This window comes from Neobacillus vireti, assembly GCF_036962465.1.
GTDB classification, from domain to species: Bacteria; Bacillota; Bacilli; order Bacillales; family Cytobacillaceae; genus Neobacillus; species Neobacillus vireti_B.
In genome coordinates this window covers 1-46781 of sequence record NZ_JBALNF010000055.1, presented here as the reverse complement: position 1 = coordinate 46781, position 46781 = coordinate 1, and the positions used below count along the sequence as shown (strand labels likewise).

Genomic DNA, 46781 nt, shown 5'->3' with positions numbered 1-46781 from the left:
TACAGATGGGATTATATCTGGCCAATGTTTTTTTGGGTCCATCTTTTTATGATAATATATTTCAATTTTGTATTAGGATCTTTAAGCAGGGTACAGTTGAATATTTCGGTGTTTTATTCCTTGTTAATACCTATGTCAGCTACACAATATTAGTCTTTTTAAATAAAATCAGACAGCAAGTGACAAACACAAACAGATTAAAGAAAAAACTTTTCCGTCATACCGATTGGGAACATACAAAGGAAGTAAATCAAAGGTATAAGAGGAAAAAAAAGGACATTGTTATCATTAAAAGTAATGAACTTATAGCAATCACTTTTGGGCTGTTAAATCCAACTATCCTTCTATCTACTACATTATTAGAGGTGTTAGATGGAGCGGAACTAGAGGCTGTTATACAGCATGAAACTGCCCACCAAAAATTTTATCATACCTTAAAAATTTTTCTATTAAAGACGATCTCTGAAGTCATGTGGTATATCCCACTTACCAAATGGGCGTTTAAAAATTATAAAATTATGATTGAATTAGTTGCAGATGAGTATGCTATTAAGCTGATGGGTACTGAGATGGGCCTAAGCGGTGCCCTGCTAAAGCTAATCAAGACTCACTTAGGAACGAAAACTCAAATCCTGCTTGTTCCTTTTGCTGATGGAACGATAGATTACAGGATTAAGCATTTGATTGAACCATATTATGCAATACCTTTTAAAGTACAAACAAAATCTGTTATTATTTCAGTTAATGTCATGATTTTTTTGTTCATTTTAATGATTATTGTTTAACATTAGATGAAGGTGAATAAGAAAAGGCGGGAAGTCCAATAAAGGACAACCCGCTAAGTTTTTTTATGGGCTCTTCTATTTAATAAATGGTTAAAAATTAAATCAATTAATAAAATAATCAAACCATAGTTAATGAAATAATCTGCAAAGTTTAGGATACCATGATTTGAATGAAATGATATAAAATCCGTAACCTGATTATATAAAATACGATCTATTGCATTTCCAATTCCTCCACCAATTAATAGGCCAGTGCCTAAATCCACTAAAAGTCTCCTATTTTTAACCTCTCTACGATATTTAAGCATCATTATACCCACTATAAAAGCAACGGGAACAAAGAATCGTCCATACCCTTGAAAGGAACTAAAAGCTGCTCCACTATTTTCAATGTGGCTAAGATTCAAAACACCTTTCCAGATCTCAATAGAACTTCCTACTTTTATATGAGTACGAATCCAATATTTTGATAATTGATCGATCAAAATAACAAAAGTAATAAAAAAATAGTACAAGTTTAGGACTTCCTTCCTGAAAATTGGTGTTTTACTTGACGGATAAAAACATAGTAACTACAATGTGTAGTGTAATTGATTAAGTCATATAAGTCAAAAACTACTTCTTTGATTCTATGTTCTAGTAAATTAAAAATTTCTAGAAATCCCATGTCTAGATTTTTTTATAAATTTTTACACTACATAATGTAGTGGTGCGATTTTGAAAGGAGAATGAATATGAAAAACGGCCAGGAAATTGGTTCATTACTATTGAGGGCAGTATTAGGTATTACCTTCTTTGTACATGGTTTATCAAAATTCCAAGGAGGTATTGATAATATTGGCGTTTGGTTCCATAGTATGGGAATCCCTAGTTTTATTGCTTATGGAGTTGCAACCATTGAATTGGTGGGTGGAATTATGATCCTATTGGGGCTGGGGACAAGAATCGTTTCGGCTTTTTATGTGTTAATCATGGCAGGGGCAATTTTATTTGTAAAACTACCAGCTGGTCTAACTGGTAACGGGAAGATGCCTGGTTATGAATTTGAACTATCATTAATGATTATAGCCCTTTATCTTGTGTTAAACGGGAGCCGCTTTTTATCAATCGATTCGATTTTAGTAAAGGCAAAAGGATTATCTAGAGCAATTCAAAATTAAGAACTTAACCAACCACTTTCATGAAATGGGTGAATAAATGACTACAAAGAAAAAATTAAAATCGAAAAATTCCTCTTCTCAAATGTTTTTTTTCGGGGTTTTAGGACTCGCTATTATTTGCTTTATTGGAATTATGCTCCTTAGTAACATGCAAAAAACAGGTGATTCTAACGCTTCCGCAGCTACATTCGGTTATCAGCATCAACCATACTTAGGCCAAAAAAACGCTCCAGTAAAAATAGTAGAGTTTGGTGATTACAAATGCCCAATCTGCAAAAATTTTAATGATACCGTATTTCCTGCAATTGATAAAGATCTTATTAAAACAGGAAAGGTCCAATACTACTTTATGAACGATCCATTTATTTATACAGATTCAACAAGGGCTGCTCTTTTTGCGGAGACTGTATTTCAAGAATTAGGTAATGATGCTTTTTGGAAATTTCATAACCAATTGTACTCAGAACAACCAGCAGATTCTAAATATGAAAAAATTGATCTTTATTCGGCAAGCTTTTTAGAAAAGACATTAAGCAAAGTGGTTAGCCAAACAGATAGTGAGAAAGTGGCCCAAGTATTTAAAACAAATAAATATCAAAGTGCTTTAGATAAGGATACTTCATATGTTAATCAATTAGGAATCTCGGGGACACCGACTTTTTTTGTGAATGGAAAACAATTTAACGGTAATTCTTATCAGGAACTTATTGATATGGTAAATAAGGCTGCTATTAAGAAATAGTTTTTCATAATTTAAACTTCAACCCTTAATTTTATTGATAAAACAATTGATATATTAAAACTTATAAAATCGCGTTTGGCCCTTTATTCCTCGAAATGGGTAAATGTCTAAGTCTGGGACAATACCAGAAGAATAATATGGAATTGTGATATGAAAAAGGGCTGTAAAATTATTAAAGGAGATGTTCTTTTGAAAAATAAGAGGTATGTGCCTTTGTGAAATGTACTATTGGATAGGTCCATTTCCATCTTTTCCAAGACACGGTTTACCTTTTTTAAATAGAAAATACCGCCCCAAAGTGTAATCCTGCCGTATTAGAAAAACATAAGACTATTATTTTGGAAGTTAGAAATAAATTAAAAACGGTGACTATGTAAGGGATATGAATGCAAATACAACAAAAAGATACCTTGAAAATTAGTAAGAATGGTGTATCCATATTTAGTCCATTTTGGAAAGTGCGGAACCGAGGTTTTTAAAACAATTTGATTTAAGAAGTTTAGAGGAATGGGAAGAATCATACCTCGAATTAAAAGGAAATAAACAGGCTGATTTAAAAGAAGACTTGATCATTATCAAATAGCTAAAGATCTGTATGATTAGTTGGATAGACTTTCTAGAGAATTATATGCCGTTCAAGAATAAAACTCTAAAGATAGCAGGTGGAAATATGAATCCAGATATGAGAGCCTATATGCCTTATCATTATGGAACAGGATATATGCCATATCCTTACGGAACCCATATGGGGTACGGATACACAGTCCCATTGTCATTGTACCATCACTATCATCCTCACCATCAACCTCATTATAACCATGGAGGAGGCCCAATTTTTTCAGTGCCCATGGGGGCACGGGTTCGGTAGCAAAATGCGGAAACTTATTAACGTAAAACCCCACTTGGGCATAAAAAATCGAATGTAACATAATAGATATTAAGTTACATTTTGTTTCCCTAAAATAACGGACTTATCCATCAGTCCCTTGTTAGGTAACATTTAAAAAAATAAGTTACTTTCATTTTGTTGAAAATACTGATCTTAACGAACAACAATTATTAGGATTGGAGTTATATTAAGATGTAGAAAAGGTTGTGAAGGATGGCACTTAAACTATCTGGGTGCGATTGTTCAATAAGAGCATTCGCTTTTCTTGTTCCGCTAACTGGGCAGGTGAGTTTAAGAATATAACTGAAAAAAGGCATCCCTTATACAAGGATGCTTGTTTTTAGAAATCAATTTTTGAAAAAGAGAGAGGGAGATAAATTTGCAAGTTTCTAGTAAAGCCAAAAGAGTTTTTAGTATTGCATTAGCAGTAGAATTTGATAATTGGATCATTGAACATGTTCAATGAAGGGATTTAGTTTCCTTTGACCATTATCTTGAAAAATTGGCTCCGTACGCAGTCTTTTTGAATTGAAGCCCTTGTTTAACTCTAACCGAAAAAGGTTATTGACAAACGAAATTATTAGTATTAATATTATCTCATATTCAAGATAAATTAATTAAAGATAATTAGGAGGTGAAACAAATGGAGAGGAATTGTTTGAATTTACCCTTTCTGATATTGATGCAAACATCTAAAATGATTCATGAGAGAATAAAGGAGAAATGACTAAAAAAAGCTAAGTATAACGGAATTTTTTGTTTTAGAGGTACTTTATCAAGAGGGGTGGAAAAAGCATACTAATCTCCAGTGGATCTATGACTTATGTTATAGATAAGCTTGAGCAAAGACACTTATTAAGCCGTAATGCCTGTCCAGATGACGTAAAATACATTAACTAATTATGGATTTGAATTAATGAATGAGATCATGCCAAAATATCATGGGTTCATTAATCAAAAGTTTGCTACTCTGGATTCTAATGAGGCTGAGACATTGGTACAGCTTTTGATAAAACTAAAAAATAAAGTTTAAACTTACATTTTTTTTGATTTAATATCTCGAATTCGAAATAAAATAACATTTAGGAGGAGTTTAAAGTGATAAATATTGGTTTATTAATCATTCGTTTGGTAATTGGTGTATTGTTTATCGGGCACGGTGCTCAAAAATTGTTTGGTTGGTTCGGTGGCTACGGATTAAAAGGAACTGGTGGATGGTTTGAATCTATCGGAATGAAACCAGGAGCTATGATGGCATTATTTGCTGGATTATCAGAACTTATTGGTGGAATTTTATTTACTTTAGGACTATTAACCCCACTTGCAGCCATTTTAATCGCAGGGACTATGTTAATGGCTATCATAAAGGTTCATGGTGCCAATGGATTATGGGCAACATCAAATGGATATGAATATAATTTAACTTTGTTAGCAGTGGCTATCGGTATAGCATTAATCGGTCCTGGTCAGTACGCTTTAGATGCATTTTTATTCTAAAATATCTCACATTAAAGATTCTCTAACTGAGAATATATTTTATTAGATTTTAATTAGTGGAATGGAAACAAAATAAAGTATAAATTTTTGTAATCAATAATATCAAAAAAGGAGTGTAAATAATGAATAAGAAAACAATGGGTATTCACCATATCACAGCAATCGTCGGCCATCCACAAGAGAATGTAGATTTCTACGCAGGAGTTTTGGGATTACGGTTGGTAAAGCAAACTGTCAATTTTGATGATCCAGGTACTTATCACCTTTATTTCGGTAATGAAGGTGGAAAACCAGGAACCATTATTACATTCTTTCCATGGGCAGGAGCTCGTCAAGGAATCATTGGAGATGGTCAAGTAGGTGTCACTTCTTATGTTGTTCCTAAAGGTGCTTTTGGATTCTGGGAAAAAAGACTAGAAAGGTTCAAAGTTCCTTTTACTAAAATGGAACGCTTTGGAGAGCAATATTTAGAATTTGATGATCCTCATGGGCTTCACCTTGAAATAGTGGAAAGAGAAGAGGGAGAAGTCAATACTTGGACTTTTGGTGAGGTAACCCCTGAAGTTGCTATTAAAGGTTTTGGCGGAGCAACTCTATTATCAACTCAGCCTAAAAAAACGGCTGACTTGTTAGAAAAAGTAATGGGACTTGAGTTAGTTGGTAATGAAGGAGATTTCACTCGTTATCGTTCGACTGCTGATATTGGAAATATCATCGACCTTAAATTAACTCCTATTGGACGTGGACAAATGGGTATTGGAACAGTCCATCACATTGCATGGAGAGCTATTGATGACGAAGACCAATTAGATTGGCAAAAGTATGTCGCAGCGAATGGATATGGTGTTACCCCTGTACAGGATAGAAACTACTTTAATGCCATTTACTTCAGAGAGCATGGAGAAATACTATTTGAAATTGCAACTGATCCTCCAGGTTTTTCTCATGATGAGTCAGAGGGGACAATGGGAGAAAAATTGATGTTGCCATCACAGTATGAGCCTCATAGAGCAAAAATTGAAGCAGTATTATTACCAATTGAAGTTAGAGAACTAGACTGATTTTACGAAAAGGAATGATTTCTATGCTTTCAATCGATCCATCTTCCCTGTCTGAACGAGATAATTATAAATTCCTAATTGGAAGTATCATACCTAGACCGATTGCTTTTGTTACAACTAAATCTAAAGAAGGCGTGCTAAACGGTGCACCCTTTAGTTACTTTAATATCGTATCATCCAATCCCCCGATGATTTCATTATCCATTCAAAGGTCATTGGGGAGACAAAAGGATACAGCAAGAAACATATTCGAGGCAAAAGAATTTGTTGTTCATATCGTGGATGAACAAAACGTTGAAAAAATAAATAAAACAGCTGCAAACCTGCCTCCTGACGAGAGTGAGATTGACTTAGCAAACCTAACTCCAGTGCAAAGTACGAAGATTTCAGTTCCTGGAGTTAGGGAAGCAAAAATCAGAATGGAATGTTCGATGGAGCACTATTTGGAACTAGGAGGCTCGGATACGCCTGGATGTGATCTGATTATAGGAAAAATCGTTCAATTTCATATTGAAAGTGATATTTATAAAAATGGAAAAATCGATCCAAGAGGCTTAGCTGCTGTAAGTCGATTGGCTGGAAATTATTACGCCAAAATTGGTGAGATTTTTGAAATCGAAAGACCTAAATAGTTCCTCATGCCACTTGGTGAATTGGAGGTTAAAAAATGCAAAAAACAGCTGGTATCCATCATATCTCAGCAATGGTAAACGATGCTCAACGAAATATAGACTTTTATGCAGGTGTATTAGGTTTAAGGCTTGTTAAAAAAACCATTAATTTTGATCGTCCAGAAGTCTACCATCTTTATTTCGGAAATGAAACGGGTCAACCAGGAACTGTGATTACGTTTTTCCCCTGGGCTAAACAGCTAAAAGGGCGTATTGGGCAAGGTCAGGTTGGTGTAACTAGTTATGTTATTCCGAAGGGTTCGGTTCCTTTTTGGGAGAATCGATTACGAAAATTCGGAGTGGAGTTTACTTCATTAACTCGTTTTGGTGAAAGATATGTTAAATTCAACGATCCTGACGGACTTCAACTCGAACTGACGGAACGAGAAGAAGGACTAACGAATACTTGGAACTTTGGTGAAATTGAAGCAGTAAATGCGATTAAAGGATTTGGAGGAGCGGTTCTTTTTTCGGCACAGCCACATAAAACTACGGATGTACTAGAAAACGTTTTGGGGTTGGAATGCATTGGTCAAGATAATGAATTTCTAAGATTTAAAACCGAAGGGAATATTGGAAACACCATTGATATTCACTTAAAACCTTCAGTTCGAGGGCTGATGGGGGCAGGTACGGTTCATCATATAGCATGGCGAGCAAAAGATGAAGAAGAACATCAAAGATGGAGAATACTTCTCTTGGAAAAAGGGTATTATCCCACTGAGATCCGTGACCGAAATTACTTTAAAGCTCTCTATTTTCATGAACCGGGAGGTATTCTATTTGAAATAGCAACCGATCCGCCAGGTTTTGCAGTGGATGAACCTGATGATGAACTTGGAAAAAAACTTATGCTGCCATCTTGGTTAGAGTCAAAAAGAGAAGAATTAGAAGAAACTTTACCACAAGTTGAGGTTCGAGTTCTGGAGGGAGATAAATAATGAAACATATTTTCAATAAGTGTCAGGACTCATATAAACCGACACTATTGTTGCTTCTTGCAGGAAGAATTGACGATGAGGCTTCTGTCTTAAGCGTTCGAGGGAATGTATTAGATAATGGGATGCCTTGAATCTTTCGAAGATTAGCAGAAGGAGTATTTGATGAAGAAGACTTAGCTTTCCGAACAAAAGAATTAAATGAGTTTCTAGATGAAGCAGCAGAAAAGTATGGTTTTGATCGAGGGAATATTATTGCCATTGGATATTCCAATGGAGCGAATATAGCTGCTAGTTTGTTGTTCCACTTTCAAAATGTTTTAAAGAGTGCGATTCTTCATCATCCTATGGTGCCGAGAAAAGGAAGAGATCTTCCTGATTTATCCAAAAAGAATGTGTTTATTGCGGCTGGAACAAATGATCCAATCTGCTCGCCAATGAAATCTGCTGAATTGGAGTCTCTGTTAAAAAAGGCTAATGCGAAAGTTGAACTTCATAGGGAGAATAGAGGCCATCAATTAATCATGGAAGAAGTTGAAGCTGCTGCAAAGTGGTATAAAGAACTTTTAAACGGAGAAGCAGAATAATTTTTACAGGTATAGCAGAATAAAAGTAAGAAATTTATGCGAATAGCTTTCTAAATGGAAGTGGACAATAATCCATTGAATATTAAAAATTAAAATATTGGAGGTTGTCTATAATGAAACATCTTATTATCTATGCACACCCACACCCAGAAAGCCTAAATCACGCTATTTTGGAAACAACAGTAAATGCATTGAAGAAAAAAGAGCATGAAGTCGTTGTGCGTGATTTGTATGCACTTAATTTTCAACCCGTACTAAAACCAGAAGATACTTCTGCAATGAAAGCTGGAGAAATTCCTAAAGATATTAAAACGGAACAAGAGTATATCACTCAAGCTGATGTTATTACATTTATTTATCCTATTTGGTGGGCTGGACTACCAGCTATCCTTAAAGGATATGTTGACCGAGTATTCTCATACGGCTTTGCCTATGCATATGGTGAAGAAGGTGTAATAAGGATGTTGTCAGGTAAGAAAGGTCTAATCATAAATACACACGGTAATCCAAAAGATTATTATGATGAGATTGGAATGACAACAGGTTTGAAAATCACATCTGATACTGGAATTTTTGAATTTGTTGGGATTGAACCGGTAGACCATATACTATTTGGAAGTGTCGGTTCGCTTAACGAAGAAGCCTATAAAGGTATGTTAGAGGAAGTTGAAGAAAAGATTAATTCTTTATTCTAATACTGTTTATCCAACAGAATAAGTCTATTGAGCATATGAAAGAAAGTGGAATAAGATTTTATAAACAAACCAATTGACTCGAAATTTTCAATTAAATTATTATTAATCCGAGATTTTCATCTCAAAATATAATAAATGGAGGCAAATTGCTATGACAAAAGATTTTTATTCTTCTATAAAAGAAAGACGTACTTACTATGGAATCAACAAAGACGTACAGGTTTCAGATGAAAAAATTAAGGAAATCGTAGAATTCGCTGTAAAATACACACCTTCTGCCTTTAACTCCCAAACCGCACGTCTTGTAGTATTGACAGGGGAATCCCATGATAAATTATGGGATATAACTACTGAAACTTTAAGAGAAGTTGTTGGTGGTGGTGATTTTTCTGGAACTCAACAAAAAATGGACTCATTTAAGGCAGGATACGGGACTGTACTATTTTTTGAAGACGAAGCAATAATTAAATCTCTTCAAGAACAATTCAGTACATATGCTGACAACTTTCCTATTTGGTCCAATCAGGCATCAGGTATGCACCAATTAGTAGTTTGGGCCGCTTTAGAATCAGAAGGTCTAGGAGCTTCACTACAGCACTATAACCCACTTATTGACGAAGAGGTTAGGAGGAAATGGAATATTCCTTCCAATTGGAAACTGATTGCTCAGATGCCGTTTGGTAATCCAACAGCTCAACCAGGTGAGAAAGAATTTAAACCAGTGGAAGACCGTGTGAAATTTTATAAAAATTTAATATAGAAAATCTCTCAATGCAAAAAGCCTGGTGGAATATCCACCAGGCTTTGATGTGTGCTAGTATTGGCCGAATCCTTAAATTTACTTTTTCCGCTTTAAAATATTATATAGTGTTTTAGGAGGAATTTAATTTTATAATCTTTTTAACATTTCTAAAATTTCTTTTCGTTCTTCTTCTTTGTTCATTTCTATATTTATTCGTTTTTTACAAAATTTAGATTCGCATTCTTTATCACGTTGCTGAAAGTTATTATTTTTCAACTGCATTTCAGTACACTCCTTCAAATCTAATGAATCAAAAACCATGGACAATGTAGAGCATTGTATCTGAATAAAGCTTTCCCATAAATATAGAGACTATACTGAGGCTTTTTAACTTTCTTTTCTTCACTCATTTCAAGAGAATCTTTATTCAGTTTTTGCAGTTACAAAGTTTGGTATCCATTTTACTAAGAAACTATCTATATAATCCTTCAACAAAATAAATTGCTAGCTAAGAAGTAAATGTAATTTTTGAAGCTGCTGAGAGGGCTTCTTTTTTTCTTGGAAAAAAGTGCTTAATTGTTTATTGGGCGATAATTTAATATATTTTTATTTATGTTACCGACATTACAATTGGCAGGATTTTAATTATTTTTACAGAAAATTATAAGATAATACTGAGAATCAAATATCTTTCTTGATCGTCATTAGAACATTGTTTTTCTGTACCACAATGGTGCATATCCGTGCTATTCTGCAAGAGGGTTCCGTGGCTGGCAAATTTGAATTTGAACTGAATTCTTGCTACTAAAATGTTTTGGTGGCATTCTTACCGACACAAAAATCATGGAGGATTAAATATGTCAAAATCAAAACAAAAAATCGTTCCGCATTTATGGTATGAAAATGGGGCCAAAGAAGCTGCTGAGTTTTACGCATCCATATTCCCGGACTCAAAAATTACGAATGTCACAACCATTCAGGACACACCATCAGGCGACTCCGAGATAGTCTCCTTTGAGCTGTGGGGACAGAAGTTTATGTCAATCAGCGCTGGGCCTTATTTCAAAATCAATCCGTCGATCTCTTTCATAGTTAATTTCGACCCATCGCGAGAAAATGATGCGAGCGAAAAAATAGATGAGATATGGAACAAATTATCGGAAGGCGGTACAGCGTTAATGCCGCTTGATAAGTATCCCTTCAGTGAAAGGTTTGGCTGGATTCAGGATAAGTATGGATTGTCCTGGCAATTAATGCTTACCAATCCAGAAGGTGAAGAACGGCCTACTATAGTTCCATCACTTTTGTTTGTCGGCGAAAAATGCGGCATGGCCGAAGAGGCGATTCATTTTTATTTATCCGTATTTAAGAACGCTAAACAGGGACTTATCGCCCGCTACCCTCAAGGCATGGCACCTGATAAAGAAGGAACAATCATGTTCGACGATTTTATGCTGGAAGACCAGTGGTTTTCCGCAATGGATAGCGCACATGAACATAAATTCAATTTTAATGAGGCAATCTCATTCATGGTGTATTGTGACACACAGGAAGAGATTGATTACTACTGGGAAAGGCTAACTGCAGTTCCTGAAGCAGAGCAATGCGGCTGGCTGAAAGATAAGTTCGGTATATCCTGGCAGGTTGTGCCAAGCGAGATGAATGAGATGATGAGCAAAGGTAGACCAGATCAACTTTCACGTGTGACGAATGCCTTTCTAAAAATGAAGAAATTTGATCTGGAGAAATTACGGAAAGCATACAAGGGATAATCAGAATCCAGACTATGGATGATCTAGGGTAAGCTTACATCCGCTTCCCAAGTTTTCGATAAAAGCAAAAATACATCTCTCCCCAAAAATTATCTTTTAGAGGAAATATTGGCTCTAAAGAAAACTCATATGCTTATTGAGATAAAAGGGGTAGTTTAGTTGAAGAAGGGATATGCAAAGAAGCATATCCCCAATTGATTTAATGACTATTTTCAATAAAATATACCGTATAATAATTTACCAGCCCAAAACGCAAGTAAAATCCAAATTAGAATGAATAGTACGGCAACAATCCAGTTTTTTGGTTTACCATTTTTTCTAATTTCTTCAGCCTTTTCTCTGTTTTCTTCAATAATGTAAGGTGGTATTAATTTTAGTGCCAGTGAAATGCCCAGCGGAACAATAATTAGGTCGTCGATATAACCCAATACAGGGATAAAGTCAGGAATCAAATCGATTGGACTAAAAGCATAAGCAACAACACAAATAGCAACCAATTTAGTGTACCAAGGTACTCTATTATCTTTGTATGATAAATAAAGAACAAATAAATTTTGTTTTAGTTTTCTTGTGTAGTTTTTTAATTTTGTTAGAGTATTTTTTTGTTCCATCTAACTCCTCCTTGTTAGTAATGATTATAAAGTAAAATAGGAGAGAGTTGAAACAATTATTGGGTTAGTGCTTGTCAACTATCGATGCAGTTTAGTGGAATGAGCTATGACCATCACTAAATCAGGTCGCAGGTGGGGCTCTTTTTCTTGTTCCCCAACTCGCAGTTTACTTGAAGAAGGGAAAACCTTTAGAAAACGAATACGCAATAAAAATAGTGCTTCACAACAGTGAAAGCAACTATAATACGTACTAATCTTAGAGTTATTTAATAGTTAATAAGAACGAGTAGAAGAGGGTGTCGTTCAATTATTAGAAGATCATATGGGGTAGTCAGACTCCGAGATTGTACGCCTTCATAAGCGCTTTTTTGTCAGTTGTTATTTAGAAGGAATATAGAACAAGAGGGAAGAGAGGGCACCCGAAATGTCTTCTAAAGTGGCTCTTTTCTAAACAAAGGGAAGGAGTTTTCATTCAATACTATCCTCAAGAATGGTTCTTAAAGACAAACCAGACACCAAGCTCATCCAAAAATGTCTTCAAAAACTGCTATCAAGGACCTTAAGCGAGAAGTTGCCATCCCAACAATGGATAAAAATTTATTTCGTCTCACTATCTTAAGTATACTTGGATATTGAGATAATTTAATGATTTGATTACATAATAATATTATGTAAACTGGTAAAATAAAAGAAAAACTGCCAGTAGAGTGACAGTTTTTTGATTGTTAGTCGATTTGTTCTTTCGGCATATCCATTTTATCGACTGCAATTTTTAGATCATCATTCTTAATATGAGTATAGATCATCGTCGTCTGTATCGATGAATGACCTAATTGCCGTCTTAATTTTGGTACGTCATTGATCTCAGCATGGTATCTGGTAGCAAACGAATGGCGCAGCTTATGCACCGATAATGATGGCTTCCCAAATGCCGTTGCATATTTTTCAATGAGTTTTTCAACCGATCGTGCTGTCAGCCGCCGCGATTTTCCTTTAGGACCAACCGGTGCAGAAATAAATAATGCTTTATTTGTTTTGTCTACTTGATATTTAGCCGTTCTTACAGAGAGGTATTCCTGGAGATCCGCCATAGCAACTTGGCTAAAGAAAACGAATTGCTCTTTATTTCCTTTTCTAATTACTCTTACACAGTATTTGCTATAATCAATATCGTCTAATTCGATACCGACTAACTCTGAAAGCCGAAGTCCTGAGCCTAAAATTAAGGATACAATCGCCGTATCGCGTTCTTTATTTAACTGATAAAAGTTATATAGTTTTTTATTTTCTTTAGTTAATTCGCCATAATCATTTGCCACAAATAGACGAAACTTTTCGTACTCATCACCAAGGAGGATTTTACCTTCCATTTTATTTGCTTTTGTTTCCATGCTGTCTTTAACTTCATTAAACTCGATTTTGGCCATTACATTTCGATTGATATAAGGCTTTAAATCCGGCGTTTCAGCGATATTTTGCAGATAATTAAACAGTGACTTTAAAGCCGATAACTTACGATTTACGGTCAATTCCTTGTTATCTAATTGATAATGGAGATAGTTTAAAAAGTTTTCAATCTCTAAGACGGTCATCTTTTCGAGAAGTTCCAGTGGAATTTCCTTAACAGGACCCTGATACAGTTGCTCCATCATGATCCAGTTGAAAAAAATCTTATAATCATGACAGTAATTAAATAAAGATGCTGTGGAAAGTTTGCGCAGCTTGTGATTTATGTATTCTTCCACATACCAAGGGAGTTCGTTAAGCAAGGTTTGTAATTTTTTAAAATTGGTTTGTTTATCCTGATTTACCATATTAACACCTCACTTCTATTTTACTTGGTACACTTAATTACGTCAAATTTATATTTTACGTAATTATCTTTTTGAGTAATAAATCTATAATAGCTGCCCCACTCAGGAAGAAATATTGTCCGGAGAATCACCCTACTTTAAGCTTATCAAGCCATTTCTTCTCTCATGGATAGTTTCACATGCAAAGGAAAAACGATCAATTCGGCAAAAATGCTAAAAATATGATTCAAAGTTTCAAAACTGTTTGGAAATCTGTTTGTTGGTTTTTTCTGGTACATAACACTTCCCATAAAATTGAACCCTTGGTTCACTGCATAACCGCTCTCTTTATAATGGATAAAAAGAGAGTTGGGTTTACCATCTCTCTTTTTGCAATGCTTATTAAAAACAAATACTCGTATTTATACAATCATTTCATATATCCCAATGATTATTAACAAGGATCCAGCGACAAGATTTGAGTATTTGCCAATGTTCTTCCCACAAATTTTATTCCCAAGTTTTAATCCACACCAAATGGATATAATCGAAAATAATCCGATCGAAAATGTTGTTAAAGCTGGAGAAACTCCTGTTATTCCTGCGCCTAAACCCATTGCTAAACAATTTATAGCTAGCGCAAATCCTAAGAAAATGGACTCTTTTAATGAGATAACCTTATCATCATTTACATCCGCTAAATCAGGATGAGCTATCACTTGTGAATAATTTGAATCAATTTTTACTTCACTCGTCGCATTTTTTTCAAAAAAGGAATCCACTATGCATTTAATTCCAATGCAAATGATTATTAATCCACCTGCAATATTGGCAATTTGGATGGAGATAAAAGCTGAAATGAATCTTCCGGCAATTATTGAAAGATAAGCACATAACATAGAAACGATGCCGATAATTAAATTAGAGATAAAAGGAATCCGTGTTGATTTTAACCCATATGAAACACTTATTCCCAAATTATCAAGATTGGAGGCCATACCAATTAATAAAACAGATAAAAAGTGCATATTTTCCTCCCGTGGCTTGCAGTGTTCTAAGTTGTTCTTTATGTGTATTTATATATTCAAATGGTTTTAAATATGTTAAAAGAAATTAACGGTCCCAAGATGTATTGGCAATTAAAAAATGCATAAATTTCAAAAATATAAAAAGAGCCAAAAAATACGCACGTAGTGTATAAAAACATATCATAAATAAAAAAAGAGAAGGAAACATTGTTCCCTCTCCATAGCTTTTTTTAATATCAATAATTTAGTTTATTCTCAAATGATGCAGTTAGTTTTTACAAATAATACTCAATCATTCTTGCAACCATCTCTTTTATTTTTTCTTTTATCGATAATTGATTAACGTTAGAGGATGTTACTCGCTTTGAATTTTGGATGTCTTCATTGATGACTGGCCTTATTTTAGAAATATAGACAGGATCATGGATATAGCAGTTCATTTCTTCATTTAAATGAAACGAGCGTGAGTCAAAATTAACGGTCCCTACCATCAAAATGCTTTCATCAATTAATAATACTTTACCGTGCAGCACTCCTTTTTTATAACCGTATACTTCCATTCCTTGTTTTAATGCTTTTCGGATATATGGATAGGCTGCTTCTTTAACTAACAATGCATCTGAATGAGGTGAAAACACAATTTTAACGCGAACTCCTCTGTTTCTTGCATCCACTAATGAGTTCCAAATCGTTCTGTCATTTAGTATAAGATAAGGTGTTAGTATAATGATGGAATCTTTTGCTTGTTGAAACAGCATTGCATATTCTTGACTAAGTTTTTCTCCACTATAATAAGCAGTGAATCGATGTGAGGTTGCTCCCTTTTCCTTTGTTACTCTGTGTATAGAAATCTGTTGTTCTGTATTTTTCTTCCAGTCTAACACAAATTGATGTTCTAGATCTTGAACTCCTTCTCCTCGTATTTCAAGGTGATAATCCCTCCAGTGACCGAGTTTTACTTTTTCTCCTAAATACTTCTTGCCGATGTTAAATCCGCCAATGTACCCAATCCTTCCATCAATAATTGAAATACGGCGATGATTCCGGTGATCCATAGAAGAAAAGAGATAAGGCAAAGCAGGCTTATTGTAATATGTAAAATGCACTCCTGCTTTACCCAATAATTCTCTTTCCTTTTTCTTTAGTAAAATTCCACCTAGCCTGTCCACTGCATAATAAACTTCTAACCCTTCCTGGCTTTTTTGCCTCAATAAATCTAGAAACTGATGACTTACTTTATCATCAGCAATAGAGAAAAAGTTGATATACACGTAATGTTTTGCTTTCCTTATATCTGAAAATAATTGATTGTTAAACTGTTTCCCGTCCGTATATAAAGTAATATTACTTTGACGAATCGGGTATTGGATGGGCTGATGCTCGAATACCATCCTCTTTTCTGCTGCTGTTTTGTCAATTTTACCCCAAACAAGCAAAACCAAACATGCAGCGATAAACACGAATAGGATTACATGAAGGATTTTCTGTACCTTTTTCAGCATATGTAATCTCCTTTAGATATTATCGTTTTTATTCTGTTAGTTTTTGTCTTCGGGACAAAATTATCCTGTTAGCCCTCCGTAGGGCTTCTGCCTTTGTTGGCTGAAGCTTATATTAATTTATTTAAAAGGGGGATTTTACATGCTTGGTTTACTGCAGATATGGTTATGGTGGTTACGGCTATGGAAGATATGGTTCCGGTGATCGTGATCGTTCAGCATTCGTTCTAATTTGATATTGTACACGTTGTTAGTCTTAAGAAATAAAAAAGGAACTCATTTGAGTCCCTTTGTAATTAATAACTGTTTTCATTTTTATAAGATCCTAAAGTATTATGTTGTCAGTCTTAACACCATTGTTTAGAACCAGCTTTTGTTTTTGCTTTCGTCTATAAACCCTTTTGGATAACAGAATGCTTATTTCATATAATAATATTAGTGGGATAGCTACTGAAATATGAGAAATAAATTCTGGTGGAGAAATCATGGAAGCAATTAATACTAGAATTAAATAAGTATATTTTCTAAGTTTAACTATCTTGTATGGATTAACCATTCCTAAAGTGGTTAAAAACGTCAAAACAAGCGGCATTTCAAACGCTACTCCAAAAGGTAAAGTCATATTAATTAGAAAACCAAAATATTTATCTGCCGTAAAGGAGGTGGTCATTAGATCTTTCCCCAAATTAACGAGAAACGTCATGATATTTGGAAATATAAAATAATAACCAAATGCCAATCCCCCAATAAAGAGAAAAAACATTGAAGGTATATACGCTAATGTTGTCCTTCTTTCCAATGGATTTAAGGCTGGCTTGACAAATAGCCAGATTTGCCATGCCGCCACTGGGATAGTCCCAGCTACTGCAACAATAGTGGCAATGTGAAAATAAATCCACATAATATCACTTGGGCCCAAAATCATTAGCTTATACCCTAGATCCCCCATGAAAAATAGATAAATATTTTTCACAAAAACGAGTCCTAAAACAAGAAATAAAATGAAAGCAACCGTAGAAATAATTAATCTTTTTCGTAATTCTTCAAGATGTTCAACAATATTAAGTTCTTTATCCATCAAGTGCCACGCCTGCCTATCAGAAATTTATCTTTTTTAATCCATTACTTTATAGTTAGCAACTTGGTAACAAGTTGGATTGCCATAGCATCATCAATATAACCGATTGGAAATATGTAATCAGGAACGACATCCACTGATACAATGAAATAAATTAATGCACTTCCTATTATGGCAAGTTCTCGTGATGTTCCCTTGTTTAAACGGAATTTCTCAAACAAGTCTTTAAGCTGACTTATAAATGGACCAATGCTGCCTATTTTCTTCAGCTTTTCACCAAAACTATTTAGGATATTTCCTTTTCCCTCTTCGGTTTGTGCATATTGTTCATAATTAGCTAATTGACGCTCCACACTATCAATACTAAATTGATTATCTATTAAATTTGAGAATTCTAGGATATTTTGAATACTTTCAACGGACTTAAGAATATCAGATTGTTGTAATCCCTCATATTCATTGGAATAGCCTGCAACCACAAATAACTCTGAAATAGGGACATTTAGATGTTCAGCGAATTTTTGTAAATGTGCTGGATTGGCCTTACGTTTGCCGTTTATAATACGTGAGATAGTGGCTGTGTCAATATCCGTGAGTTCACTAAGCTTTCTCATGGACAAAGAATGTTCTTTTAACATCTTTTTTAAATACAACCCCAGTTTTTCATCTGATTTTTCTTCCACCATAGCTAGTTTCCTTTCGATATGCTGATTGATTGCATTTCATATAAAATTTAAATCTCTATTTAACTAATAAAAAACTGTAAATCTAACGTTAATAAAAAACACAAAAGCAATTAGAAATATACACATTCATTGACATTTTGTCAACGTTCGACGTCATTCGTTGATTTTTTGTCAATAAGTTTTAAACACTAGTTAATGGTAAAAAAATAAATCCCTCTTATATAGAGAGGAATTTAAAATTAAGCATGCGCTTCTTGATTTGAAGTTTTTAAAATTTCTAATGACTAGATATGGTAACCATCTAATTCAAGCACCTTAAACGTATAATTACCGTGATAGATTTTTTCACCTTCAGAAATATCCATATTTTCCGTTAATATACATCCGCCGATGGTATCAATATCCGTATCATCTAGTTCAGGTCCGAATAAATCATTCACTTTTTCGATTAGGACTTTCCCATCCGCGATGGTCTTATTTTCATTAATCTTATTGATTTCAAGAACCTCATCGGCATCAAATTCATCACGAATTTCTCCGACGATTTCCTCAAGAATATCTTCAACTGTTACTAATCCTGCCGTTCCGCCGTATTCAAATTATCATTGGTCTAGCAAGAAGCAATGTTTCGATTTTTCAGCCGCTTTTAATACTCGTTCATGGATCATCTAACCTAAATTTAATATCCCTGAATTTCTTTTATGCTTTTTCCCCCAATAAAGGCATGCCCCACTTTTAGTTTTGCTACGGTTTTAAATCCATATTTTTGATAAACTTTTTCTATTTTTTCGTTAATAGGAAATACCCAGAGGTTTTCTAGCCCCTTCTTAGCAACTTCTGTTTGAATATAACGAATCAATTCGCCGATTAATCCCCGTCCCCTGTATTCCTCCAGAGTTGCAACACTTTCCATCCGTGCCTGATTATCATTAATAAAAATACAAGCTGTTGCACAGGCAACTCCCTTATACCTTAGTAAATAATATATATAGCTAGGATGATTAAATTCTACCTCAAAAGCCTTTTCCCTAACTGCTATGCCTCCAAATTCTGTAATACTGCATTCAATATGTAATGCATCGGAATAATTCTCTTTTGTCACCAATTCAATGGATATATCCTTGCGTTTTTCCTTCTCCAAAAGCTTATGATCCCACAATTGAACAGGACTGATTAATTCTTCAAGATCGAATTGATCCATTTTTAGATGTTCAACCAATTCTTGTTGATCATCTAAGTTATAAATATAAAATCTGGGAATAATTTTTCTAGATTGATAAAAATTTTTAACTTCATCAACGATTAGCTTTGGATTATCAATAGCATCACTTATATGAGCATGATTTGCGTTATAATAATTTGGTTGACTTTCATTGTAAAAAATGGAACCCCAGGATGTTTCTAATCGTTTTGTAAAGGTCTCTAAGTATGCAAATTCTAGTAAAATCACGTCTTTTAGATTTATCATATTTTCCTCCTTTATTTCTATATTTATTAAAGTTTAGCATAAGAATCCAATAATTCTTTTAAAAAATAACCCTAATTGAATTGCAAAATTGCATAAACCCTTATATATCAACAAATTTACTAAAAATTGATTATTTCTCATAAGGGAAATTTTTTTTGTAATTTATTTAATAAAGAGCTGCATACTAGGCAACTTGTCCATTCCATAACACATTTTAAGAATAAACTACAATAAAGATATTGGAACTAACCTTTCTTCGCTTGGCTACAATACCTTTTAAAAAAGAGCTAAATATTAAAAGGGGTTTTCGAAAATGAAAAATCGTTCATCAAATACCTTTGATTATATTATTGTTGGAACTGGTCCTGCGGGTGCCGTTTTAGCAAAAACACTCACAGATGATAAAAAAACCTCAGTCCTTGTTCTGGAAGCTGGTGAAAATAATGATAAGGATAAGCCAATTAGTGATTCTAGATTTGCTCCTGAACTTGAGGAACAATTTTTCGCAAAATATTTTTGGCAAGGAGAAGGCGTACCTCAACCAGGAGTAGATAACAGAACCTTTGAATGGACCACAGGTCGGCTTTCTGGTGGTGGATCTTCAATAAACGGAGAACAATATGTTAGACCCACCCCCTCTGTATTAAGAGATTGGGAAATGCTATTAGGTCCAATGTGGTCACCTGAACAAGCAATACAAGCCTTTAAACAGCTAGAAAACTTTCATGGAAAAACCAAAAGCCCAGAAGTTCACGGTTATAATGGGCGTTTAAATATCAGGCAAGCCCCGCTAAATCCTCCTAAAATGACAAAAAAACTTGTTTCAGCCATGGAACAGGCCACTGGTTTTAATAAGATACTTGATTATAATGACCCTCTAACCCCTATTGGTCCTTTTACTAGATGGCAGCTATTTCAAAAAAACAATGGACAACGTGAGAGCTCATCAACGGCATTTTTATCATCAGACATTATGAATCCTGATGGTTTTGGTGTGAATGGGCGTAAATTACAAGTTTTATATAAGACAACGGCCCTTCGTATATTATTTGATGGAAGAACTGCGATTGGTATGGAATTTCTAATGGAAGGAAAAAAAATACGAGCATTCGCCCGAAAAAAAGTGATTATCTCGGCGGGAATAAACAGTGCCCAACTTTTAATGTTATCTGGAATTGGACCTGCAAATGACCTTACGAATGTTGGTATTCCAGTTGTTTTTGATAATCCGAACGTAGGAGAATTTTTAACTAATCACACGTTAAATACTGCTACCTTTACGGTTAACAAAAGGGATATTTCTGAGCTGCAAAACGATCCATTCTCCCTTTATACGGGTGGTGCCTTTTTACCTAATCCACTCAGTGGAAATAATGATCGCCGTGGTGTGCAATTAATAGGAATATTTTCAGAAGAAAACTTAAATATTGCTATTCTATTCTTGCAACCGAGAAGTCGGGGAAGAATTGAGATACAGAATAATGATCCATTAAAAATTGTACTTGCAGATGAAGGTTTTCTTGATAACGAGTATGACTTGGAGGCAATAAAAACAATATATAAAACGTATATTAAAGATATTGCAGAGAGACTTTCCTCGATAGATCCGAATTATAAGCTTATTAATCCAACCCCAGAAATGATAGAAAATGATGATGAACTTGAAGATTTCATTAAAGAGAACTTTGGTCATAACCACCATCAACAAAGTTCACTACGAATGGCTCCCCTCCATCAAGGCGGGGTAGTTGATCGTTTTGGAAATGTTCACGGAGTGAATAAATTAATAGTTGCAGATGCATCTATCATACCATTTACAGTTGATGGCAACACGTCAGCAGCTGCATACCTGATTGGATATACCATAGCCCAGCACCTTATTCAGTGAAAAATTAATATAAGTTAATATGCCCTTCCCCTATCCTATGGACATGCAATAGGAGTATGTTGGAGATCCGCTTTAGTTTGCTATCAATCATTTTTATAATATTACAAAGCCATTTATTCAAATTATAAATGGCTTTATTAATTTCCAGAAAAGAAATTGAAGTAACCTATATGTAGGGATATTTCACTAGAATGTCTCGATATAATTTAGTTCCTTTTTCTTATTGATAATCACGTGAAATTATTTGATAATGATAATCAATATCATTGATAATGATTATCATTTATTTAGGAGGATTATTATGTTTATTCAATTATTAAAGGAAAATCGCTACGTATCTCTGTTACTTACTGTAGTTAGACTTTATCTAGGCTGGTTGTGGTTAAAGGCTGGCTGGGGGAAAATTTCTAGTGAGAAATTTGATGCAAGCGGATTTCTTTATGGCGCAGTAAAAAACATGACGGGTGAACACCCTTCTGTGCAACCTTGGTGGGGTGAATTTTTAAAAGAGGTTGCAATTCCATACGTGGATCTATTTAATGTCATAGTTCCCTGGGGAGAGTTATTCGTGGGTATTGGATTAATTTTAGGACTTTTCACTTCATTTTCTATCTTAATGGGTCTTACTATGAACTTTGCCTATATGTTATCAGGAACAACAAGTACCAATCCCCAAATGGTTTTACTAGGGATGTTTATTCTTGTGGCGGGTAACAATGCTGGCAAAATTGGATTGGATCGCTGGATTGTTCCAGTAATAAATAAAATGATAATTAGTAAAGCAGGCAATGAACAATTATCCCAAAGTGCTACTAGAACATAGAGTACGAATGTACATAATATAAAAACATGGGGATCCCACACCCCCATGTTTCGTTTACTTAAGAAATACATCTTCTTTTAACTATTTTATATGGTTCCTTTTTTATTGTATATCAAGATTATCGAGGGCATGGCGACTAAGTGTAAAAAGAAGCCATTTGTGATTGTATGAAAAAATTATCACAAATGGCATTTTCTTTAGAATAGACCTGCTTCCCTTGCGGCAGCAATACTATTTCTAGCAAACTCTTCCGCAGACATGCCAACATTCTCCCAATGGATATACATTAAGCGTGGATTTTCAAACAGCCAATGGTTATGAAAGGCCGTTACTATAAGGCCTCTTTTCCGTAGTGCAGCAATAAATCGATTAAGTTCTTTTTGGAGAACAACTGATTCACCAAGATTTAGACCATTATTTTCAAATGACAACATAAACGGAAGTGCAAGCGGTGAACGTGTGCGGCGGCCTAAAATAGTAGCATTAATATCTCGAAGGCGCATAACAGTACACACTGGTGCTGCTGCAATAACTTCTCCGCCAATAATATCTGCCAGTCGTTGGCATTTTGAAGCTGTTATATTCCTAACCTCACCACGTTCAGTACTTCTCATTCGTTCGCTTGACTCATGCCCTTTAAAGCTTGAACTTTCGAAATACATCTGATTGTTAACACCTCTGTTAGAATGATGCCCAGTTGTTCTGGAGCTGGATTCAAATTCTACTTCCATCTGATTTCTTCCAAAAGAGCTTGACTCGTTGTCATGATTAACAAATCTGAACCAATTTTCAAAAACGTCTCTTCTTTCCATTAAAATCACCTCCTTCTCTCAAACTTAAAAAACCATCAGTTTAGAAAAGACCTGCTTCTTTCGCAGCTTCAAAACTATTTCTAGCAAACTCAAACGGATTCCCAACGTTTTCCCAATGCATATACATTAACCGTGGTCTATCAAATAGCCAGTGGTTATGGAAAGCAGTTACGATAAGGCCTCTTCTTTGTAATGCAGACATCAAAGCATTAGCTTCTTTTTGAAGAAGTACTGTTTCTCCAAGGTTAAGGGTTCTTCCTCTTACGTTGTCTTCAAAGGAAAGAGCAAATGGAAGGGCTAAAGGGGATTCTGTGCGGCGACCTAAAATAGTAGCATTAATATTTCGCAGACGCTGAACGACACATGCTGGTGTTGATGCAATGACCACACCGCCGATAATATCGGCTAATTGCTGGCATGTTGAAGTGTTGACTCCCCCAACGGAATTACGGCTGTTATTTCTACTTGCTGGACGCCATACACCTTGTGGACTTGATCCCCTTTCATTATGAGATTCATGTGTTCCCAATTCAATCACCTCCTTGTCCACTGTTTCATAACATTTTATTCAGAGAAATTGGACAAGAATAGACAATTGACTCGGGACAAATAACTTTTTTTACTAATTTTTTTCTATTTTTAATTTTGCTTACGTGGCAAGTCGGTTGAAGAAGAAAAAAGCCTAATTTCGGCTGAAATTAGGCTTTTTCTTTACTTTTGCTGTTACCTTAGGTTATCTGGAACCACCAGTAAGATGTGCGTCAAACATATCAATAATTTCAAGGAACCTATCAGCTTCCCGAAAAACATGGTCTGCTAATAGAGGATGAATAATACTCTTTATTTTACATTGCTCAATTAAATCACGGGCTGTTCGCTTGAAGTCCCTAAGAGATGTTACCGACACTCGATTTTGATCAAGGAATTGATCTAAAAGAGGAACTGTTTGAGATTGTGGCCTCATAGATTCTAAGTCCCTTGCTTGATACAGTAATTGATCAAAGTCATTGCTGAAATTCCGTGCTAAATCAACTAATTTCCTTTCTGACGGATCAAGGAGATGACCAATAAATTTGGCATGGTCTGCCATAATCCTTAAGAAGAAGACATTTTCTTTTATAATGGCATCTGGAAGCGATTGTAATTTCCCTTCATTTAATTCCATTAATCGTTTTCTAAAATAATTCGCTTCCCTGCTTGTATGATCAACTAATAAGGGAAAATTATTTGCCCCTGGCAATTTGCATGTGAGAATGAGTCCTAATACTTTCCGTTTAAATGCAAAAATATTAGTTGCAGCTAGTTGTACCTCTGAATTAAATCTTCTTATTTGTTCGGGGTCTGTTTGATTATTAAAGGAATGCGCAGTTTGTTCAATTTGTTCAAACAAGCGATAAAATTGATTAGCCTCTTGAATTAGTTGAGTATCTTCTGCTCTAAAACCCAATCGTAAGAATAAAGAATGTTCTTTCATGATCCTAGCCCAAAAACGAATTTCATTTAAAGAGCGCTCAACAAACAATCCTGATGTTACACCGGTATCTGCATGCATAGATGTATGATCCCCGTTCATTCTATAACCTCCTAAAATACTCCCTCTGCTCTAATCATATTTACATAGTGTATTGAATATGTCTAAAGCAAAAGTTTAGTTTTACTTTTGAAAATTATGAAATGAAGAGGTATATCATTCTTCTTCCTATGATTATCGTTAAAAATCTTTATTTCCTATTTCAATGGGTATTGGTAATAGATAAAATACTGTAAGAGTGAAAATAGTTTTTAATTGCTACATAGCTCCCATTAGTGTACTAGCCATACGGGTGGCTCCCAGAATATGATATAATCATATTGGAGGTGAATTATGGAAGGGATTCAGGAGGATACTGAAAAATGGTTTGAAAACCCCCGTAAAAAAGTCATTTTAAAAATTTTTATCCCTATTTTTCTTGCCATTATTCTACTAATCGTAAAAAAAATTTGGGGTGACTCTCTCCTCTCCTATACCCAAGAACACAAGTGGTTTATATTGACTGGATTTACTGCTGTCATACTCTACATAAGTTGGGCCTTTAAAGATTTCTTTTCAAATCATAAACAAAATTTGCGGAGAACATGGTATTTCTTGTTTATTGTGGGAATCGTTTTGTTGCTAACTCAAACAGGTTTTAATGTGAAAGAATGGCAGCGATATACTTTGTTAGCAGCGATGTTTATCTTTGTAGATTTAGCCTTGTTTCTTACTCCATCGATAAAGAAAATCGGCGGAGCGGAAATGGAACAAATTAATGAAGTGGAAAGCGTCAATGAGGAAATGAAGAAGGTAATTGTTCAAACACAGAATAGAAGTTTGCAATTCACCAATATATTGGACATGATGCAAATCTCCTCTTTCAAAACCCAAGAATGGGATGAAATAGAGGTTTATCAGGAGAGTTTAGAGGACTTTTTATTTTCATACGGAGAAACCTGCAGACAAGAGATTACCGTCTTTAAGAAAGACCATGATCATTTTTTTAAACAAGAGGTTGGCACCGTTCTCGGGGTGAATCTTACCGACGAACAAATGAATGGGTTAAATGACAATATCGTCGTTTATGTGGATAAACAAACCGTTCTTATTCCCTATCTCGAAAAAGTGTTCCCAGTGGTGATTTCGATTGAATCGGAAAAAGAACATGTGTTGGATATAGACATAGACCATATCATTAACCTATGTTTGATACATACTTGGTTAAAAAAACCAGAAGATGAACAACCAAATTGGCAAACGTTGTAGATAAAAAAGTGTTAGTTTGGTAGAATAAGGGTAATAGATAGGAAAGGAGTGGATACAATGCCAGAGCGTACGAACAATACAGAGGGAAATGTAGTCACTATGGTTGGAAAACGCAGAGGTAGAGTGAAGTCTCCTTTTTTACAAGAGAAGGCGACTCGAACAGTACCACGAACTTCCCCATCATTGTATACGAGGGAATTATTTAAAAGAAGCGATGATGCGGTAGATCGCTTAAAGGATAGCCATTACGGTGAAGTGAGACGATAAGACAGGATGTTTATTCCTGTCTTTTTTATTGGCTGTAATTAAACGATAATAGTTTCCAACAAGCATGCCCCCATTTACTTAGGCTTTATCCTTTAACTGTCATTCCTACTTCCTTTCTTTAAATTATCAATATTGTCTCTCATTTTCTTATGCAAAGTTAGAAGTAAATTATGATTCTTGTCCCGCTTTGGTATGGACCCAGAGGGCTTGTCCATTAAAAAGGGGCTTTTCTTTTTTCTTGCACCCACATCATCATCTCCCATACAAATGCTTGTACATATATACTGCCTGTATCGTCCAATTATGTTGGTTTTAATCAAATAATTATCAAGAACTAATCGTTCATCTGTTCAAGATGAAAGGGCTTAAATTTAAGCAATTGTTCCGCCTGTTTCCTTCAATGAAAGGAACACATGAAAGATTAATTGTCTCTTCCAGGCTTGTAGTTATAAAGATTACTTTGATGTCCAGTAATTTCATTATTATCGATGAACAGCTGTCCATCGTCCTGGTAGGTTGCTAAGGTAATGCTCTCTATTTTTTCTCCCCTCTTTTCAAGTTCGCCCATAAGCCAACTATGGTCTAATTGCAGATATTTTAAATTATGATAAACAACCTGTCCGTCCATGATCAGGGGAATTGGAATGTACTCTTTTTTTACATGTAAATTTAAATCCTTTGGTTGAACGGGACGATAATCTGACTTAGGGATTACACTAATACTTCCTGTGTCCTCCATCACGGCAATCGAGATACTCTGAATATCTGTGTACCCTTTTACTCTTAGATGGGATAATAATTCATTCATTGGCATCCGTACCTTCTTCAACCCTTTTCTATCTATGTCACCATTATGGATTAATACGGTAGGACTTTCATATAACATCCATCTTAGTTTATTATGTAAGGATAAACGGATAAAAATCTTATATAAAATGACTGTGATTCCAGCATAGGTAATCGCTTTTTCCATATTCATTACTTCCAAAGGGGAACTAATGATATTGGTAAGAATTAAGATATACAATAAATCAAAGGTGTGCATTTGAGCTACTGCCTTTTTGCCTGTAATCCTTAAAAACAAATAACCTACCACAAAAACGATCAATGTACGGTAAAATGTTTCCAAAATGGCCTCTCCCTTAAAACAAAGGTTTGCAGTGTTAGAATTACCTTTAGTATTAGAATTTTCCTTCCCAACTAAACAACTCAACCTATTTATTTAATTAAAGTTGGAGGGTTTAACAACATGTTTTTTACACTTTTTAGATCAAATGTTTCCTACATGAAACTTTTTTTCTTCTCTGTTACTTAGTTAGTATAACGACAAAAGGTTTCTCTAGACCCACTTGACCTTAATACTTCATAATGGAAAAGGATAGAAACGTGGGGGAAGTATAATGGAAGAACAAGCATATTTGGACTTGAAACGTGGAGAACGTGGAGCAATTATCAGCATTATTGCTTATATTTGTTTGTCTGCATTAAAATTAATCGTGGGATATTTGGCAAACTCTGAAGCGCTAAAAGCAGATGGCTTAAATAATGCTACTGATATCATTGCCTCAATTGCTGTACTTATCGGGTTAAAACTATCACAGAGACCTGCTGATGATGATCATCCATACGGCCACTGGAAAGCGGAAACGATTGCCTCCATGGTCGCTTCTTTTATTATGGTGGTGGTCGGGATACAAGTGACCTATGAAGCGATTTCTAGTATTTTTCATGGCCGGAATGAATCGCCTGATTTAATTTCTGCCTGGACAGGCATCATTTGTGCCGTAGTTATGTATTTTGTTTATCGATATAACAAAAAATTGGCCAATGAAATTAATAGCCCATCTGTCATGGCAGCGGCAAAGGATAATTTGTCAGATGCCTGGGTAAGCGCAGGAATCTTCATTGGTATTGTAGGTACCCAGTTTGGTCTTCCTTGGCTCGATCCGTTAACTGCTATCATAGTAGGGCTGCTTATCTGTAAAACTGGCTGGGACATTTTTAGAGAGGCATCCCATAATTTGACGGATGGATTCGATGAAAAAGTAATAGAATTATACAAAGAAACGATCCATCATTGTTATGGCGTCAAAGGTGTAAAGGATATTAAAGCCAGAAATTATGGTAATAACGTAGTGGTTGACATTGTCATCTTAGTCAATTCTAATCTGGATGTTCGTGGTGCTCACGATATTGCAACAGATGTGGAGCTAAAATTAATTGAAGTCCATCACGTTTATGATGTACATGTCCATGTAGAACCTAATTAAATTTTTGGGGTTATACCGGTTAAACTAAAAATTCAAACGGAAAGAAATCAAAGCAAAAAAGAGACTTCTCAAAGAGTCTCTTTTTTTTGCTGTTCCCCATTTTGTTTACTTAGTTTTTTCGTCCAATTCTTTCAACGCATCCGTAAGATGCTCGTTTAAGGTTCCTAATGCTTCTTTATCCAATGTGGCTGCTTCTGAACCTGCAATGGTGGGGTCTAGATATTTTTCAATTTCCTCGTATAAATCTTTGTTATCCTTCTTAACATCATCTTCAAAAGAAGACCATTGATCCTCTAATTGCGGTCCAACTTCCTTTACCTTTGCCTGATCGCCGCTATCAATTGCTTTTGACAATTCTTCCGTTGTATCCAACATTTTGTTTACACCATCTGAAACTTTTTGATCAGTTGAACTACAGCCTGCTAAAACTAGTGCACTTCCAAGACCAAGGGATAATACTAGAGATGTTATTTTCATCATGACAGCTTCCTACTTTCAAAGTTTGTATTGTTTTCCATAATCAATTTTTTGTTTTTCAATCTTTTAAATAAAATGATCATAATGGCAGCTACAACAAGAATTGCTTGTGGAATAGTGCTTTCCCATGAAGGATAGAGTGCAAAGAATCCTACACTTGGAATACTTGATGAATTCGTTGTTTGAATGAAACCTGCTAGCTGAAGACTGTGTATTCCCATACCGGTAAACTTAATACAAAGGTAAAATACGATGATACTTGAGACCATAAAGAAGGGGCGTAACGGCAATTTCAAACCGATAAAGACCATTAAGTAGGCCAAAACCCCAAGTATCGCAGCTCCAATTAGAAAACCAATTAATAAAGACTGGAGACTTATTTGACTAGCCATTCCAATGTAAAATAGGACTGTTTCCGTTCCTTCACGAAATACCGCGAGAAAAGCAAGAACTCCTAGTGAAACAAGTTTACCTGTCGTTAAAGCAGTTTGGCTTTTTTCACGAATATATCGATTCCAATCAGCAATATTTGATTGACTATGAAGCCAATAACTCATGTAGAGTAACATGACAGCTGCAAAAACCCCTGTCCATCCACCGATAAGTGCATTATTATTTCCAAAAGCTCCAGATGAAATAACAAATTTCACAATAATGGCAAGGATTATGCTAACTCCAAGTCCGGATAATATCCCTGACCAAATCCAGCCTTTTCCTTTACCTGTTCCTGACTTTTTCACAAAGGACATTAGAGCAATAACAACCAATAATGCCTCCAGGCCTTCACGAATTAAAATCATAGCTGCATCCCAGTATGTGTATTCAGATTTATTCGCTAGAGGAGTTAAATAATTAACCATGTTATCTATGACTCTATTAGTTTGATCGTAATTTGGTGGATTAGCAGATAGCATCGCCTGAATGGTCACCAAATCTTTCTCAGAATCACTATAGACAGAGGCTGATTGGGCCACAACAACTCCTTCAACACTTAACCAACTATCACTAGCTTTTTTTATACCTTTTAGTGCTTCAGCTTGATTTTGTTCTTTTACTTCTTTCTTCACTTCTTGTAAAAGTAATATAAAATCATCTAGAGATAGATCTTTGTTCAGAACAGCTGCTTCCTTTGGATATCCGCCAGCTGCAAATTTGTCATTAGTTGCTTTTAAATCTTTTAATGCCATTAAAACTTGATCTGATTTTTTAATCGTAAAGGCATAAACGACCTTTCCCATATTTGATTCAATATCTCGATAGGCAGTGGCCGAATCTGCTTTTATCCCTTCTTCGATTTGTCTCCAGGATTTGTTAAATTGATCATAAGCCTTTTCTGCTCCCGAAAGGTCTCCTTTTGATGCCAAATCTATGGCTTGATCCACTGAGACTTCAGCCTTCTTCATATCTTCCTTTGAATTTCCAACTGCTAATGCGGGATTAAGTTCCCCCATTCCAAAAATTAATAGAAGGATCGATATCAAAAGTAATAATTTCTTGCCCATAAGGTCCCCCTTATTGTCTATAAAATTTAATTGATAATGAATCTCAATATCATCTATGTATATTATCATATTCTCTTTGAAAATGATTGTCAATTAGTGTTTTTAATATTTTCTAATAATATCGGTTCGATAGAATTACTTAATCATAGACTCCCCCACAATGTCTTCGGTAGGAACGTAGGCATTTGAAACAATAGCCTCTTAAGACGCCAAGTCCTGTCTGATGATCAACTCGTTCAGCACTTGGTTAGGCTTGTCCTGATCTGAATCTTGCTTGTTCACATATACGTAACATCTATAGTTACATCTGTGATTTCAGTCACAATTTTCATCACTAAGTCTATGGTATATTCCTATTGAGAAAAGTTATCACCCTCTTTTAGGAGTGAAAAACATGCCAAAAGTATTGAATATTCAACAACCGGTCTTTCAATTATGTACCGAGTACCCAGAAATTATCCCAATCATGCACCAACTTGGTTTTGAGAATATCACTAATCCTACTATGCTAAAAACGGCCGGACGAGTCATGACATTGCCAAATGGCTGCCGGATGAAAGGCATATCCTTAGAAACCGTCATCAAAACATTTGAAAATAACGGATTTACGATAAACAAGTAGAGGAGCACCTAAAATGAGTGAAATGATTAATAACCGTGAACAAGATATGATTACACAATCTGAGCGACAAACGGTTTTAAAAGAGATTATCAAAGACCTGCATAACGGCAAAAGTGTGGAGGAAGTAAAAGCTCGTTTTGAAGAAGCCGCTGGGAATATTTCGGTAGCAGAAATTTCTAAATTAGAACAAGCACTGATGGAGGAAGAAGGTATTCCTGTTCAGGAAGTACAGCGCCTATGTTCAGTTCATATCGCGATTTTTAAAGGATCGATTGAGGAAATCCATCGTTCCGAAAAACCGGAAGAACAGCCGGGACACCCTATTCACACCTTTAAATTAGAAAATAAAGAGATTGATCGATTAGTAAACTTCAAATTGCAGCTCCATTTCGATCGCTTTGAAAAAGAAGACACCGCGGACAACAAGTTTAAGTTACTAGAGGATTTAAACCTTTTATTAGACATCGACAAACACTATAGCCGTAAAGAAAATTTGCTCTTCCCTTATTTAGAAAAGTACGGGATTATGGGCCCTACTCAAGTAATGTGGGGAGTGGATGACGGAATACGTGCCGCCATAAAAGAGGCAAAAGAGAAATTAACGAACTATACCGGAGACAAACAAGCTGTCATCGATAGCTTATATTTTGTCATTCGAGAAGTAAGCGAAATGATTTTTAAAGAGGAAAACATCTTATTCCCGATGGCATTACAGACTTTAACGGAAGATGAATGGGTCAAAATCGCTCATGAAAGTGATGAAATTGGTTTTTGTTTAGCCGTACCTGCGGGAGTATGGAAGCCTGAACGTAAAGCTATTGAAGAAAATGCCCTAACCGACGGATATATTCGGTTAGAAACAGGGATTCTTTCGTTAAAACAACTGGAATTGATGTTAAACCACTTACCGGTGGATATCACCTTTATCGACCAAGATGATGTGGTTCGCTATTTTTCGCACGGTAAAGAACGAATCTTTGCTCGTACAAAAGCCGTAATTGGCAGAACCGTTCAAAATTGTCACCCGCCAAAAAGTGTTCATGTTGTCGAAGAATTATTACACGACTTTAAAGCAGGTAGTAAAGATCATGAAGATTTTTATATTAAATTTAAAGATAAATACGTGTATATCCGTTACTTTGCTGTAAGGGATGAAGCGGGTCACTATGTGGGAACGCTTGAATTCACGCAAAATATTAGCTCGATCCAAGAAATCCAAGGTGAAAAGCGGATACTCAATTAGTGGAACAAAAAAACTGGCTCAATTGGCAATTTTGCCTCCATTGAGTCAGTTTTTTTAATTAGATGTTGATGACTTTGTTCTTTCACTTAAGGAATCCACATAGTCTTTTGATTCCTTTAAACCAAGGCCCGTTTCCATTCTATATCTTTTAATGGCTTTGATTTTTTTACCTTCTGCAATAAGACTTAGTAATTCATCTTGTAAATCTGCTGTAACTTCATCAGGAACGCCAATATGTTTAGCAATTTTATTTAACGTTGTGTTTGTACGAGCAAGGTCACTTCTTAATTGACTAATGGCACTGATGATACTTGTTAATAAGAGGCCCACTCCTATAATCCCCAAAATCACTAATTCATCCATATAATCACCTCAGGATATTCTTTTATTCTCAAACATTACTAAAACAGAATTATCTTAATTGAAGCTGTGTTCCAACCATTCCCATTATAAACCATTTGTTTTTCTACAAACAGGCAAAGAGGAAAAAAACCTTTAAAATTAGGCTTTTATCCAATCAGGATGAGTTGACCGCTCATAGTCTACCGTAACTTCAAATGAAAGGATGATATTTATGTATCCATACATATATATACATCACTACCATCCGTGGTATAGCCATTTCGCAGTTCCCATTATTCCTCCACCACCGGTACCGCCTGCTGCAGTAACTTATCGGAATTTATTAGTTCCCTACACAGTGCGAAATAAATATTTTCTCTGAATGTATATGGCCATTTTGAACATATTAATAGGTAGTTTATCAAGGTAGGGAGAATCCAGATTGCCTAATAAAAAGAATGATGAAACTCCCAATTTCACTTTAGGTGGTATCATGCTCCTTGTTTTTATGGGTATTTATTATGCAATCGCTATAATCCTAAAGTGACCAAAGTAAATTCATAACTAAATACTTATAGGAGTAATTTCACTCTTCAATACTACAAAAACAAAAACAGGACAGCCATCCTGTTTTTTATTTTGCCTTCTTCCTCTCTATATCCCGTATACAAATCCATATTATTTAGACTTAAGTTGATTTTTTGGAAAAAGGGTACAAACCTAAAGCCTGTCTACTCCGTGATACATATAAATACAGTACAAACTTACAAGATGGATAGATGGCAGGGAGGGATAATAGCCGTGTTTCAATGGAGGTAGTGTCGTCTCAGGGGACATCCTGAATGATCAGCTAGAGGAAAGGAGAAAATTATGTTGGATTTAACCGTTTGGTTAACCATTATCACATTTTTGGTTACCCTCGGGTTTATTCTTTGGAGACCTAGAGGAATTAATGAAGCAATACCTGCTGCAATTGGGGCCATTATTGTCGTACTATGTGGAGGTGTCTCATTATCAGATCTAGGTATCATCGCAGAAACGATAAGTGGTGCGGCCATTACGATTATGGCAACGATTGTCATGGCGATAGTTTTAGAAAGTTTTGGTTTCTTTAATTGGGTTGCGGAAAAATTAGCTGCCAAGGCTAAAGGTTCAGGAATCCGTTTATTCTGGTATGTCAACCTTTTATGTTTTCTCATGACACTGTTTTTTAATAATGATGGAAGTATTTTAATCACCACCCCCATTCTTGTCATGTTATTAAACAACATGGGCTTAAAAAATCATCAAAAAATCCCTTATTTACTTTCAGGGGGATTAATTGCCACAGCGTCGAGTGCTCCAATCGGTGTAAGTAATATCGTTAACTTAATTGCTCTAAAAATTGTGCATATGAGTTTGTATTTGCATACAGCGATGATGTTTGTACCAGCAACCTTAGGTCTGCTCTTACTCGTCGGGCTTCTATTCTTACGGTTTTACAAAGTCCTGCCGAAAACCATACCAACGAAGATTACCGGATTGTCGTCAAAATCTTACCATCCACTTAAACCAGTCCTTCAGCACGGCTCAGACAAAGATCGTTCAAGATTTATGCGAAATGTACTATTATTCGTGTTCGCTGTCCGAATCAGTCTCTTTGTCGCCTCGTTTATGAACATTCCCGTTTCTCTTATGGCCGTTTTCGGTTCACTTGTTCTGTTAGCATGGAGATGGGCTTATTTAAAAATACCGCCTGGCGATATGCTGAAAAAAACACCTTGGTATATAATCGTTTTTGCTTTTTGTATGTATGTCATTATTTACGGTCTGAATAACATTGGGTTAACAGACTGGCTGATCACGTTTATGGAGCCAATTGTTTCCGGAAGCCTGTTGCATGCAAGTGTGATGATGGGTGTTCTTCTAACCGTACTCTCTAATATTTTTAATAATCACCCAGCGCTTATGGTTGGAACACTTACGTTAACGCATATGCATTTAGATTTACTCTCCTTGAAAATTGCTTATCTGGCCAACGTGATTGGCAGCGATATGGGAGCACTATTGCTGCCGATGGGGACACTGGCTACTTTGATGTGGATGCACATTGTGAGAAAAGGAAAAGTGAAAATCACTTGGTGGGAGTATGTGAAAATAACGGGAGTAGTGATTCCTCCTACTGTATTATTCACATTAGTCATTTTATATTATTGGGTTTCATGGCTTTTTGGCGGTGTACTTCAACATTAAAACGATGATTAAAAAAGAGAATGAAATGACAGGTAATGGCGAAATGTACTGTAACTATCCCATGACCGTAAACGAACGAAAAGTTAATTTGAAAGAGTGATGTTCACATGTTTGATTCAAAAAAAAAATCCACCCCGTGTTGCAGACGAGAATGGATTTCTGACTTACCATTAAGTTGGTTTTTACCCGTGTCGTTCCGTGACACGGTTTTTTTCGTGTACCACCTATTGTTAGGATATGTTTTCTGGCTAAATTAGTTCAAGGGAAAATTAATTTTTGTCATTCTGGGTTTGAGTAGAATATCAAAAAATCGTTTATACCAATTGTGACATTAGTTGCAAAACCTACCTTCTCTCTCGAAAACTATTCATTTACATTTCATTAATTCTTACACAATCCAAACCTTGATTAGACAGTTCTTTAAAGACATTTTTTAAAGCATGAATGGTATTCATCGGAGCATCTGAATCTGCCCCCGCTGTTTCCCCACAATCATGCAGTAGGACAACATCCCCGTTTTTGATAGTTTGTAACAATCTCTTTTCTATTTTTTCACTCCCGCCTCTACTGCGCCAATCTTCCGCCATAACCGACCAATGAATAATCTTGTACTGTTTCAATAGCAGAAAATCAAATAAAGTTAATAATCCCCATGGTGGACGATAGTAGATCGGACGTTCGCCCGTAATTCTTTCAATGATCGAGGCAGTCTTATTTAGATGACGTCGAGTCGTCCAAGGAGCCATCACCCAGTTGGATTTGTGGACATAATTATGAATCCCAATTAAATGTCCCTCGGCATGCATTCTGGCGATTAACTCTGGGTACTTCTCCGCTTTAGAACCAACCACAAAAAAGGTCGCTTTTATCGAATGCTTCTTTAACAAGTCTAGTAGCTGCGGCGTATAGACAGGATTTGGACCATCATCAAAAGTAAGGGCAATTTTATCAGAAGTAGATTGCCTTTTAAAAACGCCAATACCTGCTCCTGCAGTGAGAATGAAAGGAATCAACCAGTATAAGGAAAATAACAGCAATAAAACAAACACGAACTGAACCATTTCCTGTCCCCTCTCCTTCTTCCTACCTGATTAACCAAATGTATACAATAGTTCGTCCAAACGGTTAGTGGTTTCTTTTGCATTCATAATGACTTCTACTGATGCAAACGCAGATTCTTTCGGATGAAACTGTTTGGAATTCTCCCTCATTTGTTGAAGCAGCTCTTCATTATTCAATAATCTGGATAAGTGATGTACTAAATCTTGATCGGTTTCCGCTTGAACTGCAACCCCTGAACGTACTAGAAATTTAGCGTTATCCTGTTCCTGACCAGGAATGGGTTTATAAAGTAGCATAGGCAATTCCATGGCAATTGCTTCAAACGTAGTCACTCCTCCTGGCTTTGTAATCATCAGATCGGAAATAGCCATTAACTCATGCACGTAATCAATATAACCAGTGAGAAGAATATGATGTTTGGAATCCTTTAGCTTCTCCTGCAATTGCAAACGAAGTTTTTCATTATGTCCACAAACAATCATTAATTGAATTGGCTTTGGTAATGCATCAATCTCCTGTATGGTCGAATTCCCATCCCCAATCATGCCACAACCGCCACCCATTACTAATAGGGTAGGCATATGAGGATCTAAACCGAATTTCTCAAATAGTTCCTCTCGTTGATAGGATTGAGAAAATTGCTTTCGAATTGGAATTCCGGACTTTGCGATCCTAGTCTCTTCTACACCTAACCTGATTAGTGAATCACAGACAATACTGGAGCCGACAATATATTGGTCCGTATAAGGATAAATCCAGCAGCTATGATCTGTATGATCTGTTATGGTGGTAACGGAAGGAATATTAGTTAATCCTAATGATTTTACCTTTGACATAACAGCTGCAGCCAAAGGAAATGTACTTACAACGACTGTTGGCTGTACTTCTTCAATCAATTTAAGCATCCGGCCGACCCCTGGAGATAAAATGGTTTTCATCACATTGGATAATTTGTTTACTTTTCTTGTTTTTTGATAAATATAGCCATAAAAACTAGGGAATTTTTTTACTCCCTGGAGATAAATAAAACGGCTAAACTGATTGGAATAAGGATGAACCCATTCCATAAAATCGTAAATCACTGGCTCGAATGATGGATATCTTATTTGGATTGCATCATTTAGAGCTTGGGCTACTTGAATATGACCATCTCCGTAATTACCAGTAAGGATCAAAACTTTTTCCTTATTTACTACTTTCATTTATCTCCACTCCTTTAGATTGTGTTATTTTTATCTATGGGCGTCGAATCCTCAACTTAACACGGCTTCATCACACAAACTGGCTAAATAGACAAAGTATTCTCGGTAACATGTTTTAAGGTTCGTTTCGGTAATAACACCCATCTATTCACGAGCTCTACCATTTTATATAGAATTGTTTTAAAGGCAAGTGCAGGATCTTTAAAACAGAAATAAATTAATGTTATCGTTAAGTAACCAACCCAGGCTACGTATGGAATCACAAACCATTTCACAACAGGAATGGCCTTATCTAAACTAGTAACAAGCGTGTGAACACCGCGGGTGGGTGTATTTAAATATGGATAAATCAACATAATCGCTGGTATACTTAGCAAAAAACAAAGCATCTCAACAATTTTCCATCTTTATTCATCTCCGATTTCCTCCTCGGTCTGTCTGTATGTATGTTACAAAAAACTTCTTAAGGAAAAATACCATTCCTTCTGAAGATTTTCTTAATTGTTAAGGGAAATCTTCAGAAAATCTTCAGAAATTCTATTGTCTTTTCTTAAGAGGAATAGAGTAAACTTTAGGCATTAGAAAGGAGCGTTTACAATGTCACAAGAAACCATTCTAATCATTGATGATGAAAAAGAAATACGTGATTTAATAGGCATTTATCTTATGAATGAGGGATATAACGTTCTGAAAGCAGCGGATGGAATAGAGGGGTTAAAGTACCTGGATGAAAACACGGTTCATTTAGTCGTTTTAGATATCATGATGCCTCGGTTAGATGGGATTCAAGCATGTATGAAAATCAGAGAAAGCCGGAATGTTCCTATTATCATGCTATCTGCTAAATCGCAGGATATGGATAAAATCATGGGATTAACAACGGGAGCGGATGATTATGTCACAAAACCGTTTCAACCTTTGGAATTAGTGGCCAGAATAAAATCGCAGCTCCGCCGTTACCTTCGTTTTAATCAGATGGATGGAAATTCTTCATTAAATTCAATCCAAGAGATGGATGTGATTTCAATAGATGACCTATTGATCAACATCTCTACACACGAGGTCACAGTAGAAGGAAAAGAAATAAAGTTAACTCCAAGGGAATTTGCCATCTTAGAACTTTTGGCCAGGAATCCCGGTGTGGTGTTTAGTACAGAAAAAATATATGAACGAGTCTGGAATGAACCATTTTATGAATCTGAAAACACCGTCATGGTTCACATCCGGAATCTTCGTGAAAAGCTTGAAAATAACCCACGAACACCAAGGTATATTAAGACCGTTTGGGGGGTTGGCTATAAAATTGAACAATAAGAAACGTTTTCTACCCTTCCTTCCGAGAGGTAACTATTTGGATAAACTTGTCCATCTTGTGAAAACAAGCTTGCGAATTCAAGTCATTTTAGCTTTTGCACTGTGTATTCTTGCTTCCACACTTGTTGGTTTAATCGCAAGCCCTTTCTTTGTGAATGAAGATCGCAGACTTGATTTTACGGAAGGGGTTGTTTCCATTGATGAAAGTGGACGAGAGTTGGAAAGACAATTCAACCAAATGAATCAGGATATAAACGGACTCGTAATAGAATTAGGGGATGAAGATCCTGCCTTTAAAAAGAAATTTCTTAACCGTTCTGTTTCTTCTTTAGAAGGAAATGAAAACTGGATAGCGGTGCCAAATGGACCTGGATCGGTTTATCATTTAACAAGCCCTGAATTAATTCAATATCTTATCAATACACCGAAACAACAAGACAATCTCAAGGTCCTTATTACCCAATTGGATGGTGAAATTTCGTATAAAACAACCGGGGTAAGTGAAACAAAAGTTGATATTTCAAAGGTAATGACAGATGCAAAAAAGACACTGGTCGGAAAAGACCATAATGAACATCCCACTGTTACAAGGCTATTCCCGATAACTATTGATGGAGGGAAAAATTATTTAATTGTCACGGGTTTTCCTAAATCAACGGCTGTTTATATAAAAGAAACCGGTGTTACACCTTATCTACTTGGACTTGTTACTTTTATTCTCTGTTTTTATTTGATTACCAAATGGAAGATGAAAGAAATTGAGGAAATTGCTTTAGGGCTAATGGAAATAGCGAAAGGGAATTTACATTATCGGATTCGGGAGAAAAGTAGAGATGAAGTTGGTTCGCTTGCCACCAATATCAATTACATGGCTTCTGAATTAAACGAAATGATTGAAAGACAGAGACAAGCAGAAAAATTAAAGGATGAACTGATCACTAATGTTTCACATGATTTACGGACACCGCTAACTTCTATCATGGGGTATTTGAGACTTGTTAAAGACCATCAATTTAACAACCAAGCACAATTAGATGAATACGTTGATATTGCCTACGGAAAATCCGAACAATTAAAAAAGTTAATTGAGGATCTATTTGACTTTACACGATTAACGTATCAAGGTGTACAGTTTAAGAAAGAAAAAGTTAGTCTAAATCAAATGATCAGACAGCTAATCGACGAACTTGATCCTATTGCAAATGACAACCAGGTGACATTTAGAGTCGATCTACCAAAAGAACAAGTTTTGATGGATGTCGATCCGAATCAAATAGTGCGGGCATTGGAAAATGTGTTAACCAACGCAATTAAATATAGTACGCCCCCTGGCGACATTCATGTGAATATGTACAAAAACAAACATTCTGTCCAGATTTCGGTCTCAAACCCATGCGAATCCCTTTCTGAAGAAGAGGTTACCAGATTATTTGATCGCTTTTATCGAGTAGATGCCTCACGTTCTTCAAACAAGTCCGGAGCAGGATTAGGTTTGGCCATCACTAAAAGTATCATTGAGCTGCATCAGGGTACCATCCATGTTGATTATAAAAATCAAGTGATTCAACTAACCATAAATTTGCCTTTACACGAGGTAAATTAGCTAAAGAGGGACCGTCAAGTAGACGGCCCTTTCTTTTACATTAACTACTTCCAGATACTCATGATTGGCTGGCTGTTTTTTGCCTGTCCTGCATGAGCTAACCCGTAGATATCCTCTATTGTTCTTAATAAATTATAGTGATTAAACGGTACAGTATATACCCCTGTTTTAATCATTGGACCGACAAAGAAGGTTGGTATAATATTTTTGTTCGATCCCTCATCTTCATCCCAGGTAACAATCAAAAGGCTATTGTGTGTATTTGCCCATTGGACATAAGGATCAATGTTTTCTTTTAACCATTGATCTGCATCTTGGATGGTACCATCATGCATATCATAATCAAGATTTGGGATGACAAATGAGACGGTTGGTAAGGTGGAAAAATCCTCAGGGAAATTTTTAAACGGCTGATTAGACTCTTTAGGGATATTTGTAAAGTTTGTCCAAGGATTGTGCTTTCGGGCATACCCATTTCCGGCAGACTCCTTATCATAGCCGACAGAAGGCTGTCCCTCTGAATATCCTTTAAATGAATAATTCTTCTCGATTAATTCACTCGCTAAATTAGCTGTCGAAAATTTAGATTTTGGCATTTTATCACTCGTTACCCCTTGATTGGATCCTGAAAACAAAGCCAAATAATTGGGCTGGCTAGGATGTTGGATCGCATGATAATTAGTAAAATTAGCGCCCTGCTTCATTAATGAATTCATATAGGGAGCGGATGAGTTAGTTTCAATCTGACTTTTAGAGTGGTTTTCCTCCACAACGATTAATATATGATCAATTTTCGGCAGGCCCGCTTTTGCTTCCTCTTTATGTACGGTTTTTTCTTGAGTAGTTTGATTCTTGGGTTCATTTTGAGTACAAGCACTCAGCAACAACATGATTCCAACAAATAAAAACTTCCAGTTCTTCCTCAATGATTTAAGCATCTCCTTTCCGTTCAAAAAAAATAGGATTGCCGGTCCTCTAATATCTATATTCTACTATATACCCGGTCTGGTAATCCAAAACTTGCTTGCTTACTGGTATAAGAAGATGAAAAGTGTTTAACGAGAATAGATTTTTTAAACAAAAAAGCTGTGCCAATGACCATTTAATCATTGGTACAGCTTTATCCTTTTTTATATGTTTCAATGACTTGGCCTAACCTCGAATAAATCCACCTTCTGAATTTATAATTTGACCAGTTATCCAGTTCGCTTCCTCACTAGCAAGAAAAGCGATCGTTTGTGCGACATCTTCCGGTAATCCAATCCGTCCCATTGGAAATTTAGGCAGTAGTTGCCCTCGTATTTCTTCCGTCATCCATGTCGAATCTGTCGGTCCCGGGTTTACAGCATTGACCGTAATTCCTAACGGGGCAAGTTCTTGAGAAAGAGACCTGGTAAAAGCTGAAATAGCTCCCTTAGTTGCTGCATAAGCTAGCTCCCCAGGCATTGGTCCTAAGTCCTGTCCCGATGTTAAATTAATGATTCTGCCTGTATCTGAATTCGATTTTTCAAAACGGCGCGCAAATTCGACACATAGCAAAAAAGTGGATCGCATATTTACAGCATAATGTTCATCAAGTGTATGAGAATTAAGGTTTAAATACCCATCACTCTTTGAATGGGCAGCATTATTTACTAAGATTGAAGGAAAACCTAATTTCGTTTCCACTGAATCAAGGATCTCATCGGCTGCATTGGCGTTTGATAAATCTATGTTTAATCCGTCACAACGGACTCCCATATTGGTAATCGTTTGTTTGAATTCTTCCACCCAACCGGGAGCAGAATTCCAATAAGTAAAGAAGATATTTATCCCCTGTGAAGCGAATTTTCTGCAAATAGCTGTACCTATATCTCGGGGATTGCTGGCTCCAGTTATCACGGCAATTTTAGCTTGAACCTGTCTCTGATTACCCATTATAGCTGTCTAGTCTCCAGTTTAAATCCTTCAACGATCACATCTTCGTCGATTTCAATTAAAAGGCATCGTTTGCCATTGTAAGTAATATATTGCATATTTTTCAATTCCTTCGGACTAATCGAAAGATCTGCCACTTTTGTATTAATCTTAATGGCTTTTGGAAGGATATTGGTGGCTTTAATTTCATGTTTCTCATCGTCTACCACACTTTTAAAGGCATGTTCCACTTTAGCGGTATCGACATCCTCCACCCCACTGATTTCTAAAATGTGTTCAATATCCCGAGAATCCAGCATAGGCGACTCACTTTCATCACGATCTTCACTTTCTTCATAATCCTGGACGATCTTATCAATTTCTTCATAGACATTCGAAATAACCCTGGAATCCACTTCGTCTCCCATCACCATCTTTAAAATTTGTTCGAAGCTGTCCTTGTCCTCCACCGCGGTAATTATTTCTTCGCAGTTGAGAACCTGTTCAATAAAGGATTCATCTGGTTGATTCACTTTTCCACCGTAATAAAGAATGTGATTCACATCTGCTGCATTTTCATTAAAGGCGGGAAACAGAAAACCAGATAACGGAGCGGTTAAATTTATAATTGGATCAACCGCGTTATTCGATTTGAATTCTTTCTCGATATAATCAAATAGTAAAGCTTTTTTAGGCTGATCGGTTTTATTAAGACTGGAAAGGATAAACTCACTTGAGTAAACCTCATCATCCCCTCCTTGCTCCGATTCTAAATCCCGTTTCTTCGTTGCCATCCGGTATTCACCACGGATAAACGTGACCACGGTATCAAATTCATAGACAGCATGAGCAAACATTTTTTCGACGATTTGCAGCATGTTTTCTTGCCACTCATCCGGTGAATCGGTCCGTAAGCCTTCAAACAGGATGGTTTGTGTGCTGCCTTCCACGTCACGCCTGAATTTCAACTCAAACAATTTGGCATCAAGATGGCCGGATAGAACTTTTTTAAAGTTTGTTAAAAATAGTTCCTGTGCCTCGTGTTCAAGCATTTGAAACGGCTGGCTAATTTGGTGGTAGATCTCACCTGTTTCTTTTTTTACATAAACATTAAAGATTTCTTTAATCTGCAAAAGATAGTTGTCTAGTTTAAATTGTTTTCGGATATTAGCAATGTCTTTTTTATTCATTAGTTTCAACTCCCATTTCTGATTATACTGTTCGCTAGAGAAAATAGTAATACTTGATATTTATTAATTTTACTAATAGCAGCACAAAAAAGGCCATTCAAAAAGTCATTGAGTAACTGACTTTTTGAATAGCCTAATTGAACCTAATTAATTATGTTCTTCTTTCTTTAAACCTTCTAATTGATTTTGCCTCTGTTTTTGCCTCTTTTGAAGAAATGAGCTCCTCAAAGTAAATAATTTGATTAAAAATTTCTATTGTTGTCCATCCGCGTTGTTACTGAATGGTCGTAAATGACCCCCGAATTGGTTGGATCATCTGATGTCACGTTTCCATCTGGAAGGTGTTCGTTGATACCACCATTAAAATGGTTATCACCTACAAGGTTTTCACGTCGTTTTACTACAACAAGGATTTTTCCTTCTTTAACAAAGCCTTCATAACGATCGGCTTCTTCTTCAGGAATCCCCATACCAATTAATGCACCAGCTAGTCCGCCAGCTCCTGCTCCAACAGCTGCCCCAGTCAGGGTGGCTGCAATTGGTCCAGCGGCTAGAATTGGCCCCACACCTGGTATTGCAAGGGCACCCACGCCTGCCAGCAGGCCGACAAGTCCGCCAAGTACACCGCCTGTTGCCGCACCGGCAGCGAGTCCTTCTTCCGTCTTCGTACCCGTGGCATCATTAATTCCATTTACTTCGTCTTTGTTTTTCCCGATTACCGAAATATCCTCAGGTGGATAACCCTGCCGTTTTAGGTCTTCGACCGCCTGGATGGCCTCATTTTCAGTATCGTAAACTCCCACCAGGTGCTTTTCATGTTCATACATTGAAATTCCTCCTTTGTACGAGTAGTCCTTATTACAAATACCCGCACGGAGGAGGAATGAAACATTTGTTTATTCATCCAGAAATAAAAAAACAAAAAATAAGAAAAAGCCCATGGAGGCTTTTTCTTATTTTAAGCGATAGGAGTAGCTTGCTTTTAATTAGTAAAAGCAAGTTGCTCCAATGATGATTAACAAAATGAATAATACAACGATTAATGCAAAGCCGCCGCCATAACCAAAGCCTCCGCCGCCGTATCCGTAACCTCCGCAGCCACAGCCACCAAATCCACCGAATCCTCCGTAACCGAACATAAGTAAAACCCCTTTCTATCCGTATTTTTTAATTAATAAAATCCTCCGCCGTATCCGCCCATAAAGGACGCACCGATAATAATTAGAAGGATAAATAAAACAACCACTAAAGCGAATCCTCCGCCGTATCCTGCACCATCCATATCAAAAACCTCCTTTTCAACTACTCCCTACAAAGTATGATTAAATTCAAAAGATGTAAGGGCTCTTCCAAATGAAGCCTATCGGTTTTTTTGTACGTAAATACGATGGATACACGACTTGTTGCTCCACTATCTCCTTAAATGAAAGAAAGCCCATTTTACAAATAAGTAAAAGGGCACTTAAATTTATAGTTTGATAAAAAAATAGTAAGAAGAAACTACTATAAGGACTAGGCAAATGATAATGATTGTAAATACATAGGCTGCTTGGATGGCCGCTGGTACAACCGGGACTAACAACAGCAATAAACCTGTTATCACAAAGACCTTCCCGCCAAACCGGTGCGTTTTTTTCCAAACATCCTCATTCGCTAACGTCCATGGTGTACGGATTCCAACAAAATAATTAGGCTTGAATTTGGGACTCAAGTTGCCAATAAAGATAAATAATAAACCAACAAGTTCAGGTACGACGTATTTTGGATTCACGATTCCTAATCCGCTTGAAATTTGCACCAACTGAATTAAGAAAAGAAAGCATAGTATTCCATTCATGATTCGAAAATAGGGTCCTTGAAAACGCTGGAAATTACTTTTCTTTGGATCAATTTTAGGTAATACACTTGTTAATAGGTACAAAACAATCATGATTCCAGGTAATAAAAATAAACCAAAAGATTTTTGATTATAGTCATCTGGGGCACCTTTATAGTTCCAATGCACGGCGATCCGGTCTGGTAAATAAGGATAAGAAATAAACGTTAAAATGATGCTCATTATTATGATAGCCAATCCAAACCCATATTTTTTCATTTCAAATCCCCCTCTTCATCCTTTCTAAGGAAGTCCATAAACCACGTGACGACATCTTCAAACACAGTTGTATTGAGAGAATAGATCACTTGCTGGCCTTTTTTTTCCGAATCGACCAAGTTTGCCTGCTTTAATAAATTCAAATGGTGCGAAATGCTTGGTTTGGTCATATTAAAATGCTCAGCAATTTCTCCAGCAGATAAATCTTTCTTTTTAAGTAAATGGAGAATTTTCCTTCTGCTCGGATCGGATAATGCCTTAAAAGCATCATTCATGTTAAAGCCTCTTTTCTCGTTAAAAATCCCCGTAATCCTTAATTAGGTATTTAGACAATTATCTAAATATAGAATATGCCCAGGGATAAAAAAGGTCAATATTTCCTGTAAAATATTCACAAAAATATCTAAAAATGAATTGTGAATATAGTCAAAAAAAATGGCAAACGGATATCCGTATACCATTAAGGAATTAAAAGGTCCACTCACTTCTACCCTGCATAGTTTTCATTTTCTTCAATAATCGATACACCATGAATGGTTGCGTTTGTTTGTTGTGCTTGGATCTGGTTCTTTGCGTCTTCCTCACTCGCAGCATTTACATTCTTAAAAAAAGTGACTCCGCCAAACTCATATTCAACAGAGAAGGTCTTTTGTTTGGTTTGATCCATCTTTTATACCTCCTTTCTTAAGCAGTACTTTAACGAACATTGGCAAATTTTTGTTGTGATATAACCGTCTTAATTATCTCCCATTCTCCTTTGATTTATGTTTCCACTACAACGAACTTACCAAAGGTGATTTTATCAATAACATTTCAATTAACTAAACTGGCAGGAAAAATGAATTCATATGGAGAAACTTTAATAACAATCGTGATTAAGGGGTGGTTTTTAAAAAATTGCTAATAAAATTGTTATTATCTAAATAACATTCACAGGAGAAGAAAAAACATGAGAGTGAAAGACATTACAGTTAAAAAAAACCTATCTGTAGATGAATTAATCAGGTTTATTGAAACAGCCAATAAATTTGAAAGCGATATAAAAATGAAAAGAGCGAATTTCACGGTCGATGCTAAAAGCATTATTGGTATCCTAACCATCGTGAGGGCTGGAATTGATGTAACCATCACAGCTAAAGGTGATGATGATGAAGAAGCATTGAAGGCAATTATAAATTTATTGATATAAAAAAGGAACAACTTACTTTAAGTCGATATCGATGTAATGAGAAAGAGGAATTAAATAGCAGAGGATTCATAGATGGAAGTAGTTCAGTTTTGCTGCTTGAAAAATCAGACGGGCAAATTCTCTGAAAATAGGGCAGCTTGGAACGGTTTGAGGATAAATTATATCAGTTGTGTACGAATTCGAGGTATCTTCGGACAACATGTGGCTATATTATTTCTGCCCTGTCCGAAGTCGAGACAACTTCGGACACCAGAAGGTAAAATGACTTCAG

The 46781-nt window shown here is 35.9% G+C and carries 53 protein-coding genes and 2 pseudogenes; 26 read left to right on the top strand and 29 right to left on the bottom strand.

All coding sequences use genetic code 11. From position 1 onward, the window contains the following. Positions 1-785: M56 family metallopeptidase (locus V7077_RS21220; protein ID WP_335505592.1), on the top strand; the 785-nt coding region annotated here is incomplete at its 5' end. A 53-nt stretch (positions 786-838) separates the two neighbouring features. Here the strand turns inward: V7077_RS21220 and lspA are convergent. Next, a complete protein-coding gene (gene lspA, locus V7077_RS21215) occupies positions 839-1324 on the bottom strand; it encodes a signal peptidase II (protein WP_335505596.1) in 486 nt (161 codons plus the stop codon). 195 nt (positions 1325-1519) lie between these two features. On the opposite strand from lspA, the gene V7077_RS21210 reads away from it, so the two are divergent. The 11 genes and pseudogenes from V7077_RS21210 to V7077_RS21165 all read left to right on the top strand — a co-directional run bounded on the left by V7077_RS21210 (position 1520) and on the right by V7077_RS21165 (position 9785). Continuing rightward, positions 1520-1945, top strand: a complete 426-nt coding sequence (locus V7077_RS21210; RefSeq protein WP_335505590.1) for a DoxX family protein — start codon at positions 1520-1522, stop codon at positions 1943-1945. A 37-nt stretch (positions 1946-1982) separates the two neighbouring features. Then, complete coding sequence (locus V7077_RS21205; RefSeq protein WP_335505588.1) at positions 1983-2687, top strand: DsbA family protein; 705 nt, start codon at positions 1983-1985, stop codon at positions 2685-2687. Between the two features lie 670 nt (positions 2688-3357). Further along, positions 3358-3555, top strand: coding sequence for a hypothetical protein (locus tag V7077_RS21200; protein ID WP_335505586.1), 198 nt, complete (start codon positions 3358-3360; stop codon positions 3553-3555). Between the two features lie 837 nt (positions 3556-4392). Continuing rightward, entirely contained in the window at positions 4393-4476 is an 84-nt protein-coding gene (locus tag V7077_RS27810; RefSeq protein WP_420489692.1) for a hypothetical protein, read from the top strand. A gap of 198 nt (positions 4477-4674) precedes the next feature. Further along, complete coding sequence (locus tag V7077_RS21195) at positions 4675-5073, top strand: DoxX family protein (RefSeq protein ID WP_335505584.1); 399 nt, start codon at positions 4675-4677, stop codon at positions 5071-5073. A gap of 122 nt (positions 5074-5195) precedes the next feature. Further along, on the top strand, positions 5196-6134 hold the full coding sequence (locus V7077_RS21190) for a ring-cleaving dioxygenase (RefSeq protein WP_335505582.1): 939 nt from the start codon (positions 5196-5198) through the stop codon (positions 6132-6134). A gap of 23 nt (positions 6135-6157) precedes the next feature. Further along, the gene (locus V7077_RS21185; RefSeq protein WP_335505580.1) at positions 6158-6766 is read left to right on the top strand and encodes a flavin reductase family protein; all 609 of its coding nucleotides are present in this window, start codon (positions 6158-6160) and stop codon (positions 6764-6766) included. A 35-nt stretch (positions 6767-6801) separates the two neighbouring features. Beyond that, positions 6802-7746, top strand: a complete 945-nt coding sequence (locus V7077_RS21180; protein ID WP_335505578.1) for a ring-cleaving dioxygenase — start codon at positions 6802-6804, stop codon at positions 7744-7746. Beyond that, positions 7746-8330, top strand: a pseudogene (locus V7077_RS21175) (alpha/beta hydrolase). The gene V7077_RS21180 and the pseudogene V7077_RS21175 overlap by 1 nt, the downstream one beginning before the upstream one ends. 113 nt (positions 8331-8443) lie before the next feature. Further along, positions 8444-9025, top strand: a complete 582-nt coding sequence (locus tag V7077_RS21170) for an NAD(P)H-dependent oxidoreductase (protein WP_335505575.1) — start codon at positions 8444-8446, stop codon at positions 9023-9025. A 151-nt stretch (positions 9026-9176) separates the two neighbouring features. After that, entirely contained in the window at positions 9177-9785 is a 609-nt protein-coding gene (locus tag V7077_RS21165; RefSeq protein WP_335505573.1) for a nitroreductase family protein, read from the top strand. A gap of 129 nt (positions 9786-9914) precedes the next feature. Here the strand turns inward: V7077_RS21165 and V7077_RS21160 are convergent, their stop codons facing one another. Next, entirely contained in the window at positions 9915-10049 is a 135-nt protein-coding gene (locus V7077_RS21160; protein WP_335505572.1) for a hypothetical protein, read from the bottom strand. A gap of 575 nt (positions 10050-10624) precedes the next feature. Between V7077_RS21160 and V7077_RS21155 the strand changes: the two genes are divergently transcribed. Further along, positions 10625-11539: a VOC family protein gene (locus V7077_RS21155; RefSeq protein WP_335505570.1), complete on the top strand. Its 915-nt coding sequence runs from the start codon at positions 10625-10627 to the stop codon at positions 11537-11539. Between the two features lie 212 nt (positions 11540-11751). Here V7077_RS21155 and V7077_RS21150 read toward each other — a convergent pair whose 3' ends face one another. The 4 genes from V7077_RS21150 to V7077_RS21135 form a co-directional block, all read right to left on the bottom strand. Next, the gene (locus V7077_RS21150; RefSeq protein WP_335505568.1) at positions 11752-12150 is read right to left on the bottom strand and encodes a YkvA family protein; all 399 of its coding nucleotides are present in this window, start codon (positions 12148-12150) and stop codon (positions 11752-11754) included. A 725-nt stretch (positions 12151-12875) separates the two neighbouring features. After that, a complete protein-coding gene (xerS, locus tag V7077_RS21145; RefSeq protein WP_335505566.1) occupies positions 12876-13964 on the bottom strand; it encodes a tyrosine recombinase XerS in 1089 nt (362 codons plus the stop codon). A 401-nt stretch (positions 13965-14365) separates the two neighbouring features. Continuing rightward, positions 14366-15013: a sporulation membrane protein YtaF gene (gene ytaF / locus V7077_RS21140; RefSeq protein ID WP_335505594.1), complete on the bottom strand. Its 648-nt coding sequence runs from the start codon at positions 15011-15013 to the stop codon at positions 14366-14368. A gap of 233 nt (positions 15014-15246) precedes the next feature. Further along, entirely contained in the window at positions 15247-16473 is a 1227-nt protein-coding gene (locus V7077_RS21135) for a phospholipase D-like domain-containing protein (RefSeq protein WP_335505565.1), read from the bottom strand. 93 nt (positions 16474-16566) lie between these two features. On the opposite strand from V7077_RS21135, the gene V7077_RS21130 reads away from it, so the two are divergent. Beyond that, positions 16567-16701 carry a hypothetical protein gene (locus V7077_RS21130; protein WP_335505563.1) on the top strand — a complete coding sequence of 45 codons (135 nt, stop codon included), beginning with the start codon at positions 16567-16569 and terminating at the stop codon, positions 16699-16701. A gap of 94 nt (positions 16702-16795) precedes the next feature. On the opposite strand, the gene tatC is transcribed toward V7077_RS21130, so the two are convergent. From tatC to V7077_RS21110, 4 genes and pseudogenes are all read right to left on the bottom strand, one after another. Next, a complete protein-coding gene (gene tatC, locus V7077_RS21125; protein WP_335505561.1) occupies positions 16796-17551 on the bottom strand; it encodes a twin-arginine translocase subunit TatC in 756 nt (251 codons plus the stop codon). A gap of 41 nt (positions 17552-17592) precedes the next feature. Further along, positions 17593-18234, bottom strand: a complete 642-nt coding sequence (locus tag V7077_RS21120) for a helix-turn-helix domain-containing protein (RefSeq protein ID WP_335505559.1) — start codon at positions 18232-18234, stop codon at positions 17593-17595. Between the two features lie 287 nt (positions 18235-18521). Beyond that, a pseudogene (locus V7077_RS21115) lies at positions 18522-18830 on the bottom strand (transporter associated domain-containing protein); the annotation flags it as partial. A gap of 83 nt (positions 18831-18913) precedes the next feature. Continuing rightward, positions 18914-19702, bottom strand: coding sequence for a GNAT family N-acetyltransferase (locus V7077_RS21110; RefSeq protein ID WP_335505557.1), 789 nt, complete (start codon positions 19700-19702; stop codon positions 18914-18916). Between the two features lie 313 nt (positions 19703-20015). On the opposite strand from V7077_RS21110, the gene V7077_RS21105 reads away from it, so the two are divergent. Then, positions 20016-21590 (top strand): GMC family oxidoreductase, encoded by a 1575-nt coding sequence (locus V7077_RS21105; RefSeq protein WP_335505555.1) that lies wholly within the window; start codon positions 20016-20018, stop codon positions 21588-21590. A 301-nt stretch (positions 21591-21891) separates the two neighbouring features. Then, positions 21892-22413, top strand: coding sequence for a DoxX family protein (locus V7077_RS21100; RefSeq protein ID WP_335505553.1), 522 nt, complete (start codon positions 21892-21894; stop codon positions 22411-22413). A gap of 197 nt (positions 22414-22610) precedes the next feature. On the opposite strand, the gene V7077_RS21095 is transcribed toward V7077_RS21100, so the two are convergent. From V7077_RS21095 to V7077_RS21085, 3 genes are all read right to left on the bottom strand, one after another. Then, positions 22611-23225: a DUF1259 domain-containing protein gene (locus V7077_RS21095; protein ID WP_335505551.1), complete on the bottom strand. Its 615-nt coding sequence runs from the start codon at positions 23223-23225 to the stop codon at positions 22611-22613. 40 nt (positions 23226-23265) lie between these two features. Further along, positions 23266-23754: a DUF1259 domain-containing protein gene (locus V7077_RS21090; protein WP_335505549.1), complete on the bottom strand. Its 489-nt coding sequence runs from the start codon at positions 23752-23754 to the stop codon at positions 23266-23268. Positions 23755-23958: 204 nt separating this feature from the next. Next, entirely contained in the window at positions 23959-24798 is an 840-nt protein-coding gene (locus V7077_RS21085) for a DUF2935 domain-containing protein (protein WP_335505546.1), read from the bottom strand. Positions 24799-25089: 291 nt separating this feature from the next. Between V7077_RS21085 and V7077_RS21080 the strand changes: the two genes are divergently transcribed. After that, entirely contained in the window at positions 25090-26004 is a 915-nt protein-coding gene (locus tag V7077_RS21080; protein WP_335505544.1) for a type II toxin-antitoxin system SpoIISA family toxin, read from the top strand. A gap of 57 nt (positions 26005-26061) precedes the next feature. Continuing rightward, positions 26062-26271 carry a hypothetical protein gene (locus V7077_RS21075; RefSeq protein WP_335505542.1) on the top strand — a complete coding sequence of 70 codons (210 nt, stop codon included), beginning with the start codon at positions 26062-26064 and terminating at the stop codon, positions 26269-26271. Between the two features lie 421 nt (positions 26272-26692). Here the strand turns inward: V7077_RS21075 and V7077_RS21070 are convergent, their stop codons facing one another. Continuing rightward, the gene (locus tag V7077_RS21070; protein ID WP_335505540.1) at positions 26693-27400 is read right to left on the bottom strand and encodes a DUF421 domain-containing protein; all 708 of its coding nucleotides are present in this window, start codon (positions 27398-27400) and stop codon (positions 26693-26695) included. Between the two features lie 271 nt (positions 27401-27671). Here V7077_RS21070 and V7077_RS21065 point away from each other — a divergent pair, with 271 nt between their 5' ends. Then, on the top strand, positions 27672-28541 hold the full coding sequence (locus V7077_RS21065) for a cation diffusion facilitator family transporter (protein ID WP_335505538.1): 870 nt from the start codon (positions 27672-27674) through the stop codon (positions 28539-28541). A gap of 105 nt (positions 28542-28646) precedes the next feature. Here V7077_RS21065 and V7077_RS21060 read toward each other — a convergent pair whose 3' ends face one another. Both V7077_RS21060 and V7077_RS21055 read right to left on the bottom strand, forming a co-directional pair. Then, positions 28647-29021: a hypothetical protein gene (locus V7077_RS21060; protein ID WP_335505536.1), complete on the bottom strand. Its 375-nt coding sequence runs from the start codon at positions 29019-29021 to the stop codon at positions 28647-28649. Beyond that, entirely contained in the window at positions 29018-30520 is a 1503-nt protein-coding gene (locus V7077_RS21055; RefSeq protein ID WP_335505534.1) for an FTR1 family iron permease, read from the bottom strand. The genes V7077_RS21060 and V7077_RS21055 overlap by 4 nt, the downstream gene beginning before the upstream one ends. A gap of 394 nt (positions 30521-30914) precedes the next feature. Between V7077_RS21055 and V7077_RS21050 the strand changes: the two genes are divergently transcribed. Both V7077_RS21050 and V7077_RS21045 read left to right on the top strand, forming a co-directional pair. Beyond that, the gene (locus V7077_RS21050) at positions 30915-31142 is read left to right on the top strand and encodes a DUF1858 domain-containing protein (RefSeq protein ID WP_335505532.1); all 228 of its coding nucleotides are present in this window, start codon (positions 30915-30917) and stop codon (positions 31140-31142) included. A gap of 13 nt (positions 31143-31155) precedes the next feature. After that, complete coding sequence (locus V7077_RS21045) at positions 31156-32385, top strand: DUF438 domain-containing protein (protein WP_335505530.1); 1230 nt, start codon at positions 31156-31158, stop codon at positions 32383-32385. Positions 32386-32439: 54 nt separating this feature from the next. Here V7077_RS21045 and V7077_RS21040 read toward each other — a convergent pair whose 3' ends face one another. After that, complete coding sequence (locus V7077_RS21040) at positions 32440-32748, bottom strand: ribosomal protein L7/L12 (RefSeq protein WP_335505528.1); 309 nt, start codon at positions 32746-32748, stop codon at positions 32440-32442. Between the two features lie 849 nt (positions 32749-33597). Between V7077_RS21040 and V7077_RS21035 the strand changes: the two genes are divergently transcribed. Continuing rightward, positions 33598-34959, top strand: coding sequence for an arsenic transporter (locus V7077_RS21035; RefSeq protein WP_335505525.1), 1362 nt, complete (start codon positions 33598-33600; stop codon positions 34957-34959). 371 nt (positions 34960-35330) lie between these two features. On the opposite strand, the gene V7077_RS21030 is transcribed toward V7077_RS21035, so the two are convergent. The 3 genes from V7077_RS21030 to V7077_RS21020 form a co-directional block, all read right to left on the bottom strand. After that, positions 35331-36020 carry a polysaccharide deacetylase family protein gene (locus V7077_RS21030; RefSeq protein WP_335505523.1) on the bottom strand — a complete coding sequence of 230 codons (690 nt, stop codon included), beginning with the start codon at positions 36018-36020 and terminating at the stop codon, positions 35331-35333. Positions 36021-36050: 30 nt separating this feature from the next. After that, positions 36051-37223: an MGDG synthase family glycosyltransferase gene (locus tag V7077_RS21025; protein WP_335505521.1), complete on the bottom strand. Its 1173-nt coding sequence runs from the start codon at positions 37221-37223 to the stop codon at positions 36051-36053. Positions 37224-37306: 83 nt separating this feature from the next. Then, complete coding sequence (locus tag V7077_RS21020; protein ID WP_335505519.1) at positions 37307-37600, bottom strand: hypothetical protein; 294 nt, start codon at positions 37598-37600, stop codon at positions 37307-37309. 220 nt (positions 37601-37820) lie between these two features. Between V7077_RS21020 and V7077_RS21015 the strand changes: the two genes are divergently transcribed. Then, on the top strand, positions 37821-38537 hold the full coding sequence (locus tag V7077_RS21015) for a response regulator transcription factor (RefSeq protein WP_335505517.1): 717 nt from the start codon (positions 37821-37823) through the stop codon (positions 38535-38537). Between the two features lie 37 nt (positions 38538-38574). Next, positions 38575-40140, top strand: coding sequence for a HAMP domain-containing sensor histidine kinase (locus V7077_RS21010; protein WP_335505515.1), 1566 nt, complete (start codon positions 38575-38577; stop codon positions 40138-40140). A 44-nt stretch (positions 40141-40184) separates the two neighbouring features. On the opposite strand, the gene V7077_RS21005 is transcribed toward V7077_RS21010, so the two are convergent. The 9 genes from V7077_RS21005 to V7077_RS20965 form a co-directional block, all read right to left on the bottom strand. Further along, positions 40185-41066 (bottom strand): alkaline phosphatase family protein, encoded by an 882-nt coding sequence (locus tag V7077_RS21005; RefSeq protein ID WP_335505513.1) that lies wholly within the window; start codon positions 41064-41066, stop codon positions 40185-40187. Positions 41067-41292: 226 nt separating this feature from the next. Beyond that, positions 41293-42057 carry an SDR family oxidoreductase gene (locus V7077_RS21000; RefSeq protein ID WP_335505511.1) on the bottom strand — a complete coding sequence of 255 codons (765 nt, stop codon included), beginning with the start codon at positions 42055-42057 and terminating at the stop codon, positions 41293-41295. Beyond that, positions 42057-43226, bottom strand: coding sequence for a DUF4317 domain-containing protein (locus V7077_RS20995; RefSeq protein ID WP_335505509.1), 1170 nt, complete (start codon positions 43224-43226; stop codon positions 42057-42059). The genes V7077_RS21000 and V7077_RS20995 overlap by 1 nt, the downstream gene beginning before the upstream one ends. A 242-nt stretch (positions 43227-43468) precedes the next feature. After that, positions 43469-44053 (bottom strand): general stress protein, encoded by a 585-nt coding sequence (locus V7077_RS20990; protein ID WP_335505507.1) that lies wholly within the window; start codon positions 44051-44053, stop codon positions 43469-43471. A gap of 159 nt (positions 44054-44212) precedes the next feature. Further along, on the bottom strand, positions 44213-44365 hold the full coding sequence (locus V7077_RS20985) for a YjcZ family sporulation protein (protein WP_335505505.1): 153 nt from the start codon (positions 44363-44365) through the stop codon (positions 44213-44215). 32 nt (positions 44366-44397) lie between these two features. Next, positions 44398-44508 carry a YjcZ family sporulation protein gene (locus V7077_RS20980; protein WP_335505504.1) on the bottom strand — a complete coding sequence of 37 codons (111 nt, stop codon included), beginning with the start codon at positions 44506-44508 and terminating at the stop codon, positions 44398-44400. Positions 44509-44694: 186 nt separating this feature from the next. Further along, entirely contained in the window at positions 44695-45321 is a 627-nt protein-coding gene (locus V7077_RS20975; RefSeq protein WP_335505502.1) for an SdpI family protein, read from the bottom strand. Further along, positions 45318-45596 carry an autorepressor SdpR family transcription factor gene (locus V7077_RS20970; RefSeq protein ID WP_335505500.1) on the bottom strand — a complete coding sequence of 93 codons (279 nt, stop codon included), beginning with the start codon at positions 45594-45596 and terminating at the stop codon, positions 45318-45320. Before V7077_RS20970 ends, V7077_RS20975 begins: the two co-directional genes overlap by 4 nt. 212 nt (positions 45597-45808) lie before the next feature. Continuing rightward, positions 45809-45988, bottom strand: coding sequence for a hypothetical protein (locus tag V7077_RS20965; RefSeq protein WP_335505499.1), 180 nt, complete (start codon positions 45986-45988; stop codon positions 45809-45811). A gap of 282 nt (positions 45989-46270) precedes the next feature. Between V7077_RS20965 and V7077_RS20960 the strand changes: the two genes are divergently transcribed. Together V7077_RS20960 and V7077_RS20955 are read left to right on the top strand one after the other, a co-directional pair. Continuing rightward, positions 46271-46510 carry an HPr family phosphocarrier protein gene (locus tag V7077_RS20960; RefSeq protein WP_335505498.1) on the top strand — a complete coding sequence of 80 codons (240 nt, stop codon included), beginning with the start codon at positions 46271-46273 and terminating at the stop codon, positions 46508-46510. Between the two features lie 72 nt (positions 46511-46582). Then, positions 46583-46781, top strand: a 199-nt coding sequence (locus tag V7077_RS20955; protein WP_335505497.1) for a hypothetical protein, incomplete at its 3' end; no start/stop codon positions are given.

Coding starts and splice junctions, on each gene's coding strand:
- V7077_RS27810 (WP_420489692.1), top strand. CDS start 4,393: ATGACTTATGTTATAGATAAGCTTGAGCAAAGACACTTATTAAGCCGT.
- V7077_RS20990 (WP_335505507.1), bottom strand. CDS start 44,053: ATGTATGAACATGAAAAGCACCTGGTGGGAGTTTACGATACTGAAAAT.
- V7077_RS21205 (WP_335505588.1), top strand. CDS start 1,983: ATGACTACAAAGAAAAAATTAAAATCGAAAAATTCCTCTTCTCAAATG.
- V7077_RS21185 (WP_335505580.1), top strand. CDS start 6,158: ATGCTTTCAATCGATCCATCTTCCCTGTCTGAACGAGATAATTATAAA.
- V7077_RS21015 (WP_335505517.1), top strand. CDS start 37,821: ATGTCACAAGAAACCATTCTAATCATTGATGATGAAAAAGAAATACGT.
- V7077_RS21055 (WP_335505534.1), bottom strand. CDS start 30,520: ATGGGCAAGAAATTATTACTTTTGATATCGATCCTTCTATTAATTTTT.
- V7077_RS21120 (WP_335505559.1), bottom strand. CDS start 18,234: ATGGTGGAAGAAAAATCAGATGAAAAACTGGGGTTGTATTTAAAAAAG.
- V7077_RS20965 (WP_335505499.1), bottom strand. CDS start 45,988: ATGGATCAAACCAAACAAAAGACCTTCTCTGTTGAATATGAGTTTGGC.
- V7077_RS21110 (WP_335505557.1), bottom strand. CDS start 19,702: ATGATAAATCTAAAAGACGTGATTTTACTAGAATTTGCATACTTAGAG.
- V7077_RS21170 (WP_335505575.1), top strand. CDS start 8,444: ATGAAACATCTTATTATCTATGCACACCCACACCCAGAAAGCCTAAAT.
- xerS (WP_335505566.1), bottom strand. CDS start 13,964: ATGGTAAATCAGGATAAACAAACCAATTTTAAAAAATTACAAACCTTG.
- V7077_RS21150 (WP_335505568.1), bottom strand. CDS start 12,150: ATGGAACAAAAAAATACTCTAACAAAATTAAAAAACTACACAAGAAAA.
- V7077_RS21135 (WP_335505565.1), bottom strand. CDS start 16,473: ATGCTGAAAAAGGTACAGAAAATCCTTCATGTAATCCTATTCGTGTTT.
- V7077_RS21160 (WP_335505572.1), bottom strand. CDS start 10,049: ATGCAGTTGAAAAATAATAACTTTCAGCAACGTGATAAAGAATGCGAA.
- V7077_RS21165 (WP_335505573.1), top strand. CDS start 9,177: ATGACAAAAGATTTTTATTCTTCTATAAAAGAAAGACGTACTTACTAT.
- V7077_RS21085 (WP_335505546.1), bottom strand. CDS start 24,798: ATGAACGGGGATCATACATCTATGCATGCAGATACCGGTGTAACATCA.
- V7077_RS21095 (WP_335505551.1), bottom strand. CDS start 23,225: ATGGAAAGAAGAGACGTTTTTGAAAATTGGTTCAGATTTGTTAATCAT.
- V7077_RS21210 (WP_335505590.1), top strand. CDS start 1,520: ATGAAAAACGGCCAGGAAATTGGTTCATTACTATTGAGGGCAGTATTA.
- V7077_RS21025 (WP_335505521.1), bottom strand. CDS start 37,223: ATGAAAGTAGTAAATAAGGAAAAAGTTTTGATCCTTACTGGTAATTAC.
- V7077_RS21155 (WP_335505570.1), top strand. CDS start 10,625: ATGTCAAAATCAAAACAAAAAATCGTTCCGCATTTATGGTATGAAAAT.
- V7077_RS21060 (WP_335505536.1), bottom strand. CDS start 29,021: ATGATGAAAATAACATCTCTAGTATTATCCCTTGGTCTTGGAAGTGCA.
- V7077_RS21040 (WP_335505528.1), bottom strand. CDS start 32,748: ATGGATGAATTAGTGATTTTGGGGATTATAGGAGTGGGCCTCTTATTA.
- V7077_RS20995 (WP_335505509.1), bottom strand. CDS start 43,226: ATGAATAAAAAAGACATTGCTAATATCCGAAAACAATTTAAACTAGAC.
- V7077_RS21030 (WP_335505523.1), bottom strand. CDS start 36,020: ATGGTTCAGTTCGTGTTTGTTTTATTGCTGTTATTTTCCTTATACTGG.
- V7077_RS21045 (WP_335505530.1), top strand. CDS start 31,156: ATGAGTGAAATGATTAATAACCGTGAACAAGATATGATTACACAATCT.
- V7077_RS20960 (WP_335505498.1), top strand. CDS start 46,271: ATGAGAGTGAAAGACATTACAGTTAAAAAAAACCTATCTGTAGATGAA.
- V7077_RS21190 (WP_335505582.1), top strand. CDS start 5,196: ATGAATAAGAAAACAATGGGTATTCACCATATCACAGCAATCGTCGGC.
- V7077_RS21105 (WP_335505555.1), top strand. CDS start 20,016: ATGAAAAATCGTTCATCAAATACCTTTGATTATATTATTGTTGGAACT.
- V7077_RS21050 (WP_335505532.1), top strand. CDS start 30,915: ATGCCAAAAGTATTGAATATTCAACAACCGGTCTTTCAATTATGTACC.
- V7077_RS20985 (WP_335505505.1), bottom strand. CDS start 44,365: ATGTTCGGTTACGGAGGATTCGGTGGATTTGGTGGCTGTGGCTGCGGA.
- V7077_RS20970 (WP_335505500.1), bottom strand. CDS start 45,596: ATGAATGATGCTTTTAAGGCATTATCCGATCCGAGCAGAAGGAAAATT.
- V7077_RS21065 (WP_335505538.1), top strand. CDS start 27,672: ATGGAAGAACAAGCATATTTGGACTTGAAACGTGGAGAACGTGGAGCA.
- V7077_RS20980 (WP_335505504.1), bottom strand. CDS start 44,508: ATGGATGGTGCAGGATACGGCGGAGGATTCGCTTTAGTGGTTGTTTTA.
- V7077_RS21200 (WP_335505586.1), top strand. CDS start 3,358: ATGAATCCAGATATGAGAGCCTATATGCCTTATCATTATGGAACAGGA.
- V7077_RS21035 (WP_335505525.1), top strand. CDS start 33,598: ATGTTGGATTTAACCGTTTGGTTAACCATTATCACATTTTTGGTTACC.
- V7077_RS21180 (WP_335505578.1), top strand. CDS start 6,802: ATGCAAAAAACAGCTGGTATCCATCATATCTCAGCAATGGTAAACGAT.
- V7077_RS21000 (WP_335505511.1), bottom strand. CDS start 42,057: ATGGGTAATCAGAGACAGGTTCAAGCTAAAATTGCCGTGATAACTGGA.
- V7077_RS21075 (WP_335505542.1), top strand. CDS start 26,062: ATGCCAGAGCGTACGAACAATACAGAGGGAAATGTAGTCACTATGGTT.
- V7077_RS20975 (WP_335505502.1), bottom strand. CDS start 45,321: ATGAAAAAATATGGGTTTGGATTGGCTATCATAATAATGAGCATCATT.
- V7077_RS21080 (WP_335505544.1), top strand. CDS start 25,090: ATGGAAGGGATTCAGGAGGATACTGAAAAATGGTTTGAAAACCCCCGT.
- V7077_RS21100 (WP_335505553.1), top strand. CDS start 21,892: ATGTTTATTCAATTATTAAAGGAAAATCGCTACGTATCTCTGTTACTT.